We start from the raw sequence: 42,297 nt of genomic DNA, 5'->3' as shown, positions 1-42,297 counted from the left end.
GGGGGTATAAGTTCTATGTAAATGGTGAACTTATTAAAGTATCAGATTATCCAACACCTGTAGGACCAGAAGTAAATGGATATGATTTCTCAGTAGATGTTAAAGATGTTAAAAATGGAGACTTTATATTACTAAAAGCTGTAGATAGTAATGGAAATGAAACAGAATTAAAATTACAAATAGTTAAGTAAATGGCAGTTTACAGAATTAATAATCTTCTAAGTGTTAAGTAGAAGGTTGAAAGAATAAAATATTATAAGCTAATCACTTTTGTGGTTAGCTATATTTTGTATCACAGACTCTAATAAATATATTTTATAATCTATAGATGTTATAAGTTAATATGTTTTTGATATCTGCGATGATTTTGTTCAGATTATCATAGCTTTTTAATTTTATTTCAGATTTTGATATTCTCGATAGAAGTGTTGTGTAGCAATGTGATAAACTAGACATGCTTTGGGTAAATTATATTAAAAGTTTTAAATACTAAATTACTATTTGAATGTCCAATTGCAAAAGAGATAATACTTTTATCATAACTTCATAAGTTATAGATAAATCTATTGATGTGTGTATAAATTTTCTATAAAACGCATTAATTATAGAAGTAATATAAGTGGTTAACTTTGTTACAGCAATGAACGCATGATTTATATCCATTTGGCATAATTGGTTTGATTTTATTATTGTTCTAATTTTGCAGAAGCATGACACTTGTTTTAAAGTGCATTTTCTATTTAAATCTAACAAATTTAAGTTTTTCATAAATTTTTTAATTTTTTATTAATCTTAATGTTGAAGTTATTTCTTGTTTTTTAGCTATTAGAGAATTACTATCAGATTCAAGAACCTATTTAGCATAAATGATTATTTGTTATTTTGAAAAATTTCTTTTAAAAACAACTTTTTACATATTATAGCTCTTCTAGTTTTATTAATATAATTGTAAATATCTAAATTAACATTGTCCAATCTAATTAGGGACTATAGAATTTAAAGTATAAAGTATAAAGTTTTATTTAAAATAGGAATGGACATATATCCATTCCTGTTTTTTATAAATACCTTATAATTTATTCATATATTTTAAAACAGCCTTAATAGTTTCATATCTATCGCTGCCTTCTAATCTAATATCACCTTTAATTTTTACACCGCCACCAACTACAAAAATCTTTTCAGCAGGCATTGTAGCGGCGTTATAATTACTTTCTCTTACTACAGGAGAAAGTAGAAAATCAGCTAAATATTCTGCAGCTCTTTTATCTACATCATTATTATATATAATTAAATTTTTCATTTTATTCACCTCAGGTGTTGGTGTAGAGTTTTGTATTGTAGGATCAATTCCATTTGCTATAGCAAAACCTAATTTATCTTCACCAAATTTTTTATATAATTCAACATCTTTTACTGCTTCACAGAAAAAACATTCTACTATCATAGCTTCCATAGAAGTAGAGTTGAGTTCTGCAAGTTCAGTTGAAAATTTAATGCCTCTATTGATAAAGCCAAGTTTTTGAAAATTACTCAATATTCTATTAGCTTTATCTTTAGTAGCTTGGCTACAATTTGGATGAACCCAAATTTCTGAACCAATAGCCCCGTTGTATGAATCATACGCTTTATTTAAATGAATAGAATAGAAAAAATCTACATTTGATGAATTAGCTTTATTTATACCCCACATTAATTCTATATTAGCGTCATTCATATTCCCAGGGTAACAATCTATAAATTGATGAGATTTTTCTAAATATTTTTTAGAATATAAGAATATTTTTCTAGCCTCAGTAGTTTCATCAATTATACCACTAGCACCTGGAGCTAATGGATTATGACCAGATCTTCCCCCAATTTTCATAATTTGCACCTCTTTTATATCAGTACATTTTCTATATAAGATACTTTACATAATATAATATGATAATATATTTATGTTAGTGTATAATTTATGACTTAAAATAATAAATTAAATTTTATATTATATAAATAAAAAATGTACTATCTCAAAATAATAAAATTTATTCTAAGAATAGTACATTAAAAATTATCCTATAACTACTAATTCTTTATTAAATTCATTTAAAATTTCACAACCATCTTCTGTAACTAGAACTAAATCTTCTATTCTCACTCCAACTTCACCTGGAATATATATTCCAGGTTCAATTGAAAATATCATTCCTGGTTGAACAGCATCAGTATTAACAGAAGATACATCACCAAGATCATGAACTTCAAGTCCAATTGAATGACCAGTTCTATGAGTGAAGTATTTGCCATATCCTTTAGAATCAATATAATCTCTAGCAGCTTTATCTATATCACAAAATCTTACGCCAGGTTTAATTATTGATATAGCTTTTTTATTAGCTTCAAGTACTGTCTCAAAGACTTCTTTAGATTTTGGTGATACATTCTTATAAAATACAGTTCTTGTCATATCAGAACAATAAGAATCTTTTACACAGCCCATATCTATAATTATAGAATCTCCCTCTTTAACCATAGAATTATCATTACAATGATGTGGATCTGCACCATTTGCTCCATAAGCTATTATAGGGTCAAAGGAAAATCCTTCAGCTCCAAGATCTTCATATATTTCCAAAAGTTTTGAAGCCATTTGTTTTTCACTAAGTCCATCTTTTATATAAGTTTGTATTTTTTCCATAGCCATATCGTTAATTTTAGAAGATGCTCTCATTAAGTCTCTTTCTTCTTCATCTTTAAACATTCTACAAGTATCAATTATTATAGAACCATTTACTATGTTAGAATCACCTTTAAGCTGCATAAGTCTTAAAAGGAAACGAGCAGGCCAATTTTTGTCAACACCTAAAGTTTTGTCTTTGTCTATGTAGTTATTTATTATTTCTACAGCATCACTATTATCGTCAAACCAAACTTTTTCAACACCTAAGTCTTCCTGTACAGGGAATAATTTGTTTATAAATAATCTATGATCCCCATTAATATTTAAATATAATGCTAACAATCTTTCACCAGGATGAATCCACTTTCCAGTTAAGTAAAAAATGGCTGCTGGATCAGATATTAGCAGTTGAGTTATTTTTCTATCATTCATTCCCTCTATAACTTTGTTAAGTCTATTTTGTTTCAAAATAATCTCCTCCAATACATTTATATTAATTTAAAATTTAATTAAACCTACATAATTATATGGTTTTTTAAGTTAAAAAAATAATTTAACAAATAAACTAATAACCATATATATAATAATTGTAATATATATTTAATTAAAAATATACAAATAAATTAAAGATTTATTAACCTTATTAATAAATCTTTAATTTATTTATGTGTTTTATGTATAAAAATTATAAGATAAATATATGAGTTAAAATAATTTACATAATTTACATATTGTTTATGTTATATTAATAAGTATGTAGTATAATAATGTAAATGATTACAAAATATTTACATTGGTTTGTAAAATAACTAAATTTCTTTAATATTAGGAGGGAGTGCATTTTAATGGTAAATGAGAATTATATGAAAGATTTAATTAACTCTAATGATTTTATTGTTAGATGTGCAGCATTAAGTTATTTTAATGAGAGTTACTCTAGGGATAATGAGATTATTGATAGGGTTATTGATGCCATAAGAAAGTATGACGATTCTTTTGAAAGAAATTATTTAATGGCTAATTGTGAAAATTTAAATGTTAACGAAACTCAAATTAATAAACTAATGAGTTTAGATTATGGTGAAGATATATATTTTAAAAATAACATAGTGACATTAACAATTAAACAAGGAATTGATATTATAGAAAGTTTTTATGATAAAATACAAGAAAAAATTTTTATTAATAAAGATAGTAGTTTGGAATTATTTGAGCATTATAATAAATTAAAAACTTTAGATGAATGTTCAACTGAAAACTTATTAAAACAATTAAAAGATTTAGCAAAAAACAATGAAGAAAGAAAAGAAAATGACTTTGATTATAATAAAGGAATAAATATAGGTAAAATCTTAAGTGATAGGAAAGATTTAAATTTGGATTATATTATCAAAGAATTAAAAAATGAAAATAGCAAGTATTATATAATTTATTTAGTTTATATATTAGGTGAATTAAGGAATAAAAGTTGTATAAATATTTTAATTTCAAAATTAAAAGAAAATGATGATTTAACTAATGAAGTTATAGGAGAAGCTTTAAGTAAAATTGGTGGAGATACAGTTGTACAAGCTGTTTATAAAAAAATGTTAGAATGCAATAATACGTCAATTAGATTATATATATCAATGGTATTTGAGAGTATTAAAACAGATTTTTCAGCAGAAACATGTTTTAAATTGCTTGAAAAAGAAAATACAAAAACAATGAGAGGAGTATTAGCATCAGCATTATGTAAAAGTTATGAAGTTAAATATATTGATTATATAGCTGATATTGTTAAAAATGAAAACTATAATAAAAGTATATTAAATTTAAAAAGAGAGTTATTAGCTACTGCAAAAATAAATAATGTTAAAATTAAAAATATAGATTGTTTACAGCGTCGAGTGGAATATAAATTAGATGATTTAAAAGATGTTAATTTAAGTTTATAATTAAGTTTATTATAATTTGGATGTTTCAAAATAAAATTGAATTTTGTTTTGAAACATCCTTTTTATTTTAATTTAAATTAAGATTGTGGAATCACATAACATATATAAATAAAAAATATAGGTATAATTTATATTTTTATAATATATATAAATATAGGGAAACGAGCTCTAATTTAAATTTGTTTAATAATTTTATACAAAATGTAATATTGAATTTGGTTGATTCAGAGCATGTCTCACTATTTTGGGTATCCAAGTTTTGAAATAGATTGAACCATATAATGATACAAGTAAATAAAACTTTCTAAAGGAACTAGGTAGATACTTTAAGTAAATTTTGAAAGGAAAGTATAAGATTTAAAATCTACTTTTTAGGAGATGAGATTTTGTATTTTTTAGGAATAGATGGAGGGGGAAGTAAAACAAAAGCAGTATTATGTGATGAATATGGAAAAATTAAATATACAATGTATAAAGGAAGTTTAAATTATTATCAAATAGGAAAAGATGGTATAAAAACAGTACTACATCAGTTGATGGAAGAAATTTTATGCAATATAAATGATATAAAAAAAGATGATATTGTTGTAGGTTTAGGAATACCAAGTTATAAAGAAGTAGTAAATGTAACGAAAATTATAGATCAAATAGTTAAAGAAGAGTTTCATTTTGTTAAAAAATTTATAGTTGAAAATGATGGAATAATAAGTATTAATGGATCTCTTATTGGAAAAAAAGGAATTCATATTGTAAGTGGAACTGGTTCAATTGGTATTTCTTTAAATGAGGAGGGTGTAATAACTCGAGTTGGTGGTTGGGGTCCAGAATTTGGAGATGAAGGGTCAGCCTATTGGATAGGAAAGAAAACTTTAGAGATTTTTTTCAAAACAGTGTGATGGAAGATATGAAAAGACATTATTATATTACTTGATTAAAAAATACTTTAATTTAAACAACAACTTTGATATTATAAAATATTTTACTAATGACTTAATAGATAAAAGAAAAGAAATAGCAAAAATATCAAAATTATGTTTTGAAGCAGCAACTAGAGGAGATGCATTATGTAAAAATGTATTTACCAAAGCTGCCTTGGAGTTAAGTAATATTGTAAAGGCGCTTATTAAAAATTTCAAAGTGGATGAAGAAATACTTTTGTCTTATTCAGGAGGAGTATTTAAATCAAAAAACTTAATACTTACACCACTAATGAATAGTTTATGCTATGAGAATATTACTTTAGTAAAACCAATACTTCCTCCAGAGCTAGGTGCTTGCTTAATGGCGTTTAAGAGTGTTAATAGTGATATAAATAAGGTTAATAACTTTATTGATAATTTAATGTTATGTAAGCAAAATGAACATATTATATAATAGGAGGTATATTGTGGAAAAAGTAGGAATTACATTAGAAAAATTAAAAGAAAGAAATTCGTATTATACACTAAAAGAAATATTTCAACAAAATGAAGTTTGGATGCAAAGTTTAGATAATATAAAAAATCAAGCTTATAAAATACAAAATTTTTTAAAAAAATTCAATAAAAAAGAAACCAGAATAATTTTAACTGGTGCTGGTAGTTCAGCTTTTGTGGGACAAGTTATTGCACCATATTTAAGTAAAAAGTTTAAAAAATCTGTAGAATGTATAGCTACAACAGACATAGTATTAAATCCATTAGAATATTTGTATGAGGATACAGAAACTATAATGGTATCTTTTGCAAGATCAGGAAATAGTCCTGAAAGTGTTGCAACTGTGAGTATTGCTGAAAAAATAGTGAAAAAATTAAATCAAATAATTATAACTTGTAATAAAAGTGGAAATTTGTATAGAAAATTTACAAATAGTGATGAAGATTTGACTGTATTAATGCCTAAACAATGTAATGATATAGGATTTGCAATGACTAGTAGTTTTACTACAATGCTTTTAACTGCAATTGGAATATTTGAAATTAATAATATAGATAATCTTATATCTAGTATTAAATACTGTATAAATTTAAATGAAAAGTTTATAACAAATAATATAAATAATATAAAAAACATAGCAATGAAAGAATTTGAAAGGATAGTTTATATAGGAACAGGGGTTTTAAAAGGAATAGCTAGAGAGTCTGCACTTAAAATGCTAGAGCTTACTAATGGAAAGGTAAATTCTAGTTATGATACTGCATTAGGATTTAGACATGGTCCAAAGTCAGTTATAAATGATAAAACAGTGACTGTTTTTTATATTTCAAAAGATAAGCATAAAAGAAAATATGAAATTGATTTATTAAAAGAAATGCATAGTGAAAAGAAAGAAAATATTATAATTGCAGTTGGAGAAGAGTTAAATGAAATAGAAGGATTTTATGACTATTTATTAAATTTTAATACCCTTATAGAAGATAATTATACTGATATTATACAATCACTACAATATATAATAGTTGGACAATTTTTAGCATTTTATAAAGCATGGAGTTTGGGGATAAATATTGATAATCCCTGTCCAAGTGGGGTTGTTAATAGAGTTGTAAAAGGAGTTAATATATATGAATTTGACTTTGAAAAATGATGATATATAGGGGAACAAGCTCCAATTTAAATTTATTCATCAAATTTTTGTTATCAGTTGAGAAAAATAACTACAACTCTTCACTATTCACTCTTAACTTTTAACTAAAATAATCTGTTAGTTATTGATAAAATATTAATTTGAGTTTTCTCATTTGATAAATGAATAATTTTAAAGTTTAACTTGGAACCCCATATTTTGAAAAATAAAAAATTAAGTTGAAGGTTTATGAGGTGTTATATGGAATTTATTAATAGTAAGAAGTTGCTTTTAGATGCAAAAAAAAATGGATATGCTATTCCAGCTTTTAATTTTTATAATATGGAAACACTGCAAAGTATAATAAGAGGGTGTGAATTTTTAAAGTCACCAGTAATTTTAGCTATAAGCCCCTCGAGTATAGAGTATTGTGGAAAAGATTATATACTGGGATTAGCAAATAGTGCTATGAAAAAAAGCACTATACCAATGGTATTTCATTTGGATCATCATGAAAATATAGATGACTTAAAAGAAAGCATAGATTTAGGATTTAAATCTATTATGATAGATGGTTCTAAATTAAACCTAGAAAAGAATATAGCTTTGGTTAAGGAGATAACAGATTATGCACACTTAAAAGGTGTAACTGTTGAAGCAGAACTTGGAAGGGTAGTTATGACTAATGATTTAGAAAAGTTAGAAGGAGAGGAGTTTTTTACCAATGTAAAAGAATCTATAAAATTTGTTAATGAAACCAATATAGATTCTTTAGCTATTTCTATTGGAACTGCTCATGGATTATATATAAAAGAGCCTAAATTGAATTTTCAACGATTAAAAGAAATAAAAAGCAGTGTAGATCTACCACTGGTACTTCATGGTGCATCAGGGATAAATGAAAAAGATATAAGAAAGTCTATAGCTTTAGGAATAAATAAAATAAATATAGCAACTGAATTAAAAGTCCCTTTTACAAATGCTATAAAGAATTATTTATTTAAAAATCCTAATTGTATAGATTTAAGAAAATATGTTCCTTATGGAAAAGAAGCAATTTGTAATGTTGTAAAAGAAAAAATAATTCTTTGCAATAGTTATAATAGGATATAGAAGTTATGATAACTATTATAACAATGAATCCTTCAATTGATATTTCTTATTTCATTGAAGATTTGGAAATTGGACAAGTTCATAGATGTTTAAAATATTACAAAACACCAGGGGGTAAAGGAATAAATGTTGCAAAGGTTTGTAATGAAATAGGTGAGAGGGTTAACTGTATAGGGTTTTTAGGTGGAGTAAATGGTAATATAATAAATGATCAATTAAAACATAAGAAAATAAATACAAATTTTATAAAAATCAATGATAATACAAGACAATGCATTAACATTATTACTGCTAAAGGAATATCTACAGAAATATTAGAAAGTGGTCCAACGATAACAGTAAGTGATAGAGAAAAGTTTGAAAATCTATTAGAAACTGAATTGATTAAAAGTGATATATTAGTAGCATCAGGCAGTTTACCTAAAGGACTGCCTGAAAATTATTATAGAAATATAGGAGAAAAATGTAAAGAATATAATGTGAAATTTATTTTAGACACAAGTGGAAAATTTCTTGAATATGGATTGAATAGCAAACCATTTCTCATAAAACCTAATAAGAAAGAATTAGAGCAATTACTTAAAATAAAAATAAATTCAATTGAAGAAGTAGTTAATGGTGCTAATATTGTGAAAAATATGGGAGCCAAAAATGTAGCCGTATCATTAGGAGGAGATGGAATGATTTTCGTAGGTGATTTAGGAAATTATTTAGTAAAAATACCTAAGATAAACATAACAAGTACTGTTGGTTGTGGTGATGCTGTTGTTGCTGGATTAGCTGTAGGAATTGAAAGTAAATATCCTATTGAAGATATCTTAAAATTAGCTAATAGTTGTGGAATAAGCAATGCTATGTATTTAGAAACAGGGAAGGTAGATTACAATATAGTAAATAAAATAAAAAAAGAAATAGATATAATAAGACTTTAGTTTTTCACTTATATAAAATTGCTTTAGCTTTAAGTTGAAGATTCTCTAACTATAGATATACAATCACAGGAGTAAATATAAGTCTGAAAATTACGAAATTACATTATTAAAAAGTAATAATGAATAAATTTAAATTGGAGTTTATTTTTCTTTATATATCGTTCCAAGTTGACTTTTAAAATTACTTGTGCCAAAACTTGGATACCTAAAATAGTGAGACATGCTCCGAATCACTTAGAATTCAACGCTACATTTTGTATAAAAATATTTTAAAGCTATTGAATAAATTTAAATGCGAGCTTGTTTCCCTATAATACATGGAGGTGTGTTATGAGTAAAGTCATAAAAAAAGGTTATATATACACAATGTATGGATGTATAAGTAAATATGGTGAAAAAATTGAAATACCTAAAAATTGTATAGCTGTGCCAGGATTTATTGATATTCATACTCATGGTGGATTTAATAAAGATGCTATGGACGGTGATGTTGATGGGTTAAAGTGTATTGCTAAAGAAAGTTTGAAAAGTGGCACTACATCTTTTTATCCTACAACATTAACAGAAAGTAAAGAAAACATAGAAAAATCCTTAAAGACAATAGATTATTATATGAAAAATTTTAATGATTGTGGAGCTGAAGTATTAGGAGTTCATTTAGAAGGACCATTTTTAAATAAAAGTTTTAAAGGAGCTCATGATGAACACTTAATAGTTAATCCTAATATAGAGGATTTTAAAAAGTTTGAGGAGACATGCAAAAATATAAAAATAGTAACTTATGCTATAGAAAATGATATTGATTTTCTATTTACTAAATATCTTAAAAGTAAAAACATAGTTTCTTCAATAGGTCATAGTGATTCTAATTTTGAGAAAATTAGTGAAGCATTAAAAATAAGGGATTTTAATATAACTCACTTTTATAATGGATGTAGTAGCCATAGTCATAGAAATCCAGGGGTAGTTACAGCAGGTTTATATTTTGATAACATCATGATAGAGATGATATGTGATGGTATACATGTAAATAAAGATGTAGTAAAAACAACATTAAAATTAAAAGGTAGTGATAAAATTATATTGATAACAGATTCTATGAGAGCTAGAGGGCTTAAAGATGGAATATATAAATTAGGTGGATTAGATGTTATAAAAAAAGGTAATGAAGCAAGATTAAAATCAGGCAATTTAGCAGGAAGTACAATTTCAATGAATGATGCTTTTAAGAATATAATTAATTACACAAATTGTTCTTTAGAAGATGCTGTGGCGATGACAAGTACTAATGCATCAATAAGATTAGGTATAAATAATAGAAAGGGAACTTTAGATTTAGGAAAAGAAGCTGATATTTGTATATTAGATGAAAATTTAGATGTGATTAGAACATATAAAAAAGGAAAGATTGTATTTTATAAATAAAGAAATATTATTTATGACATAATTTTGTTTTAACATTGGGGGAATTATAATGAAAAAGGTCAAAGTGGCATTGGTAGGTGCCGGGGCAAGAGGTATGTATGCATATGCACCATATGCAAAAGAAAATGAAGAACTTTTAGAATTTGTAGCAGTAGCTGAGCCAAATCATATTAGAAGAAATCAATTTAAAGAAGAATATAACATAAATGATGAGAATACTTTTTCACATTGGGAAGAATTATTAAAAAAAGAAAGGCTGGCAGATGCAATAATAATAGCAAATAATGATGAATCACATTATGAGCCAACTAAAATAGCTTTAGAAAAGGGTTATAATGTATTACTAGAAAAGCCTATGAGCAATAAATTAAAGGATATTATAAAACTTGGAGAACTTGCCCAAAAATATGAAAATCAAATATTTATGATATGTCATGTATTAAGATATACGCCATTTTTCAGCAAGCTAAAGGCAATTATAGATTCAAAGGAATTAGGTGATTTAGTAAATATACAACATAATGAAAATATAGGTTACTGGCATTTTGCACATAGTTTTACAAGAGGAAATTGGCGGAACAGTAATGAAACTAGTCCATTAATACTTGCAAAAAGTTGTCATGATATGGATATACTTTTATGGTTTTCTAATTCGAGCTGTAGAAAAATAGCATCATTCGGTGAGTTATCTCACATGAATAATTCAAATTTTAAAGAAGGAATGACTGACAAATGTATAGAGTGTAAATATAAGGAAGAATGTCCATATTCAGCAGTGAAATTATATTTAGGCGAAAAACCTATATTTAAAACTGTAGTACATCCGGTACCAACAAAAGAAAATTTAAAAGAAGCTTTAAAAAGTGGGCCTTATGGAAGATGTGTCTATAAGTGTGATAATAATGTTGTTGATCATATGGTAACTATATTAGAGTTTGAGAATAATATAACAGCAACTTTTAATCTAAGTGCATTTACACAGGATTGTAATAGAACTTTAAAGCTTATGTTTACTAATGGTGAAGTAAGAGCTCATGATGGTAAAAATGTAATAGAAGTTAAGAAATTTACAGAAAATGATTGGAAGACTATAATTCCTGAGGTTGTTGAAAGTGGTCATTTAGGTGGCGATACAAAAATAATGGAGGATTTTATAGCATTAGTAGGAGGGAAAGATGGTGAAGCAAAAACCCCTGCTATAAAATCTGTAGAGAGCCATGTTATGGCCTTTGCAGCAGAAGAATCTAGGGTAACTGGGAAAGTTGTTAATATGAGTGAATTTTGGAATAATAAAATAGAAGGTATATAATTAATATTTAATGTATGATTTATTTTAATAATTTAAATATAAAAGTGGAGCTGTTGTAAATTTAACTGATATAGGTTAAAAAGAAACAGCTCCATTTTTGTGTGAAAGCGAAGCATATAATATGAAGTTATTTATTTTAAAATGCACAAAAATAATACTTATTTAAAGATTATATTTTTTATATTTGGTAAGAATTAATATGAATAGACTTAATTTATAAGAGGTGAATTTTATGAGATTACCAAAACATATAGGTATAATCCCAGATGGAAACAGGAGATGGGCAGTATCAAATGGTCTTAACAAAGAGGATGGGTATGAATCTGGTATAAACCCAGGATTAGCGCTTTTTAAGACTTGCGAGGAATTAGGAATAGAAGAAATTACTTATTATGGATTTACAACAGACAATACTAAAAGACCTGCAAATCAAAAAAAAGCTTTTATAGATGCATGTATAAGTGCTGTAAACATATTGTCAAAAGAAAATGCAGAACTTTTGGTAGTTGGTAATACTGAATCGCCTGTATTTCCAAAAGAATTGGTACCCTTTACTAAAAGAAAAGTTTTTGGAAAAGGTGGAATAAAAGTAAATTTTTTAGTAAATTATGGATGGGAATGGGATTTAAATGAATTAAAAATAGCAGATATAAATAGAAAAAATATTAATAATAATATTAAATCAAAAGAAGTTTCAAGAATTGATCTTATAATACGTTGGGGTGGAAGACGAAGGCTTAGTGGTTTTTTACCAGTTCAATCTGTATATGCTGATTTTTATGTTATAGATAAATTTTGGCCAGAATTTGAAAAACAACACTTTTTAGATGCATTAAATTGGTATGATACACAAGATGTGACTTTAGGTGGTTAATTTATAAATGAATTCTATTAGTAAGAAGGTTTTTTTATGAGTGAAAAAGTAATAGTTATAGGTGGCGGAATTGGAGGATTAGCAACTGGTTTAAGGCTATTGAAAAATGGTTATGATGTCAAAATTATAGAAAAAGAATGCAGGGTGGGAGGAAAAGTTAATTTATTAAAAGAAAAGAATTTTAAATTTGACTTAACAGCTTCTATATTAATGATTATAGAACCTTATAAGGAGCTAATAGAATATATTGACAAGGATTTTAGTATGTTTTTTAATGTGAAAAGTATAAATCCTATATATAGGGTATTTTCACATGAAAATAAATATTATGATTTTAATAATGAGTTATATAAACTTATGAATACATTAAAAGATTTTTCACAAAAGGATTCTTATGGATATATTAAATTTTTAGGGGATACATATAAACATTATATAGCTGCAAATAACTATTTTTTATGTAAAAGCCAAATAAATAAATTTAAAATTTTAAAACCTAAAAATATTAAAGTGATAGAAAGTTTAAAAACTAGTAATTGCTCATATCATTATATCAAGAAGTTTATAGATAATAATATACTTACAGAATTTTTAGCTTTTCAAAGTATGTATGTTGGAATATCTCCTTTTGATGGACCTAGTATTTATACATTAATTCCTATGATATCTCAGCTCCATGGATTATGGCATATTGAAGGGGGAATGTATAGGTACGTAGAAGTATTAGAAAAATTTATATTAGAGTTAGGTGGAGAAATAGAGTGTGGAAAAAATGTAGAAAAAATACATATAGAGGATAATAAAGTTGTTGGTGTAATAACAAACAAAGGGTTAGAAAAGTGCGATTTAGTAGTTTGTAATAGTGATTTTTCATATACAATAGAAAAACTTTTAAGCGAGAACAACTCACAATTAAAAATTGAAAAATATACTATGAAAAAAATACAGTATACTTGTTCTACTTTTATAATGTATTTAGCATTAAATAAGAAATATGATATTTTAAAAGTTCATAACATATATTTAAATAAAAATTTTAAAGATAATACGCAAAAGATATTTATAGGTGAATTACCTATAGATCCATCAATTTATATTTATTGTCCTAGTAAAATAGATAATACAATAAATAAAAATGGAGAAGAAATATTAAATATTATAGTTAGAGTTCCAAATTTATGCAAAAATTCTGTAGAATGGAATGAAAACACTATAATACTTTTGAAAGAAAAAATATTATCTATTTTATTATCTATAGATGGTTTACAAGATTTGAAAGAACATATAATATATGAAAACTATTTAACACCAAAAGATTTAGAAAGTAAATTTAATTGTTTTAATGGCTGTGCTTTTGGGATTAGTCCTACATTAAGTCAGACAAATTGGTTTAGGCCACAGTGTAAAATAGAAAAATTAAAAAATTTATATTTTGTCGGTGATTCAATACACCCTGGAGCAGGGGTAGCAATGGTTTTAAAATCAAGCAAAATAGTTACTGATGAAATTTTAAAAGATTTCAAAAATTATAATTAAACAACAAAAAAGCTGCCTTTTTAGACAGCTTTTTTTGTTATGCAATAACTTTTTGCTTTATTAATATAGAATTAGCTAATTCTACAGCTTCATTTAAGGATACTGTAATATTATTTTTATCAATTCTTTTTAATAAGCCCATATTAGTAATAACCTTCATAGGTTGTTGATGAACTTGAGATAAAATAAGTCTAATCTTATTCTCAGTACAAAACTCTTCTATAGATTCTAAAGCAGTATATGCTGTAATATCCATAAGTTTAGATTTATCCATGTTAAGTATTAATATTTTTTTAGAGCGATGTTTTCCTATTATATTGTTTATACTATCATGAAAAGTATCAGTAGCACCAAAAAATAATGGTCCATCTATATCATAAATCATTATGTGATCTTTTAAAGAATCATGTACACTTTCTTCTATTGGTAAATGGTTTACTTTGGTATGTAGCGACATTTTTCTTATAAATAAACACATAGTTATAACCATTCCTACTTCTATAGCTATAACTAAATCAAAAACAACAGTTAAGATAAATGTGGTAAATAATATTAAAATATCACTTTTAGGTGCTTTCAGCATTGATTTAAAGCAACTCCAATCACCCATATTATAGGAAACAATCATAAGAATAGCAGCAAGAGTTGTTAATGGTATAAATTTAGCATAAGGCATAAATATTTTCATTATTAAAAATAAAGTAATTGCATGTATTATTCCAGAAATTGGAGTTCTTCCGCCGTTTTTAACATTTGCGGCAGTTCTTGCTATAGCTCCAGTAGCTGGAATTCCACCAAATAAACCTGAAAAAATATTTGCAACACCTTGTCCTATAAGTTCCATGTTTGAATCATGTTTATCATTAATCATTTTATCTGAAACAACAGCAGATAAAAGAGATTCTATTCCAGCAAGTATAGCAATTGTAAATGCTGGTTTTATAAGACTTAAAATTGTGTTTAAGTTAACATTTGGTATTGATGGACTTGGAAATTTAGAACTTATTTGACCAAATTGACTACCTATTGTTGCTACAGGCAAATCAAATATACATACTACTAATGTTGTAATAATAAGCGCGATTAATGAACCAGGAATGGTCTTATTTATTTTTGGCCATAAAAGGATTATAGCAATAGAAGCAATTCCTAGTAATAATGCTGTAAAATTTATAGTATTTATATTTGATATAAAGGAAATTACCTTAGGTATAAACTCAGAAGGTACTTTATCAATAGAAAGTCCTAGAAAGTCTTTGATTTGAGTAGTAAACAAAGTTACTGCAATACCAGCTGTAAACCCTACTGTTATAGGATATGGTATGAATTTAATAAGAGAACCTAACCTTAAAAGGCCTAATATTACAAGAATTATACCAGACATCAGTGTAGCAATTATTAATCCTTCAATGCCATATTGTTCAATAATTCCATAAACAATTACAACAAATGCTCCTGTAGGCCCACCAATTTGGACACTGCTACCCCCTAAGAAAGAAATAAAAAAACCTGCTATTATTGCGGTTATGAGACCCTTTTCAGGACTTACACCTGATGATATACCAAGGGCTATAGAAAGTGGTAATGCTATAATAGCTACTATTATTCCAGCTATCATATCTTTGAAAAATTGCTCTTTAGAAAAACTTTTTTTTCTAAAAAGATGTAAAAGTTTAGGTTGTGTCATTTAACTGCCTCCTTGTGATTATTTAAATAAAAGGAATTAAATCCAATTAATTCAAACTGTAATGCAAAAAATATATGATTTTAACAAACCATATATTATTATAGTCCTTTCAAAAAAATCTTCAAGAGAAAATTAATAAAATATTTAATTTAAAGCAAAAATTTAAGCTATTAACTTTAAAAATCAGCAATTAATATGAAAATAACTTAAATTTTTATAAGAATAAACTAAAATTTTAGTTTAAATCAATAATAATAATATGTCATTACACCACACAATATTAAATAAAGATAATATATTGGTAATAAGAGGTAATAAATTGTAATATCAATTTGATTTTATAGTATAAATTTATATATAGGAGGTTATATTTTTTTATGAAAATAGGTATGGTTCTAGCTGGTGGTGGTGCTAAAGGAGCTTATCAAATAGGAGTTTGGAAAGCTTTGAAAGAACTGGAAATAGATAAATATATTAATATAATTTCAGGAACATCAATCGGAGCTTTAAACGCAATTTTATTTATGCAAAATGATTTAGAATTAGCAGAAAATATGTGGAGAAATATAACCAAGGAAAAAATATTACCAGTAAATGAAAAAGATTTAACTAAAAAAGGTATGTTATTAGCTTTAGGGTTGAAGAATATAGCATTTATAAAAAAACATATGCCTAAAGTTATAGTAGGTGGAAACATATCTAAAGATGGACTTATAGAAATTATGGAAAAAATAGATTTTGATATAATAAAAAATAGTAACAAAAGTTGTTATGTTGCATGTACAGAAGTTTCCACATTAATGCCTAAATACTTTTATATAAATAATAAAGAAAAGGAAGATATAAAAAAAATATTATTAGCAACATCTGCGTTGCCTATGATATATGAATGTGAAGAAATAGAATATACCCAATATTTAGATGGAGGAATAGTTGATAATTTACCTATTCAACCTGTATATGGTGAAGGATGTGATTTGATAATTTTAGTACATTTATCCAAAGGAAACATGATTAATAAGAGTGCATTTCCTAATACTTCAATAATAGACATAGTTCCATCCATTATTGAAGAAGGTGTTTTAGGTGGAACTTTAGATTTTACTATAGAAGGAGCGCAAAAACGTATCAAACTTGGATATGAAGATACTATAAATGTATTTAGTCCAATAATGAATCTAACTAGATTTATAGAAGATAGTAATATATCAGCAAAAACAAATGCAAATATTAGTGTATTAGAGAAAAATAGTAATTCTAATAGAATTAATAAAATCATTGGAAATATGAAAAATGTTTTAGGAATGTGTGAAAAAAATAATGACTTAGATAATAATTCAGATATATAAAAATATTGTAAAACACATATTAAAATAAAAAAATAAAATTAAAGGTGAAAAATTTCACCTTTAATTTTGGTTTTACAAGTTATTATATCTAATAATACCATCTATCATAGTTAATAAAACTGAAGTATCTTTAATGCACTCAGTATGGATTTCAAATATATTTTTACTTAATACAACCAAATCTGCTAATTTTCCTTTTTCTAATGAACCTTTAATTTTATCATCAAAAGAAGCATAAGATCCATTTATAGTAAAAGATTTTACAGAGTCTAAAACAGATAAGCATTCATCATTAAACCAACCATTTTTAGGATATTTGCATAAGTCTTTTCGATTTACAGCACAGTAAATACCGTTTAAAACATTGAAATGTTCTACAGGAGCGTCAGAACCACTTGAAATATTTATACCAAGGTTGTTCATAGTGTTAAAAGCATAGGTGAATTTAGCATTATCATAGCCTATGCGATTTTCTACGATATGAATATCATAATTAAGAAAAATTGGTTGAATATATGCTAAAGTATTTAAATCAGCCATTTTTTTTAGTGACTTTTCGGTAGTTAATTGGCAATGAATAATTCCATGTCTAAGGGGATTATGTTTTTCTGTAAACTTATCGTAGGAATCTAAAACCCAATCTATTGCTTTATCACCTATTGCATGCACTGCTATTTGAATTTTATTTTTATTAGCAAAGTTAACAAATTCATCTAATTCTTTTTTTGATAAATTTGAGATACCACAGTTATTTAAATCATCTTTGTAAGGATTATTTAAATAAGCAGTTCTTCCACCAAGAGCACCATCTAAAAGTAATTTTAATGGTCCTAGTTTAAAAAAATTATTTCCACTATGAAATTGTAAATCTTTATTATTAACTAGGGTTTTAAATTCATTTATATTAGAGAATAGACATTGCTCATAAACTCTTACAGGGAGTTTATTTTCTGATGCTAAGTCTTGAAAAGCTTGTAAAACTAATTTACAATCGCGCTTTGGAAGTGCACAAAAATCATCACTTTGAACAGAAGTTATACCGTTAATTATAAGTTCATCACAAGTAGATAAAATCATTTCTTTTAATTCATTTAATGTAGGATTTTCAACAAGTGTATTTAATAGAGTTAAGCCATCTTCTTTAACAATGCCATTTTTAAAATCTAAATTATTTTGCAAAATATTTTCATTGAAATTGTTACATAATAAATTTAATGCTTTAGAGTTACAAACTGCTATATGTCCACAGGCTCTTGTAAAAATTATAGGAATGTTTGTGGAAATTTTATCTAAAATCTCTTTAGTTGGTATTAGTTTTTCAACTAAATTGTCTTGATTCCATCCTCGACCTAAAATTACTTTAGGCAAATTATATTTATGTTTAGATATATAATCTTTGGAAGTTTTAATAATTTCATAAAAGGATTTGCAGTTGTTTAAATTAATTATATGCTTAGCATAACCATAACCTAATAGATGTATATGACTATCATTAAAACCAGGAACAACTAGTTTCCCGTTAAGATCTATTATAGAGTCATAACTAGAGTTAATATTTTTAATATCTTTGTTATATCCTAAAAAAATCAATAATATTTTCTCTTATGCCTATAACTTGAAAAAAATCATTATTTTTATTAGCAGAAAAAATTTTCCCATTAATAAATAAAGTGTTCATAAACTCGTCCCCCTAAAAATCTTGAATTTATTAAATAAATTGGAGCTTTTTTCATATATAATTAAAGTGTATTGCCCAAAGTTGTATATATGTATATTATAATTGTTTTTTATATAAAGTAAATTTCAATTGTGATATAATTTATAATACAATAATCAAAGTTAAAATGGAGGAATACATTATGGAAGTTATTATAAAATTAAAAGATAAAAAGGAGCCTGTAACATATACAGGTGACAGAATAGATGTACTAGATTTTAATATGAATGGAACAAAATATAAACAGATAAGATATTTTAAAAAGGGATTTAGTAAAAGTGAGTTAATAGATGAAAGTTTAATAATCAAAATTACAAAAAAAGAAGAAAATTAGAGTTCAAATTATAGGACTCTTTTTTATTATAAAAAATTTATAAAAAGGTAACATATGATACCGAAAATTATCTTTGTAGACTCTATAATAAAGCCATAAAGTAATTACAAATTAAATAAAAATTGAAAATAAATTTATAAAATATTTAGATAAACTAAAAAATTAGGAGGCTGAAAGATATGGGTATGTTTTGTTATCAATGTCAAGAAACAGCAGGATGTAAAGGCTGTACAATAAAGGGAGTATGCGGTAAAAGTGAAAAACTTGCTAATATTCAAGATTTACTAGTTTATGTTGTAAAAGGCATTTCTGCAGTAAGTGAGATTGGAAGAAAAATAAATGTTGAAGATGAACTTGTAGATAAATTTATAATAGAATCATTATTTGCAACTATAACGAATGCAAATTGGGATGAAAGTATTTTTATAGAAAGAATAAAATATGGAATAGAATTAAGAGAAAATTTAAAGAAAGAAATAGAAAAAAATGGTGGAAGGCTAGAAAAATTACCACAAGCCGCTTGTTGGAGTTATGTAACAGAAGATGAAATGTTAGCTAAATCTAAAACTGTTGGCGTATTATCTACAGAAAATGAAGATATAAGATCTTTAAGAGAGATGATAACATATGGTATTAAAGGATTATGTGCTTATGTAAAACATGCTAGGCAATTAGAATATTACAATAAAGATATAGATGCATTTATTAGTAAGGCATTAGCTTCAACATTAAATGATAAGTTAACTATAGATGAATTAATAGAATTAACTTTAGAAACTGGTAGATTTGGTGTAGAAGGGATGGCTTTATTAGATAAGGCCAATACTGAAAGTTATGGTAATCCTACAATTACAAAAGTAAATATAGGTGTTAGAAATAATCCTGGAATATTAATAAGTGGTCATGATTTAAAAGATATTGAAGAATTGTTAAAGCAAACTGATGGTACAGGAGTAGATGTGTATACTCATAGTGAAATGTTACCAGCACATTATTATCCACAACTTAAAAAATATTCTCATTTAGTAGGTAATTATGGAAATGCATGGTGGAAACAGACGGAAGAATTTGAAAAGTTTAATGGGCCAATATTAATGACAACAAATTGTTTAGTACCACCAAAAGAATCCTATAAAGATAGAGTATATACTACTGGTATAGTAGGTCATAAAGATTTGAAACATATAAATGAAAATAATAATGGGGTTAAGAATTTCTCACAAATTATAGAGCATGCTAAAAAGTGCAATAGTCCAACAGAAATTGAAACAGGAGAAATCATTGGTGGATTTGCGCACAACCAAGTTTTTCAACTTTCAGATAAAATTGTTGAAGCTGTTAAAACTGGAGCAATTAAAAAATTCTTTGTAATGGCAGGTTGTGATGGCAGAGCAAAATCAAGAAATTATTATACTGAATTTGCAGAAAAGTTACCAAAGGATACTGTTATATTAACAGCAGGATGTGCAAAATATAAATATAATAAACTTAATCTGGGTGATATAAATGGAATTCCAAGAGTGCTAGATGCAGGTCAATGTAATGATTCATACTCACTTGCATTAATAGCTTTAAAATTAAAAGAAGTATTTGAATTAAATGATATAAACGATTTGCCTATATGCTATAACATAGCATGGTATGAACAAAAGGCAGTAATAGTATTACTTGCATTATTACATTTAGGTGTAAAAAATATACACTTAGGACCAACATTACCAGCATTTTTATCACAAAATGTAGCTAATATTTTAATAGAAACATTTAATATTGGTGCAATAACAACTGTGGAAGATGATTTAAGTATGTTTTTAAAATAAGTGTTTATATAGGGACAAATTGATATTGTAACCACAGATACTTTGTCTATATAATTAGGAATTGGAAATCTTATAAAACAAAGAACATTGAAAGATAAGAAATCTTTCAGTGTTCTTTATTTTATTTAAAAGTTAATTATTATATTAAAGTTACTCCGTAATAGAAAAACTGTAAAATAAGTACCTTAAACAATGTTGCATCATAATATGAATTATAAAATTAAAAATAATATAGTTGAAACTTTATACAACAGTTTGTGTTCATGATGCAAATTGGCGCTTAGGAGGGATAATATGACTGCAGAGATAGCTATTATGAATAAAAAGGCAATAGCATTAGCAGCAGATAGTGCAGTAACTATTGGGGATAGAAATAAATTCTATAATACTGCAAAAAAGCTTTTTAGGTTATCCAAATACGAGCCATTAGGTATAATGATTTATAATAATGCAGAATTTATGGGAATACCTTGGGAAATTATAATAAAGGATTATAAAATAAAATTAGGAGAGATAAAAAAAGATTGTCTTATAGAATATGGTGAAGATTTTATAAGAAGATTAAAAGATAATATATATAAATTTGAAAAGTATGAAAAAAAGTATTATTTGCAAATGATAATACCACTTATAAAAGAAATAAGTTCGAAAATAGAAAAAGATTATTTTGAAAAGGTTGAGGGATTAGAAAGACCATTAGAAGAAAGTGAATTGAAAAGTATTTCAAATAAGGTTATAGATCTTTATTATGAAAAAATAGATAAGGCAAAAACATTGGATGAGGCACCAAAAGATTTATCTGTTTTAATAGGAAATTCATATAATGATCTGTGTGAAAAATATATAGATGAATACTTAGGAAAAGATTGTATGGATGAAATTCATTTAAAAAAGTAATAGATATGTGTAATATGATATTTGAAAAAGATATATTTTTAAATAATTATACAGGAGTAGTTATATCAGGGTTTGGAGACAAAGATATTTTTCCAGTATTAGTATGTTATAAAATTTCAGGTTATATAAAGGGCTTTTTAAAATATAAAATAGATATGTATGAAAAGGTTGATTTAGAAATGGATCAATGCATAATTCCTTTTGCGCAAGTAGATATAGTAAATACTTTTTTAAGAGGAATAAGTTTAGATTATATAAATATAATTGAAAAATCATTTAATTATAATATTTTAAATTTAATAGATAAAATAGATGAAAATAAAATCTCTAAAACAGAAAAAGATGAACTAAAAAAAGAAATGAATTGTAGGTTTGAAAAAGTTATTAAAAATATATTAGAGTATTCGCAACAAGAATATTTAGTACCTGTACTAAGAGCTATAAGATATTTACCAATTGAAGAATTATCATCTATGGCAGAGTCTTTAGTAAATTTAACATCATTTAAGCGTCAAGTAGCATTAGATGAAAAAGCATTAACAGTTGGTGGACCGGTAGACGTAGCGGTAATATCAAAGGCAGATGGATTCATTTGGATTAAGAAAAACAATATTTTAAGCCAGAATATAATCATCATTTTTTTGAAAATTATTATAGAGAAATAACTAAATGCTGTAAGGAGGAATAATGTAATGCATAGTAAAAACAATAAAGAGTATTTTGTGAATTATTTAAAATTTAAATATAAAAAATGCTACAAGCAAAATAGGGGGGGAAGTGATAAGATTATAAAAACTATAGAAAAAGAAATAACAGAGAATAAGCAATTCTAATTTATATAGTAAAAAGCAATTGAAATAATGAAAAAGTTAACTATTCATTATTTCAATTATTTTTTTAAAAATAAACAATAATTATTTGTATTTAGAAAAATAAAAATATAATTACAAATAAATATATTCATTTAAATAACATACCGTTGTTTTTATGAATAAAAGTAATTTTAGTTATACACAATGAATTAGATATAAAATTTTTAGTTATACTATATGTAAAAATTAAAAGTCGAAAAAACTATAAAAAGATAAAAAAATAAAAAATATTACCAATAATTATAATAACAATTTAATTAAATAAAATATAATAATATAAAATGTTTTGATTAATTTTAAATATGTGTTAAAATTTTTTTAAGAAATTTTTAAATTTTAATACCAAAAAAAGGAGTTGGAAAAAATGAGTGATAATGAAGGAGAAAAGTTAAGGTGGTATAATCTTGGTTTAATGGGGTTTGTTTCAGTTTGGGGCTTTGGTAATGTAGTTAATAACTATGCAAATCAAGGGTTGAAAGTTATAGTGTCATGGGTCCTTATTATAGCTTTATACTTTATACCGTATGTTTTAATGGTTGGTGAATTAGGTTCTGCTTTTAAAGATGGTAAAGCAGGAGTTAGTACTTGGATAAGAGAAACTACAGGAGCTAGTGGAAGAAAATTAGCATACTTTGCAGGATTTACTTATTGGGTAGTTCATATACCGTATTTAGCTCAGAAACCTCAGTCAGTTTTGATAGCATTGGATTGGGCTATACTTCCAGATAGTAAATTTATGGATTCGTTTAGCACGTTAGTTGCTCAATTTTTAATTTTGGGAATATTTATGTTTTTTATGTGGGTTGCAGCTAAAGGTATAAATTCAATAAAAAAAATTGGAACAATAGCAGGGACAGCTGTGTTTGTTATGTCTTTGTTGTACATATTGTTAGTTGTTACAGCACCTATGTTAAGAGGTGTTGAGCCAGCGACTACAAATATAACATTTAAATCTATAATGCCTGAATTTAATTTTGCTTATTTTACTACATTATCAATGTTAGTATTTGCAGTAGGTGGAGCAGAAAAATTATCTCCATATGTTAATAACACTAAAAATTCATCAAGAGAATTCCCAAGAGGAATGATGATTTTAGCAGGCATGGTTGCAATATGTGCTATACTTGGTTCAATAGCAATGTCTATGATGTTTGATGCAAATAATATACCAACAGATCTGAAGATGAATGGTCAGTATTATGCTTTTGCTATACTTGGAGATTATTATGGATTAGGAAATACATTTGTTGTATTATATGCTATAGCAAATTTGCTAGCTCAAATATCTGCATTAGTATTTTCAATAGATGCACCATTAAAAGTATTCTTAGCAGAAGCAGATGAAGAGTATGTGCCAAAAAGTTTATTAAAAACAAATGAAAATGGAACGCCTATAACAGGATATAAAATAACTTTGATATTAGTAGGGATATTAATTATAGTCCCAGCATTAGGAATAGGCGATATGAATTCATTATTTAACTGGTTATTAGATCTTAACTCAATTGTAATGCCAATGAGATATTTATGGGTATTCTTAGCATATGTAGCACTTAGAAAAGCAAAAGAAGGTACATTCAATTTAGAATATAAGTTTGTTAAAAATTCTAAGTTAGCAATGGTGATAGGTTCATGGTGTTTTCTATTTACTGCATTTGCATGTATAATGGGAATGTTTCCTAAGGGTGTAGAAGTATTCTCATCACAATGGATATTTCAAATAACTTTAAATGTATTAACTCCATTTATTCTTATTGCATTAGGATTTATATTCCCTACATTAGCTAAAAAAAATAAATTAAAATAGATTTTAAATTACCTTATAATATAAAATATGTTATAAGGTGATTTTTATTTTACAAGAATATATAGTTAACAATCTGTAAACAATTTCAAAATTATAGAATAATATTACAATATATAATAATATAAAAATAAGGAGAGTATTTACAGTTAGGAGGTAAAATATGGATTTAACAGTGAGACAGCTTAATAAGTTAAATAAAAAAGATCTGAGTATTTTTTGTAGTAATGCAAAAAAAGAAAGAAAAAAATATTTTTATTTTATATACTATGGGCAATAGGAAAAAAATTTGGAATTCATAACTTTTATTTAAATCGACCTAAAGTAGCTATAGCACAATTAAGTATAACTATTGTGAATTTAATATTAGAAAATATATTAAATCATAATAATATGGCTATAGAAAGAATAGTAGATATGATTACGAACAATCAAATAACTATTGGAAATTTTAAAAATTGTTTTTTTGGGTTCTTTAATTTAAACTCAATACTAGGTTTAATAGTATTAGTGTGGGTTATTGTAGACTTATTTTTGGCTAAAAATATTATAGATAACATAAATGAAAATTCTGAAAAAAGAATATACAATAGTTTAAATAAGGAGTGATATATTTTGATTACAGCTCAAGAATTGAAAGTGTTAGATGATAAACAGTTAAAAATTTATGAATATCTAGTGGAAAAGGAAAGAGTTAAACTTCCGTTAGTGTATATATTATGGGTATTAGGAGGAATGTTAGGGTTCCATAATGTATATTTGGGAAGAAAAGATGTTGCAAAATCACAATTAATAACAACTATCGTAAGTGCAGTAGCTTGTTTAATAATCATTGGTTTAATAGGATTACTTGTGGTTTTAATATGGATAATAGTTGATTTGTTTTCTATAAGTAAATATGTAGAAGAGGCGAATAATGAAATAGAGAAAAGAATATATAATGAAATAATTAACAATTAATAATTTAAAAGAAGTAAAAGGGCATTCTCAAAGTTAGTCTTAAGGAGTATGCCCTTTTGATTATAGTAAAATTTACTTAAGCTTATAATAAATAATACAGAAGTTTAAGTGAATAATTTAAAAAATAAACTTTTAAACCTATATGAAATTGTAACAAAGGAATACTATATACATATATAGAAATAAGTAAAGGATTTAACTATATTTGTAGGGGGGCAAATTAAATGAAAAAAGGAAGATTAGATAAAGAAAAAATAAAAAAAGTTATTAAAGGTTGTGTTATGTTCCATAATATAATAAACATGAAAGAGTTTTTTTGGAAAAATGAAAAATATGTTCCAAATGGGAAAATAGAAGAAATCAATTTTCAAGAATTGATTGAGGCAGAAGCAAGGTTAGAAAGATTTGCACCATACATTAATAAAGTTTTTTGTGAAACTAATGAATTTAATGGAATTATAGAATCAAGATTGGTAAATATAAATAAAATGAAAGTTTTTATGGAAAGTTATTATAAAGAAAGCATAATTGGAGATATATACTGCAAGTGTGATAATGAATTGCCTATATCTGGATCTGTTAAAGCCAGAGGTGGAATATATGAAGTTTTAAAATATGCAGAAGATTTAGCTATTAAAGATAATCTTATAAGTTCTCAAGAGGATTATTCTAAAATAGATAGTAAAGAATTTAAGAAATTTTATTCAGGATATAATATAATAGTTGCATCAACAGGTAATTTAGGACTAAGTATAGGTATAATATCTTCTAAATTAGGATTTAAAGTTGATGTTCATATGTCGCATGATGCTAAAGCATGGAAAAAAGAGCTTTTGAAAGACTTAGGAGTAAATGTAATTGAACATGAAGGTGATTATAGTAAAGCTGTAGAACTTGCAAGAAAACAAGCTGATTTAAGCAAAGACGCACATTTTATTGATGATGAGAATTCTAAAGATTTATTTTTAGGGTATGGTGTTGCAGCATTAAGGTTAGAAAAACAATTAAAACATAATAATATAATAATAGATAAAAAACACCCTTTAATAGTTTATTTGCCCTGTGGTGTAGGCGGAGCGCCAGGTGGTATAACATTTGGTCTTAAAAGTATTTTTGGTGAGAATGTTCATTGTTTTTGGGTAGAACCTACTCATGCACCTGCTATGATTTTGGGACTTATGACTGGGCAACATGAAAATATATATGTAAAAAAATATGGGATAGATGGTAAGACTGATGCTGATGGATTAGCTGTAGGTAAGCCATCAGGGTTTGTTGGGAAATTACTTGAAAAATCAATAGCAGGAGGATACACATTAGAAGATAAGGAATTATATAGGCTGTTAGCTATAGCTTATAATGAGGAACATTTGAAATTAGAGCCTTCAGCTACAGCATCTTTTATTGGTCCATTAAAATTAGGTAAAGAAAATTATATAAAAAAAGATGTTATTCCAACTCATATAGTATGGGCAACAGGTGGATCGATGGTTCCAAAGGATATATGGGAAGAATATTATGCAAAAGGATTAGACCTAGTAAAAAAGGATGAAATTATTTAAAATAAAATATAAGTCTAATAGGCATATTTTTATAAAAATATGCCTATTAAAGTTATAGCAGATACTATTTGTATTATTCCTATGGATAGTCCGTATAATGAGACAGATTTTCCATGTTTTATAAGTTCTTTAAAATTAACTCTAAGTCCAATAGCTGCAAGTGCGATTATTTCAAGGTTATTACTTAAAATTTTAAAGGATTTTGAAAGAGAATTTGGTATAATGTTAAAACTAAATAGGGCACAGGTAATAAAGAATCCTATAACATACCAAGGAATATTGAATTTTTTCTTTTTATGATTTATGTTGTTATTTGTAATAGTTTTTTTATTTTTAAGAGTTTCAAGGAATAATACAACTACAACTAGTAATATTATACGTACGATTTTAAATATAGAAGATAAATCTTTTACAGAGTCATTAACCATAGCACCACTGGCAACAACTTGTCCTACTGATTGAAGAATACCACCTATCATAGCAGAAGTTTTAAAAGTTTCATGATTGTATAAAAATCCGGATATTAAAGGTAAAGAAATCATTAAAATTACACCAGTTACATTTACTATAGCTATAGAAATTCCTTTTTCATCATCAGTTGCATTTATAGCAGGGGCTGTAGCTCCAATTGCAGAAGAACCGCAGACAGCATTTCCACTAGCCATTAAAAATCTGAAATTGTCGCTAAAACCTAATTTTTTACCAATTATAAGAGCTGCAAAAATAGTTACAGACATCTGGCATACTATAAATGCTATGCCGGAGAGTCCTAAATTTAGTATTGTAGATACACTTAATGTACCACCTAAAAGAACTATTGAATAAGCTAATAAATCTGTTTCTGCAAATTTATATCCTTTTTGCAAACTTTTCTTATGTAAACAAGTGTTTCCTAAAGCCATGCCTAGAAAAATAGATATTGAAGATGCTCCAAGTTTAGGTAAAAATTTTGATAAAGATATACTTATATAAGCCACTATTATAGAAATAAAAAGTCCAGGAAAAATTTCAAAACTTTTGCTTATAAAATTATTAAATTTTTTATTCATTATAACAATCCTTTCTATGTAAAAAGTATTTTATTTAACTTGTTTATTAGTGATTTGAAACTATAAAAAAAGTATAATACTGAAAAAACCATAAGTAAAATAAATATATATCATGATAATCATTAAAAAAGATAATGATTATATATTCAAATTTTTATCAAATACTATATAATAATGTATAGGAAACATTTTTTAGTGATAAAAAAATATTATTGTTAGGATGTAGATAAATTATGTTAGAAGAATTAAAAACATTTATAGCAGTTGTTGAATATGAAAATTTTACAAAGGCAGGGGAAAGTATAAATCTATCACAGCCAAGTGTTAGTGTACATATTAAAAACTTAGAAGCTTATTTTAATACAGAACTTATTACTAGATCGGTAAAGAAAAAAACTATAGCAATTACTGAAAGTGGAGTTTTGCTTTATAAAAGAGCAAAAGAAATTTTAAAACTTTTAGAAAATACTAAGGATGAATTAAAAAATGTATCTAACACAATAAAAGGACATTTAAAAATAGGTGCAAGTCTTACTATAGGAGAATATTTTTTACCAGGTTTTCTAAGTGAATTTTCTAAAGAATATCCGGATGTTGAGATAGAGTTGCTTATTGAAAATACCACTAACATATGTGATAAGATAAAGAATTTAAAAATAGATATTGGACTTATAGAAGGGGTTGCGCCGTCCTTTGATTTTAATCAAAATTATTTTTTAGAAGATAGAATGGTACTTATGCTGCCTTATAATGATCCAATGGTTTCAAAAGAGTTTTCTTATACTTTACTTAAAGATAGAAGATGGATTGCTAGAGAAAATGGATCTGGAACTAGGGAATATTTGAATATGTTTTTAACCACTAAAGAAATTATACCTAAATCAATGATGGTACTTGGGAGTAATTATTCAGTTAAAGAAGCTGTTAAAAACAATTTAGGAATAACTCTTATATCAAATTATGTAGCTGAAGAAGGAGTGAAAAATAAAGAATTGTCTGTAATAGAATTAAAGGAAAATTATAAAAGACATTTTTCTTATATAACACCAAAAGATATAATGAGTTCTAAGGCTACCGATGTTTTTATAAAAAAACTTGTAGATTATTCATCTACTATAAATTGCTTTAAATAAAGTGCATAATTTTAAATTATATAATAGTAAGAAAAACATATTAGTGGATTTATCCACTAATATGTTAAAAAATAAATTTTAAGTGTTTTGTAAATCTGATTGTTAAAAAAAATTCAAACTAGATTAAAGTTTTAATTAAAAACTTTAATCTAAAAGCTTTAATGTTGCAAAAATTGCGAATAAACGTTAAAGTATTCACATTTTATTATAAAAGTTGTACAATATGTTTAATGAATTGAATGTTAAAATATTAACGATTTTATAAATGAAACTTGATATAAAATTAATATATTTAGGTTTTAGGTTTAAGGAGAGATTAAAATGTCAATCAAATCAAGAAAAGTTGCAATTGTTGGGACTGGATTAGTAGGTTCTAGTTGTGCTTATGCATTAGTTAATCAAGGTGTATGTGAAGAAATAATAATGATAGATATTAATAAGGATAGAGCTAAAAGTGAGGCATTAGATTTAATGCATTCTGTAGAATATATGTCTTTAAGAACTAAAGTTAGAGCTGGTAGTTATGAAGATTGTAATGATGTAGATGCAGTTGTAATAACTGCAGGACCACCTCCACAACCAGGGCAAACAAGATTAGACACTTTAGAAGTCAGTGCTAAAATATGTAATTCAATAGTAAAACCGATTATGAAATCAGGATTTAATGGATTCTTTATATTAGCATCAAATCCAGTTGATGTAATAGCATATCACGTATTAAAGTTATCAGGACTTCCTAAAAATAAAGTAATAGGAACAGGAACGGCCCTAGATACAGCTAGATTAAAATCAATAATATCAGAAAAACTAGGTGGTATAGATACAAGGTCAATACAAGCATTTGCTATGGGAGAACATGGGGATTCTCAAATGGTTCCATGGTCTTATGTAACTGTAGCAGGAGAATCCTTTTTAAAATTAATTAGTAATTACGATAAGTTTCAAGAGAATGATCTAGATAATATGGTAGAAGAAACTGCTAAAGCTGGTTGGGAAATAATAAATGGTAAGGGAAGTACTTATTATGGCATAGGAGCTACTGTTGTTGGAATTCTTAAAGCTATATTTCATGATGAGAAAAAAGTGATTCCAGTTTCTGCTTTATTAGAAGGAGAATATGAACAAAACAATGTATATATGGGTGTGCCTAGTATATTAGGTAAGAATGGAATAGAAAAAATAATTGAATTAGATTTAAAAGAAAATGAAAAATATAAATTTAATAATTCAGCCACTATTTTAAAAGAATACATATCTAAATTAGGTTATTAAAAAAAGACTATATGAAAAATTTCTATAAATTTTTCATATAGTCTTTTTTATTAATCAAAAACATGGATAATACTTACTAAAAGATAGTCAATATTAAACAATATAGTGTATAATGTATTTAAGGGGTGAGTTAAATGAATAAAATAAAAGATGTTTATGGAAAACAGTCGGAATATTCTATACAAGAAATTATGAGTAAGTATAGCAATTCTAATGTTAATTCTGAAAAGCCTATGGCATGGAATGGGTTTAAGGAATTTATAGTAGTTAAAAAGATTAAAGAAAATAATGATGTGATTTCATTTTATTTCAAAGCAAAAGATAAAAGTAAGCTTTTGAAACATAAGCCAGGGCAATTTTTTACTATAAAATTAAATAGTGAAGATGAAAAGTATAAAGATGAGATAAGAACTTATAGTTTATCAATGATGCCAAATGAAGAGTTTTATAGAATAAGCGTAAAGAAAGTGCCTAGTGGACTTATAAGTAATTATTTGCATGACAAAGTGGAAGTAGGTGATATTATTTATGGGATGGTTCCTATGGGATTGTTTACGATAAATGAAAATAATAAAGAAAAACCACTTGTATTAATATCAGGAGGAATAGGAATAACTCCACTTATATCTATGCTTTATGAAGAGGTAAAAATAAGAAAACAAATATTCTTTGTTCAGGCTATACAAAATTCTGATGTTGAAACCTTTAAAGATGAAATGAAAGAAATTATGAAAAATAGAGATAATGTAAGGAATATAGTTTTTTATAGCAATCCTAAGGATGATGATAGTTTAGGGAAAGATTATGACTTTAAAGGGAGAGTAGATTACAATTGGATTAAAAACAATCTACCGTTAAATGGTGATTTTTACTTTTGTGGACCACCTCCATTTATGAAAGGAATTTATAAAGCATTAAAAGAATTAGGTGTTAAAGAAGAATATATTAATTTTGAATTTTTTGGACCTAAACAAGATATGCTTGAGTAAAGGGAAAAATATTCTTATAATAAAAAGTCTACTATCAAGTAGACTTTTTATTATAAAAATATTTAAGAACATTTTAATTTTAAAAATTCAAATTCATAATAAATAACTAGTAACTATTTGAAAATATTATAACAATAGAAAAAAATGGTTAAGTATAATAATATGATACATAGAAGTAGAAAAATAAAAATATGAAAAATTTTATTTATTATATATAAAATATGGGGGAAAAAGGATGAATAATTTACCAAGTATTTTTGAAGAGTTTAGTGAAGCAAGAAAGAATGGATTTATAAAGGTTAAGAATTTTAAAGAAAGTGGAAAAAATGTAGTAGGTGTATTTTGTACATATACTCCATACGAGGTTATATATGCATCAGGGGCTATTCCAGTAGGACTTTGTGGTATGAGTGATGAACCAATACCAGATGCAGAAAAACATCTTCCTAAAAATTTATGTCCACTTATAAAATCAAGCTATGGATTTGCCTTAACAGAAAAATGTCCATATACATATTTTTCAGATTTATTAGTTGGAGAAACTACTTGTGATGGAAAAAAGAAAATGTATGAATATTTAGGTAAAATAAAGCCTATGCATGTAATGCATTTACCACAAGCTCAGGATAGAGAACATGCACTTAAGGTGTGGAAAAATGAAATAGAATACTTAAAAGAGTGTTTAGAAAAACAGTTTAATGTAAAAATTACAGATGAAAAATTAAGAGAAGCTATAAAAATAAAAAATGAAGAGAGAAAATTACTTCAAGAGTTTTATTCATTATCAAAGTTAACTCCACCACCAATAGGAGGACTTCAAATGTATAAGGTTCTAGAAGGAACTGGATTTAGTTTTGATAAAATAGAACAAAATAATAATATGAGAAAAATGATTGATGATATAAAAGAAGAATATAATAAAAATGGAAGTAAAATATCAAAAAATGCAAAAAGAATCTTAATTACAGGATGCCCTATTGGAGGAGCTATAGAAAAAGTTGTAGGAACTGTGGAAGAAAGTGGTGGGGTAGTTGTATGTTTTGAAAATTGTGGTGGAGTAAAAGAAAAAGCTCAGCTTGTAGATGAAAATAGAGACCCAATTGAAGCTATTGCAGAGAAATATTTAAAAATACCATGCTCTGTAATGTCAAATAATGATGGTAGATTAGAACTTTTAGATGAGCTTATAGATGAGTATAAAGTAGATGGTGTTATAGACGTTACACTACAAGCTTGTCATACTTATAATGTAGAATCAATGAAAGTAAAGAACTTTGTCAAAAATCAAAAAAATGTACAATATATGAGCTTAGAAACTGATTATTCTAAAACAGATTTAGGTCAAATAAAAACAAGAATAGCAGCATTTATTGAAATGCTTTAGTAAAATTATAGATTGACAATAACTAAAGTGAAAGTTTTGAAAAGGAGTAAAAGATGTATTATATAGGAATAGATATAGGATCAACAGCAGCTAAAGTTGCAGTTTTTGAGGAAGACAAGCTTATAGATACATTGTTAATGAAAACTGGATGGAATAGTAAAGAAACTGCAAGAGAAATAGAGGAAATACTAAATTCAAAAGGTATAACAAAAGAAAAAAGAAAAGTTGTAGCAACTGGATATGGTAGAGTTTCTGTACCATATTCAAATAAAGAGATTACTGAAATTACATGTCATGGAAAAGGTGCTGCATACTTAATGGGTGATAAAGCAATAGTTATAGATATAGGTGGACAAGACACCAAAGTTATATCAATAGAAGAAGGTATGATTACTAATTTCCTTATGAATGATAAATGTTCAGCAGGTACAGGAAGGTTTATAGAAATAATGGCAAATATTTTAGGCTTAGGTATAAAGGAATTATGTAATTTTGCTGAAAATGGTAGTGGTGTAACTATAAGTTCTATGTGCACAGTGTTTGCTGAATCAGAAGTTATAAGTTTAATTGGCAGTGGTGAAAAAAAAGAAAATATAGCGTTTGCAGTTATAGACTCTGTAGTTAACAAAGTCTCATCACTTTGTAATAAATTTGGAGATGGGGAACAATATTATTTAACAGGTGGTCTTAGTAATTGTCCTTATGTAGTTAAAAGCTTAGGTGAAAAGCTTGGAAAAGATTTAAAAACTCATACTCTTGCACATCATGCAGGAGCAATCGGGGCGGCACTTTTGGCCCAAAATATTAAATAGTTATAATGAATTATTATATTTAGGTTGTTAGTAAATAAACTTTCAACTGAAGTTCTAGGAAATTAATTTTCTATAGGACTAAAATTTCTATTTCTTATTATATAAATTGAAAGAAATGCTTTAAAGTGATTTACTCGTCATTTTAAGGCATTTCTTTTGCTATTATATAAATATTATATTTGTATTGAAAAATTTATAATTGAAAAATAACTAGAAAATTTGTATGATATATAAGACTTATCGTTTACAAATGTTTTGCATACTAAGATATGTGCAGCATAAAAAATATATTAGAAATACTATTTTATATTAAATTTAAACAACATAGGAGGAAGTTATGAAAAAGAAAGTTATAATTGATTGTGATCCAGGAATAGATGATTTTTTAGCATTATTGTTAGCTTTAAATTCAGAAGAATTAGAAGTCATAGGTATAACTATAGTAGGTGGAAATGTAGATTTGAATACTTGTGGAGAAAATGCATTAAAAGCATTAGAACTTACTAATTCTCTTCATATACCTGTTTACTTAGGGAATGACAAGCCACTTTGTAAAAAGTTAGAAAAAGCAGAAAATGTACATGGAGCTGATGGGTTAGGCAATACTAATCTACCAAAAGTTAAAAATGGAGTGTTGAATTATGGTGCAGAAGATTTTATAATAGAAACTTTACATAATAATGAACAAGTATCTATTATAGCATTAGCACCACTTACTAATATAGCTAAAGCTATAATGAAAGATAAGAGTGCATTTGAAAATTTAAATGAATTTGTTTCTATGGGTGGAACTTTTAAAGAATGTGGAAATTGTACTCCAGTTTCTGAATTTAATTATTATGTTGATCCCCATGCTGCCGATTATGTGTTAAAAAATATAGGTAAAAAAGTACATATTATTGGATTAGATGTTACTAACAAAACAGTTTTAACTCCAAACATGGTTGAATTTATCAGAATGATTGATGGAAAGTTATCAAAAGTAGTTTCTGAAATAACAAAATTTTATGGAGAATTTTATTGGAAGTTTGATAAGATAATAGGTTCAGTTATAAATGATCCATTAGCGGTAGGATATTTTATAGATAAAAGTATATGTAAGGGCTTTTCTTCTTACACAGAAATTTGCAAAGATGGTATTGCAGAGGGGATGTGTATAGTAGATAAAAATAATTTATGGCAAAAGGAACACAATTCTATAATACTTACAGAGGTAGATGCACAGAAATTCTTGAAAAAATTTATAAAATTATTATTAAAAGATAAAAAAGAAGAAGTGGAAAAGTATATAGATTTATTGTTTTAGAAACTTTGAAGTTAACTAACAAATAGGAAAATTTAGAAAATTTAATCTATTCTCAAAAATTCAAAATTTATAGAAATGCATTATCTTATAATATAAAATAATAATTAGGAACTATTAATAAAATTAAAGGTATGGTGATAAATTATGTGTTTAGGGTGTAGATTGGCTAATAATGAATTAGGAGTTTACAAAGTTTATGAAAATAACTTTTTTTCTGTAATTCTTGATAAAGCTCCATTTAATGAAGGACATTTATTAATTTTACCTAAAAGGCATGTTAAGGAAATTTATGATTTAACTTTAGAAGAATTAAACAACCTTTCTGATGTTTTAAGAAGTATGAGTAAACTATTACAAGAAACTTTTAGTCCAGATGGTATAACTATAATTCAAAATGGTGGAATTTTTAATGATTTATCCCACTTACATGTAAATGTAATTCCTAGATACGAAAATGATGGATTCAATTATGGAGATCCAGAAAATAAGTATTGTGCAAATTTAATTTTAAATAAGACTCAAAATAAATTGATAGAAAAAATTAAAAAATTAAAAATATAAACATTTATTATAAAAAGCAAGTCTAAAATATTAGACTTGCTTTTTTTGTGAAGTTGAAATAAATATATATAATAAATGTTAAAATTATCATAATTTATGAAAACATGTAAAATAACTAATTATAAGGCGGTAGAATATATACCAATATAAAATGATTAATAAATTGTTAAAATACAATTATTCATAAAAGTAAATAATGACTCAAAATTGAATAAAAAATAAAAAAATTCATTTTATACACAATAAATCTGTCAAAAAAATATAAAGTATAACATTTTACGAAGAAAAATGAAAAATATACTGTACTTTTTATAAAAAAGTGTTATACTAATAACTGTCAGAAGAAAATATAAAAATTATAAATAAAAAAAATATATTAAAAATTAATAAAGTTAGTGTTAATAAATAAAAAGAGTACATATAATTTACGAGGTGTAAATTAATTAAATATAAAATTATTTGGGGGAATATTAATGAGTATTAACTTAGAAAATTTAAAAATTAAAACATCAGAGAATATATATAGAAATTTAGCAGTATCACAGTTAGTTGAGTTTGCACTTGAAAATGGAGAAGGTAAACTTTCACAAAGTGGAGCTATTGTTGTTGAAACAGGAAAATATACAGGAAGATCGCCTAAAGATAGATTTATAGTTTGTCAAGAAAGTATAAAATCATTAGTTAACTGGAATGATACTAATCTTTCAATAGATGAAGAAACTTTTAATAAACTTTACAATAAAGTTATTAATTATTTAGAAGATAAAAATCTGTATGTATTTGATGGATATGTAGGAGCAGATGAAAAATATAAAATGGATATAACAGTTGTAGCTGAATATGCATCTCAAGCTCTTTTTGCAACTCAGTTATTTAGAAGACCTACAAAAGAACAATTAGATAAGCATAATACAGAATTTACAGTAATAGCAGCACCAGGATTTAAAGCTAATGGTAAAGAAGATGGTATAAATTCAGAAGCTTTTGTTTTAGTAAATTTTGAAAAGAAGATTATATTAATAGGGGGAACTCAATACTCAGGAGAAATTAAAAAATCAATATTCTCAGTAATGAATTTCTTATTACCTCAAAAAGGTGTATTTCCAATGCATTGCTCTGCTAATATAGGAGAAGATGGAGACACAGCAGTGTTCTTTGGTCTTTCAGGTACAGGAAAAACAACATTGTCAGCAGTTCCAGATAGAAAATTAATTGGTGATGATGAACATGGTTGGTCTGATGATGGAGTATTTAATTTTGAAGGTGGATGCTATGCAAAAACTATAAGATTAGATGCGGAAAAAGAAGCTCAAATATATAATGCTTTAAAATTTGGAGCAGTTTTAGAAAATGTAATTTTAGATGAAAAAAGGAATCCTGATTTTGATGATGAAAAGTTAACAGAGAATACTAGAGGAGCGTATCCAGTAGAGTATATAGATAATGCTGAATTAAGTGGAAAAGGTCAAAACCCAAGTACTGTAATATTTTTAACTGCAGATGCATTTGGTGTTATACCACCAATATCAAAACTAACAAAAGAAGCTGCAATGTATCACTTTATGTCAGGATATACTAGTAAACTAGCAGGAACAGAAAGAGGAATAACAAGTCCAAAAGCAACTTTTTCAGCATGCTTTGGGGAGCCATTTATGTTAATGAATCCTGAAGTATATGCTAAACTATTAGGCGAAAAAATAATTAAGCATAATACAGAAGTTTACTTAGTTAACACTGGATGGTCTGGTGGACAATACGGTGTTGGAAAAAGAATGAACTTAAAATATACAAGAGCAATGGTAAAGGCTGCTTTAAATGGAGAGCTTAGAAATGCTGAATTTGAAGAACACGAGATATTTAAAGTTTTAGTTCCAAAAGATATAAAAAATGTGCCAAGTGAAATTTTAAATCCTAAAAATACTTGGGAAGATAAAAATAATTATGATATAAAGGCAAAAGAGTTAGCTGGAAAATTCCATGATAATTTTAAAAAATTTGAAAATGTGAGTAAGGACATATTAAATGCCGGTCCTGAATATAAATAAATTCATATATAATTGTTACCAAACAAAAGGATTATTTTAACTTTGAAAAAGGTTGTACAAAACTTAATTTTTGTACAACCTTTTTTCTTTTAATGTTTTTAAAATATAAAAAATAATTATAATAACTATTAATAAATTTAAATTAAAGGCGATAAAAATACTAAGAAATATTTTAGGAGGACTTAAAATGAGCAAGGGCCCAAAAAAAAGTAAAATAATAGGTTTGTTAATGATAGTTATATGTGTTGGAATATTTGTTATATTTAATAAAAATAAACTGTCCTATTATGATTATAAATACAATGTTAAAATAACAAATTATAATAATATATATGAAGGCAATAATATAAAATTTTACTATATGGATGGAGAAAATGATTATCAAAAAAATATAAAAAAAGAATATAAACTTGATGATATAGTAAAAAAATCAGGAAATGATATAGAAAAAGCTTTTGCTATAATAAATTGGATTAAAGAAAAAGCTGAATTTAATATTAGTGCTATGAAAAATGGAGATACAACAAAAGAAATATTAGAAAAATTGACAACTACTAAATCACTGTCTGATGACGGATATTCTATAATTTTAGAGGAATCTTTATCTGCTTTAGGAACATATGTAAGAAAAGGTTCATTAGCTACTAAAAACCATATAAAACCTAAGCCTAAACAAGGGTTTAAAGTAATTGAAGTATGGAGCAATATACATGGAAAGTGGGTAATGATAGATGGTGGTAACGGTTGTTATATGACACTAAACGATATTCCATTAAGTGCTGTTGAAATTATAGAAAATGGGTTAGAAAATGTAAAGATTGTTGGTTTAAATTCAGAAAAAGAAGTAAGACAATATAAAAAGGATATGGCAAAATATTTTAATACTTATACAATTGCCATAGATAATAATAAGTTTACATCACCTAAAAGCAACTCTTTTGTAACATTTATTAAAAATGGGGAGGATATTCAAATTGAAAATCAAAGTGGATATATAAGTCCAACTTTATTTGTAACTAAACCAGATTTGTTTAATTTAAATCCACAAATAATTAATGGCGATAAAAATCAAGATGAGATTCCTACACTAATAATATCTAAGAAGGATAAAAAAGAGGATACGGATGGATCAATTAAGTTTACCGTTGGAGTATTTAATGATAGCGTCATGATGAAAAAATACTATATAAGTTTAAATGATGGAACTTATTCAGATGTAAATGATTATTATGATTTATCAATTTTAGAGGGAAAAACTAAAATATCTCTTTCAATAGATGGAAAAAAACCTATAAGGGAAATATTTTTTGAGAGGAAATAAAAATAGGAAGCAATTAAATGCTTCCTATTTTATTTTTAAAATATTTTTTTGCAGAAATAGTAATAGGTTTGAATTTTTGATATAATATTAATTATGGTGTTAATTGTAAAATGATTTTTATGAAATACTAATTGGGGAAATTTTATATTTATCAAGGAGGAAAAAGATTTGGAATTAAATTTGATATTAATACTTAAGGCAGTAATTATTGCCATAGTAGAAGGAATTACTGAATTTATACCAGTTTCATCTACAGGTCATATGATTATTGTTGGAGATTTAATAAATTTTAAAGGAAATTTTGCTAACATATTTTCTATAGTAATACAACTTGGAGCTATACTTGCAATAGTTGTATTATATTGGGATAAGTTATTTGGTTCAGTTAAAGAATTATTTAGTGCTATGGGAACTATATTTGGTAATATTAGCAGAAAAGGAAAAGTGAAAAATTTAAATTATAAACAAAGAAATAGTATAAAGTTTTGGAAAAATATTATTATAGCAACTATACCTGCAATGATATTAGGTTTATTATTTGATGATTTAATAGATAAATATTTATTTAATTCGCTTACAGTGGCTATAGGATTATTTGTTGGAGGGTTTTTACTATTATTAACAGAAAGACCATTAAAAAAGAAACAGAAGACTATGGATATAGATGGGATAAATTCGGCACAAGCATTAAAAGTAGGTGTATTTCAATGTTTAGCAATGTGGCCAGGCATGTCTAGATCTTCATCCACTATAATTGGAGGATGGTTTGGGGGAATTTCTACTGTAGCAGCAACGGAGTTTTCTTTTTTCTTAGCTATACCAGTTATGATTGGTGCTTCAGGGTTAAAGATATTTAAAAACTTAAATGGAATAACTAGTGGAGAGTGGCTAGTATTAGCTATTGGGTTTTTAGTAGCATTTATAGTAGCACTAATAGTAGTAGATAAATTTGTTAATTACTTAAAAAAGAAACCAATGAAAACTTTCGCTATATATAGAATATTTGTTTCTATAATATTATTTGTATTAATTTTTGCGAATGTAATAAGTTTATAATATTGATTAAAAGAGCATCTTTTTTATATTTATTTCAAAGATGCTCTTTTAATATTTGGTTTTAAAATAAATACCTTTAGATTACTTTAAAAATATCTTTATTTTTCTAACTTTATATTTATATAGGTTTAAATACATATTAAACTTTATTTACTAAAATTTTATTACGAGATTATAAAAGTAAGTATAACAGAATCCTATATATTATAAAATTATTTTATTAAGATTTTTCTTTTTTATTTTTATAGAGTTTTTATCACAAATTAAGGTTATAGAACCGTTTAAGTCTGTTCTATAAACCTTAATATTTTTATCTAATAAATTATTTAAAAGTGTTTTATTAGGGTGACCATAATCATTTCCTAAGCCACAGGAAATGATAGCAATGTCAGGATCAACTTTATCTAAAAAAGGTTCAATAGAAGAGGTTTTGCTTCCGTGATGTCCAATTTTTAAAATGTTGGATTGTATATCTAAATTTAAAAGTTGATTTTCAATTTCTTTTTCAGCATCTCCAGTAAATAAAAAATTATAATTTTTAAAATTTAACTTAAAAACTAAGGAGTAATTATTTAAATTATCGTAATAATCTTTTGTAGGAGAAAGTAATTCTAGTTTAATGTTTTCATTTAATTTCATTGTTTTTGGAGCAACAAGAGGAGTGATTTTAATGTTCTTTGCATTTAATTCTTTTATTAAATTTTTAAAAACAGGGGTATTAGCTGTAATTTTAGGAGAAAATATTTTATCTGTTTTCATATTTTTTAATATATAAGTAATACCACCTATGTGGTCATCATGAGGATGAGTTAGAAAGACATAGTTTAAAGTATGTACATTTTGTTTTTTTAAATAATTTAATAATTTAGGAGAAGTATCCTCAGTGCCACTATCTATTAAAATGTTTAAATTTTCATTTTGTATTAATATACTTTCACCTTGTCCAACATCAATATAATGCACAATCAATTCCTTATCATATCTATTTTTAGGTATAAGTAAAAATAAAAAAGATATAATACAGATAAAAATAATAACATGATTTCTAGAAATATATTTTTTCAAATAACATCACCTCTATTATATAGTGATATTAAAAAGTTTATCCAAAAGATAATAAATTAAACAAAAGCAATAAAAACATGTTTATATATAGACTTTTTTTTATAATATTGGTATAATAAAAAATAGGGCTTAGTTAGAAAAGGTATAATTTATGTAAATTTTAAAGAGTAGGTGATATAAATGAGAAAGTTTTGGTTTTTGTTACAAACTGTAATATATACAGTGTTTTCAGCTATTTTTATTCCTAAAGCTGAAAAATTAAAGAAAAAATCAAAAAAGGAATATAAAGACTATACAAATATTAAAGGAAAGGAATGGTCTAAATTCCTTTTAAAAGCAACTGGGCTTAATATAATAGTAAAAGGTAAAGAAAATGATATAGAAGGTCCGTGTTTATATGTATCTAATCACCAAAGTATAGTGGATATACCATTAATATTTTCAGTGGTAGAAAAACCATTAGGAGCTGTTGCTAAAAAAGAATTGGAAAAAATACCGGTATTATCATATTGGTGTAAAGCAATAGGATGTGTATTTTTAGATAGAGAAAACCCTAGAGAAGGTATAAAAGCTATACAAAAGGGAACTGAAAATTTAAAGAATGGGCAGTCTATGCTTATATTTCCAGAAGGAACAAGAAGCAAAAATGGACAAATAGGTGAATTTAAAAAAGGCAGTCTTAGAATGGCAATAAAGTCAGGTATGCCAATTGTACCAGTTACAGTAAAGGGTACTTATAAGATTTATGAAGGATACAAAGATGCTAAAAAAGAAAATAAAGATTGTATTTGTGTAATCCATGAGCCGATATATACAAAAGGTTTATCGAAAGATGAGTTAAATGATTTAGTAGAGAAATGTCAAGATATTATAGATAATACTTTAAAAAATCTATAAAGAAACAAGCTCTAATTTAAATTTATTCATTAAATTTTTGTTATCAGTTGATAAAAATAAGTACAAATATAG

39 protein-coding genes are annotated in these 42,297 nt (G+C 25.8%); 32 read left to right on the top strand and 7 right to left on the bottom strand.

Annotated elements, in window-relative coordinates; translation table 11 throughout:
• Window positions 1–191, top strand: a 191-nt coding sequence (locus tag CSGHG_RS23650) for a hypothetical protein (protein WP_010299059.1), incomplete at its 5' end; no start/stop codon positions are given.
• Window positions 192–489: 298 nt separating this feature from the next.
• On the opposite strand, the gene CSGHG_RS23440 is transcribed toward CSGHG_RS23650, so the two are convergent.
• The 3 genes from CSGHG_RS23440 to CSGHG_RS17650 all read right to left on the bottom strand — a co-directional run bounded on the left by CSGHG_RS23440 (window position 490) and on the right by CSGHG_RS17650 (window position 3,130).
• On the bottom strand, window positions 490–768 hold the full coding sequence (locus CSGHG_RS23440; protein ID WP_155844789.1) for a hypothetical protein: 279 nt from the start codon (window positions 766–768) through the stop codon (window positions 490–492).
• A 301-nt stretch (window positions 769–1,069) separates the two neighbouring features.
• Window positions 1,070–1,867 carry an N-acetylmuramoyl-L-alanine amidase gene (locus CSGHG_RS21295; protein WP_010299056.1) on the bottom strand — a complete coding sequence of 266 codons (798 nt, stop codon included), beginning with the start codon at window positions 1,865–1,867 and terminating at the stop codon, window positions 1,070–1,072.
• A 186-nt stretch (window positions 1,868–2,053) separates the two neighbouring features.
• A complete protein-coding gene (locus CSGHG_RS17650) occupies window positions 2,054–3,130 on the bottom strand; it encodes a M24 family metallopeptidase (protein ID WP_010299052.1) in 1,077 nt (358 codons plus the stop codon).
• A gap of 377 nt (window positions 3,131–3,507) precedes the next feature.
• Here CSGHG_RS17650 and CSGHG_RS17645 point away from each other — a divergent pair, with 377 nt between their 5' ends.
• From CSGHG_RS17645 to CSGHG_RS17605, 10 genes are all read left to right on the top strand, one after another.
• Window positions 3,508–4,599, top strand: coding sequence for a HEAT repeat domain-containing protein (locus tag CSGHG_RS17645; protein WP_010299047.1), 1,092 nt, complete (start codon window positions 3,508–3,510; stop codon window positions 4,597–4,599).
• Between the two features lie 386 nt (window positions 4,600–4,985).
• A complete protein-coding gene (locus CSGHG_RS22205; protein WP_052314815.1) occupies window positions 4,986–5,495 on the top strand; it encodes an N-acetylglucosamine kinase in 510 nt (169 codons plus the stop codon).
• Window positions 5,496–5,526: 31 nt separating this feature from the next.
• Window positions 5,527–5,973, top strand: a complete 447-nt coding sequence (locus CSGHG_RS22200; RefSeq protein WP_052314814.1) for a hypothetical protein — start codon at window positions 5,527–5,529, stop codon at window positions 5,971–5,973.
• A gap of 13 nt (window positions 5,974–5,986) precedes the next feature.
• Window positions 5,987–7,165: an SIS domain-containing protein gene (locus CSGHG_RS17635; protein WP_010299044.1), complete on the top strand. Its 1,179-nt coding sequence runs from the start codon at window positions 5,987–5,989 to the stop codon at window positions 7,163–7,165.
• A 240-nt stretch (window positions 7,166–7,405) separates the two neighbouring features.
• On the top strand, window positions 7,406–8,257 hold the full coding sequence (locus CSGHG_RS17630; RefSeq protein WP_010299042.1) for a class II fructose-bisphosphate aldolase: 852 nt from the start codon (window positions 7,406–7,408) through the stop codon (window positions 8,255–8,257).
• A 5-nt stretch (window positions 8,258–8,262) separates the two neighbouring features.
• Window positions 8,263–9,189 carry a 1-phosphofructokinase gene (gene pfkB / locus CSGHG_RS17625; protein ID WP_010299039.1) on the top strand — a complete coding sequence of 309 codons (927 nt, stop codon included), beginning with the start codon at window positions 8,263–8,265 and terminating at the stop codon, window positions 9,187–9,189.
• 330 nt (window positions 9,190–9,519) lie between these two features.
• A complete protein-coding gene (gene nagA, locus CSGHG_RS17620; protein WP_010299036.1) occupies window positions 9,520–10,614 on the top strand; it encodes an N-acetylglucosamine-6-phosphate deacetylase in 1,095 nt (364 codons plus the stop codon).
• 49 nt (window positions 10,615–10,663) lie between these two features.
• Window positions 10,664–11,923 (top strand): Gfo/Idh/MocA family protein, encoded by a 1,260-nt coding sequence (locus CSGHG_RS17615; protein ID WP_010299034.1) that lies wholly within the window; start codon window positions 10,664–10,666, stop codon window positions 11,921–11,923.
• A 232-nt stretch (window positions 11,924–12,155) separates the two neighbouring features.
• The gene (locus tag CSGHG_RS17610) at window positions 12,156–12,797 is read left to right on the top strand and encodes an undecaprenyl diphosphate synthase family protein (RefSeq protein ID WP_010299029.1); all 642 of its coding nucleotides are present in this window, start codon (window positions 12,156–12,158) and stop codon (window positions 12,795–12,797) included.
• A gap of 36 nt (window positions 12,798–12,833) precedes the next feature.
• A complete protein-coding gene (locus CSGHG_RS17605) occupies window positions 12,834–14,333 on the top strand; it encodes a phytoene desaturase family protein (protein ID WP_010299026.1) in 1,500 nt (499 codons plus the stop codon).
• 37 nt (window positions 14,334–14,370) lie between these two features.
• On the opposite strand, the gene CSGHG_RS17600 is transcribed toward CSGHG_RS17605, so the two are convergent.
• Window positions 14,371–16,020, bottom strand: a complete 1,650-nt coding sequence (locus CSGHG_RS17600; protein ID WP_010299023.1) for a SulP family inorganic anion transporter — start codon at window positions 16,018–16,020, stop codon at window positions 14,371–14,373.
• A gap of 377 nt (window positions 16,021–16,397) precedes the next feature.
• Here CSGHG_RS17600 and CSGHG_RS17595 point away from each other — a divergent pair, with 377 nt between their 5' ends.
• The gene (locus CSGHG_RS17595; protein ID WP_010299021.1) at window positions 16,398–17,369 is read left to right on the top strand and encodes a patatin-like phospholipase family protein; all 972 of its coding nucleotides are present in this window, start codon (window positions 16,398–16,400) and stop codon (window positions 17,367–17,369) included.
• A 72-nt stretch (window positions 17,370–17,441) separates the two neighbouring features.
• On the opposite strand, the gene CSGHG_RS21285 is transcribed toward CSGHG_RS17595, so the two are convergent.
• A complete protein-coding gene (locus CSGHG_RS21285) occupies window positions 17,442–18,959 on the bottom strand; it encodes an amidohydrolase (RefSeq protein WP_010299018.1) in 1,518 nt (505 codons plus the stop codon).
• Between the two features lie 269 nt (window positions 18,960–19,228).
• On the opposite strand from CSGHG_RS21285, the gene CSGHG_RS17585 reads away from it, so the two are divergent.
• From CSGHG_RS17585 to CSGHG_RS17540, 9 genes are all read left to right on the top strand, one after another.
• Window positions 19,229–19,420, top strand: a complete 192-nt coding sequence (locus CSGHG_RS17585; RefSeq protein WP_010299013.1) for a hypothetical protein — start codon at window positions 19,229–19,231, stop codon at window positions 19,418–19,420.
• Window positions 19,421–19,599: 179 nt separating this feature from the next.
• Window positions 19,600–21,240, top strand: coding sequence for a hydroxylamine reductase (hcp, locus tag CSGHG_RS17580; protein WP_010299011.1), 1,641 nt, complete (start codon window positions 19,600–19,602; stop codon window positions 21,238–21,240).
• Window positions 21,241–21,534: 294 nt separating this feature from the next.
• A complete protein-coding gene (locus tag CSGHG_RS17575; protein WP_026022435.1) occupies window positions 21,535–22,137 on the top strand; it encodes a hypothetical protein in 603 nt (200 codons plus the stop codon).
• 5 nt (window positions 22,138–22,142) lie between these two features.
• Entirely contained in the window at window positions 22,143–22,802 is a 660-nt protein-coding gene (locus CSGHG_RS17570) for an Abi family protein (RefSeq protein ID WP_147582302.1), read from the top strand.
• Window positions 22,803–22,829: 27 nt separating this feature from the next.
• A complete protein-coding gene (locus tag CSGHG_RS23435; RefSeq protein ID WP_155844788.1) occupies window positions 22,830–22,970 on the top strand; it encodes a hypothetical protein in 141 nt (46 codons plus the stop codon).
• Window positions 22,971–23,373: 403 nt separating this feature from the next.
• The gene (locus CSGHG_RS17560; protein WP_010299009.1) at window positions 23,374–24,816 is read left to right on the top strand and encodes an amino acid permease; all 1,443 of its coding nucleotides are present in this window, start codon (window positions 23,374–23,376) and stop codon (window positions 24,814–24,816) included.
• Window positions 24,817–25,167: 351 nt separating this feature from the next.
• A complete protein-coding gene (locus CSGHG_RS17550; protein ID WP_010299007.1) occupies window positions 25,168–25,422 on the top strand; it encodes a hypothetical protein in 255 nt (84 codons plus the stop codon).
• Between the two features lie 6 nt (window positions 25,423–25,428).
• Window positions 25,429–25,773 carry a TM2 domain-containing protein gene (locus CSGHG_RS22195; RefSeq protein WP_010299005.1) on the top strand — a complete coding sequence of 115 codons (345 nt, stop codon included), beginning with the start codon at window positions 25,429–25,431 and terminating at the stop codon, window positions 25,771–25,773.
• A gap of 224 nt (window positions 25,774–25,997) precedes the next feature.
• The gene (locus CSGHG_RS17540; protein ID WP_010299003.1) at window positions 25,998–27,335 is read left to right on the top strand and encodes a D-serine ammonia-lyase; all 1,338 of its coding nucleotides are present in this window, start codon (window positions 25,998–26,000) and stop codon (window positions 27,333–27,335) included.
• Between the two features lie 29 nt (window positions 27,336–27,364).
• Here the strand turns inward: CSGHG_RS17540 and CSGHG_RS17535 are convergent, their stop codons facing one another.
• Complete coding sequence (locus tag CSGHG_RS17535; protein ID WP_010299001.1) at window positions 27,365–28,384, bottom strand: YeiH family protein; 1,020 nt, start codon at window positions 28,382–28,384, stop codon at window positions 27,365–27,367.
• Between the two features lie 233 nt (window positions 28,385–28,617).
• Here CSGHG_RS17535 and CSGHG_RS17530 point away from each other — a divergent pair, with 233 nt between their 5' ends.
• The 10 genes from CSGHG_RS17530 to CSGHG_RS17485 all read left to right on the top strand — a co-directional run bounded on the left by CSGHG_RS17530 (window position 28,618) and on the right by CSGHG_RS17485 (window position 40,263).
• Window positions 28,618–29,517: a LysR substrate-binding domain-containing protein gene (locus CSGHG_RS17530; protein ID WP_010298998.1), complete on the top strand. Its 900-nt coding sequence runs from the start codon at window positions 28,618–28,620 to the stop codon at window positions 29,515–29,517.
• Window positions 29,518–29,838: 321 nt separating this feature from the next.
• The gene (locus CSGHG_RS17525) at window positions 29,839–30,789 is read left to right on the top strand and encodes an L-lactate dehydrogenase (RefSeq protein WP_010298993.1); all 951 of its coding nucleotides are present in this window, start codon (window positions 29,839–29,841) and stop codon (window positions 30,787–30,789) included.
• Window positions 30,790–30,923: 134 nt separating this feature from the next.
• On the top strand, window positions 30,924–31,778 hold the full coding sequence (locus tag CSGHG_RS17520) for an FAD-binding oxidoreductase (protein WP_010298989.1): 855 nt from the start codon (window positions 30,924–30,926) through the stop codon (window positions 31,776–31,778).
• Between the two features lie 235 nt (window positions 31,779–32,013).
• On the top strand, window positions 32,014–33,162 hold the full coding sequence (locus tag CSGHG_RS17515) for a double-cubane-cluster-containing anaerobic reductase (RefSeq protein WP_010298439.1): 1,149 nt from the start codon (window positions 32,014–32,016) through the stop codon (window positions 33,160–33,162).
• Between the two features lie 53 nt (window positions 33,163–33,215).
• Window positions 33,216–33,974 (top strand): acyl-CoA dehydratase activase, encoded by a 759-nt coding sequence (locus CSGHG_RS17510; RefSeq protein WP_010298435.1) that lies wholly within the window; start codon window positions 33,216–33,218, stop codon window positions 33,972–33,974.
• Between the two features lie 337 nt (window positions 33,975–34,311).
• Window positions 34,312–35,280: a nucleoside hydrolase gene (locus CSGHG_RS17505; protein ID WP_010298431.1), complete on the top strand. Its 969-nt coding sequence runs from the start codon at window positions 34,312–34,314 to the stop codon at window positions 35,278–35,280.
• A 144-nt stretch (window positions 35,281–35,424) separates the two neighbouring features.
• Window positions 35,425–35,841 carry an HIT family protein gene (locus CSGHG_RS17500; protein WP_010298429.1) on the top strand — a complete coding sequence of 139 codons (417 nt, stop codon included), beginning with the start codon at window positions 35,425–35,427 and terminating at the stop codon, window positions 35,839–35,841.
• Window positions 35,842–36,314: 473 nt separating this feature from the next.
• Window positions 36,315–37,886, top strand: coding sequence for a phosphoenolpyruvate carboxykinase (ATP) (gene pckA / locus CSGHG_RS17495; protein WP_010298424.1), 1,572 nt, complete (start codon window positions 36,315–36,317; stop codon window positions 37,884–37,886).
• Window positions 37,887–38,073: 187 nt separating this feature from the next.
• A complete protein-coding gene (locus CSGHG_RS22190) occupies window positions 38,074–39,207 on the top strand; it encodes a hypothetical protein (RefSeq protein WP_010298421.1) in 1,134 nt (377 codons plus the stop codon).
• A 168-nt stretch (window positions 39,208–39,375) separates the two neighbouring features.
• Window positions 39,376–40,263, top strand: a complete 888-nt coding sequence (locus tag CSGHG_RS17485; protein WP_010298417.1) for an undecaprenyl-diphosphate phosphatase — start codon at window positions 39,376–39,378, stop codon at window positions 40,261–40,263.
• A 204-nt stretch (window positions 40,264–40,467) separates the two neighbouring features.
• Here the strand turns inward: CSGHG_RS17485 and CSGHG_RS17480 are convergent, their stop codons facing one another.
• Window positions 40,468–41,328: a ComEC/Rec2 family competence protein gene (locus CSGHG_RS17480; protein ID WP_010298415.1), complete on the bottom strand. Its 861-nt coding sequence runs from the start codon at window positions 41,326–41,328 to the stop codon at window positions 40,468–40,470.
• A gap of 180 nt (window positions 41,329–41,508) precedes the next feature.
• Here CSGHG_RS17480 and CSGHG_RS17475 point away from each other — a divergent pair, with 180 nt between their 5' ends.
• The gene (locus tag CSGHG_RS17475; RefSeq protein ID WP_010298412.1) at window positions 41,509–42,225 is read left to right on the top strand and encodes a lysophospholipid acyltransferase family protein; all 717 of its coding nucleotides are present in this window, start codon (window positions 41,509–41,511) and stop codon (window positions 42,223–42,225) included.
• Window positions 42,226–42,297 lie beyond the last annotated feature (72 nt).

It is taken from the genome of Clostridium senegalense JC122, assembly GCF_000285575.1.
Taxonomy (GTDB): Bacteria; Bacillota; Clostridia; order Clostridiales; family Clostridiaceae; genus Clostridium_J; species Clostridium_J senegalense.
The sequence above is the reverse complement of the archived record's forward strand: the minus strand, read 5'-3'. Positions and strand labels throughout refer to the sequence as shown.

Coding starts and splice junctions, on each gene's coding strand:
- CSGHG_RS17630 (WP_010299042.1), top strand. CDS start 7,406: ATGGAATTTATTAATAGTAAGAAGTTGCTTTTAGATGCAAAAAAAAAT.
- CSGHG_RS21295 (WP_010299056.1), bottom strand. CDS start 1,867: ATGAAAATTGGGGGAAGATCTGGTCATAATCCATTAGCTCCAGGTGCT.
- CSGHG_RS22190 (WP_010298421.1), top strand. CDS start 38,074: ATGAGCAAGGGCCCAAAAAAAAGTAAAATAATAGGTTTGTTAATGATA.
- CSGHG_RS17570 (WP_147582302.1), top strand. CDS start 22,143: ATGTGTAATATGATATTTGAAAAAGATATATTTTTAAATAATTATACA.
- CSGHG_RS17475 (WP_010298412.1), top strand. CDS start 41,509: ATGAGAAAGTTTTGGTTTTTGTTACAAACTGTAATATATACAGTGTTT.
- CSGHG_RS17560 (WP_010299009.1), top strand. CDS start 23,374: ATGAGTGATAATGAAGGAGAAAAGTTAAGGTGGTATAATCTTGGTTTA.
- nagA (WP_010299036.1), top strand. CDS start 9,520: ATGAGTAAAGTCATAAAAAAAGGTTATATATACACAATGTATGGATGT.
- CSGHG_RS17505 (WP_010298431.1), top strand. CDS start 34,312: ATGAAAAAGAAAGTTATAATTGATTGTGATCCAGGAATAGATGATTTT.
- pfkB (WP_010299039.1), top strand. CDS start 8,263: ATGATAACTATTATAACAATGAATCCTTCAATTGATATTTCTTATTTC.
- CSGHG_RS17515 (WP_010298439.1), top strand. CDS start 32,014: ATGAATAATTTACCAAGTATTTTTGAAGAGTTTAGTGAAGCAAGAAAG.
- CSGHG_RS17525 (WP_010298993.1), top strand. CDS start 29,839: ATGTCAATCAAATCAAGAAAAGTTGCAATTGTTGGGACTGGATTAGTA.
- hcp (WP_010299011.1), top strand. CDS start 19,600: ATGGGTATGTTTTGTTATCAATGTCAAGAAACAGCAGGATGTAAAGGC.
- CSGHG_RS17610 (WP_010299029.1), top strand. CDS start 12,156: ATGAGATTACCAAAACATATAGGTATAATCCCAGATGGAAACAGGAGA.
- CSGHG_RS17645 (WP_010299047.1), top strand. CDS start 3,508: ATGGTAAATGAGAATTATATGAAAGATTTAATTAACTCTAATGATTTT.
- CSGHG_RS23435 (WP_155844788.1), top strand. CDS start 22,830: ATGCATAGTAAAAACAATAAAGAGTATTTTGTGAATTATTTAAAATTT.
- CSGHG_RS17520 (WP_010298989.1), top strand. CDS start 30,924: ATGAATAAAATAAAAGATGTTTATGGAAAACAGTCGGAATATTCTATA.
- CSGHG_RS17530 (WP_010298998.1), top strand. CDS start 28,618: ATGTTAGAAGAATTAAAAACATTTATAGCAGTTGTTGAATATGAAAAT.
- CSGHG_RS17540 (WP_010299003.1), top strand. CDS start 25,998: ATGAAAAAAGGAAGATTAGATAAAGAAAAAATAAAAAAAGTTATTAAA.
- CSGHG_RS17585 (WP_010299013.1), top strand. CDS start 19,229: ATGGAAGTTATTATAAAATTAAAAGATAAAAAGGAGCCTGTAACATAT.
- pckA (WP_010298424.1), top strand. CDS start 36,315: ATGAGTATTAACTTAGAAAATTTAAAAATTAAAACATCAGAGAATATA.
- CSGHG_RS17535 (WP_010299001.1), bottom strand. CDS start 28,384: ATGAATAAAAAATTTAATAATTTTATAAGCAAAAGTTTTGAAATTTTT.
- CSGHG_RS23440 (WP_155844789.1), bottom strand. CDS start 768: ATGAAAAACTTAAATTTGTTAGATTTAAATAGAAAATGCACTTTAAAA.
- CSGHG_RS17500 (WP_010298429.1), top strand. CDS start 35,425: ATGTGTTTAGGGTGTAGATTGGCTAATAATGAATTAGGAGTTTACAAA.
- CSGHG_RS17575 (WP_026022435.1), top strand. CDS start 21,535: ATGACTGCAGAGATAGCTATTATGAATAAAAAGGCAATAGCATTAGCA.
- CSGHG_RS17615 (WP_010299034.1), top strand. CDS start 10,664: ATGAAAAAGGTCAAAGTGGCATTGGTAGGTGCCGGGGCAAGAGGTATG.
- CSGHG_RS17595 (WP_010299021.1), top strand. CDS start 16,398: ATGAAAATAGGTATGGTTCTAGCTGGTGGTGGTGCTAAAGGAGCTTAT.
- CSGHG_RS17600 (WP_010299023.1), bottom strand. CDS start 16,020: ATGACACAACCTAAACTTTTACATCTTTTTAGAAAAAAAAGTTTTTCT.
- CSGHG_RS17605 (WP_010299026.1), top strand. CDS start 12,834: ATGAGTGAAAAAGTAATAGTTATAGGTGGCGGAATTGGAGGATTAGCA.
- CSGHG_RS17510 (WP_010298435.1), top strand. CDS start 33,216: ATGTATTATATAGGAATAGATATAGGATCAACAGCAGCTAAAGTTGCA.